56 protein-coding genes, 2 tRNA genes, 1 other RNA gene and 1 pseudogene (1 of these 60 running past the window's edge) are annotated in these 56,039 nt (G+C 61.4%); 38 read left to right on the forward strand and 22 right to left on the reverse strand.

Translation table 11 applies throughout. From position 1 onward, the window contains the following. The 4 genes and pseudogenes from BMW66_RS12295 to BMW66_RS12310 all read right to left on the reverse strand — a co-directional run. Window positions 1–248: transposase (locus BMW66_RS12295; protein ID WP_139196172.1), on the reverse strand; the 248-nt coding region annotated here is incomplete at its 3' end. Window positions 249–425: 177 nt separating this feature from the next. Further along, window positions 426–596 (reverse strand): helix-turn-helix domain-containing protein, encoded by a 171-nt coding sequence (locus BMW66_RS20865; RefSeq protein WP_093118925.1) that lies wholly within the window; start codon window positions 594–596, stop codon window positions 426–428. Window positions 597–1,002: 406 nt separating this feature from the next. Next, window positions 1,003–1,283, reverse strand: a pseudogene (locus tag BMW66_RS12305) (IS5/IS1182 family transposase); the annotation flags it as partial. A 795-nt stretch (window positions 1,284–2,078) separates the two neighbouring features. Beyond that, a tRNA-Ile gene (locus BMW66_RS12310) sits at window positions 2,079–2,155 on the reverse strand. 107 nt (window positions 2,156–2,262) lie between these two features. Between BMW66_RS12310 and purM the strand changes: the two genes are divergently transcribed. The 3 genes from purM to rnd all read left to right on the forward strand — a co-directional run bounded on the left by purM (window position 2,263) and on the right by rnd (window position 5,140). Beyond that, entirely contained in the window at window positions 2,263–3,309 is a 1,047-nt protein-coding gene (purM, locus tag BMW66_RS12315; protein ID WP_093118927.1) for a phosphoribosylformylglycinamidine cyclo-ligase, read from the forward strand. Continuing rightward, window positions 3,306–3,896 (forward strand): phosphoribosylglycinamide formyltransferase, encoded by a 591-nt coding sequence (gene purN, locus BMW66_RS12320; protein ID WP_093118929.1) that lies wholly within the window; start codon window positions 3,306–3,308, stop codon window positions 3,894–3,896. The genes purM and purN overlap by 4 nt, the downstream gene beginning before the upstream one ends. An 83-nt stretch (window positions 3,897–3,979) precedes the next feature. Beyond that, the gene (gene rnd / locus BMW66_RS12325; protein ID WP_093118931.1) at window positions 3,980–5,140 is read left to right on the forward strand and encodes a ribonuclease D; all 1,161 of its coding nucleotides are present in this window, start codon (window positions 3,980–3,982) and stop codon (window positions 5,138–5,140) included. Between the two features lie 104 nt (window positions 5,141–5,244). Here rnd and BMW66_RS12330 read toward each other — a convergent pair whose 3' ends face one another. Beyond that, the gene (locus tag BMW66_RS12330) at window positions 5,245–5,754 is read right to left on the reverse strand and encodes a hypothetical protein (protein ID WP_093118933.1); all 510 of its coding nucleotides are present in this window, start codon (window positions 5,752–5,754) and stop codon (window positions 5,245–5,247) included. Between the two features lie 126 nt (window positions 5,755–5,880). Here BMW66_RS12330 and BMW66_RS12335 point away from each other — a divergent pair, with 126 nt between their 5' ends. After that, window positions 5,881–6,291, forward strand: a complete 411-nt coding sequence (locus BMW66_RS12335) for a SufE family protein (RefSeq protein ID WP_093118935.1) — start codon at window positions 5,881–5,883, stop codon at window positions 6,289–6,291. Window positions 6,292–6,295: 4 nt separating this feature from the next. On the opposite strand, the gene BMW66_RS12340 is transcribed toward BMW66_RS12335, so the two are convergent. Genes BMW66_RS12340 through fumC form a run of 3 tightly spaced genes read right to left on the reverse strand, consistent with a single transcriptional unit; the run spans window position 6,296 to window position 8,090 of the window. Continuing rightward, a complete protein-coding gene (locus tag BMW66_RS12340) occupies window positions 6,296–6,523 on the reverse strand; it encodes a ribbon-helix-helix domain-containing protein (protein WP_093118937.1) in 228 nt (75 codons plus the stop codon). Then, window positions 6,520–6,696: a DUF4169 family protein gene (locus tag BMW66_RS12345; protein ID WP_093118939.1), complete on the reverse strand. Its 177-nt coding sequence runs from the start codon at window positions 6,694–6,696 to the stop codon at window positions 6,520–6,522. Before BMW66_RS12345 ends, BMW66_RS12340 begins: the two co-directional genes overlap by 4 nt. Beyond that, a complete protein-coding gene (gene fumC, locus BMW66_RS12350; RefSeq protein ID WP_093118941.1) occupies window positions 6,696–8,090 on the reverse strand; it encodes a class II fumarate hydratase in 1,395 nt (464 codons plus the stop codon). The genes BMW66_RS12345 and fumC overlap by 1 nt, the downstream gene beginning before the upstream one ends. 205 nt (window positions 8,091–8,295) lie before the next feature. Between fumC and BMW66_RS12355 the strand changes: the two genes are divergently transcribed. Further along, on the forward strand, window positions 8,296–8,856 hold the full coding sequence (locus BMW66_RS12355) for a hypothetical protein (protein WP_245729470.1): 561 nt from the start codon (window positions 8,296–8,298) through the stop codon (window positions 8,854–8,856). A 104-nt stretch (window positions 8,857–8,960) separates the two neighbouring features. On the opposite strand, the gene BMW66_RS12360 is transcribed toward BMW66_RS12355, so the two are convergent. The 3 genes from BMW66_RS12360 to BMW66_RS12370 form a co-directional block, all read right to left on the reverse strand. After that, window positions 8,961–9,425 carry an SspB family protein gene (locus tag BMW66_RS12360; RefSeq protein WP_093118943.1) on the reverse strand — a complete coding sequence of 155 codons (465 nt, stop codon included), beginning with the start codon at window positions 9,423–9,425 and terminating at the stop codon, window positions 8,961–8,963. A 184-nt stretch (window positions 9,426–9,609) separates the two neighbouring features. Then, window positions 9,610–9,960, reverse strand: a transfer-messenger RNA (tmRNA) gene (ssrA, locus tag BMW66_RS12365). Between the two features lie 103 nt (window positions 9,961–10,063). Next, on the reverse strand, window positions 10,064–10,807 hold the full coding sequence (locus BMW66_RS12370; protein WP_093118945.1) for a FadR/GntR family transcriptional regulator: 744 nt from the start codon (window positions 10,805–10,807) through the stop codon (window positions 10,064–10,066). 82 nt (window positions 10,808–10,889) lie between these two features. Here BMW66_RS12370 and BMW66_RS12375 point away from each other — a divergent pair, with 82 nt between their 5' ends. From BMW66_RS12375 to BMW66_RS12445, 15 genes are all read left to right on the forward strand, one after another. Next, window positions 10,890–11,657 (forward strand): DUF2182 domain-containing protein, encoded by a 768-nt coding sequence (locus BMW66_RS12375; protein WP_245729471.1) that lies wholly within the window; start codon window positions 10,890–10,892, stop codon window positions 11,655–11,657. 17 nt (window positions 11,658–11,674) lie between these two features. Next, entirely contained in the window at window positions 11,675–12,334 is a 660-nt protein-coding gene (locus BMW66_RS12380; protein WP_175483232.1) for a DUF1326 domain-containing protein, read from the forward strand. A 97-nt stretch (window positions 12,335–12,431) separates the two neighbouring features. Beyond that, window positions 12,432–13,427, forward strand: coding sequence for an acryloyl-CoA reductase (gene acuI, locus BMW66_RS12385; protein WP_093118947.1), 996 nt, complete (start codon window positions 12,432–12,434; stop codon window positions 13,425–13,427). Between the two features lie 69 nt (window positions 13,428–13,496). Beyond that, the gene (locus tag BMW66_RS12390; protein WP_093118949.1) at window positions 13,497–13,922 is read left to right on the forward strand and encodes an HIT family protein; all 426 of its coding nucleotides are present in this window, start codon (window positions 13,497–13,499) and stop codon (window positions 13,920–13,922) included. A gap of 313 nt (window positions 13,923–14,235) precedes the next feature. After that, window positions 14,236–15,429, forward strand: a complete 1,194-nt coding sequence (locus tag BMW66_RS12395) for a multidrug effflux MFS transporter (RefSeq protein WP_093118951.1) — start codon at window positions 14,236–14,238, stop codon at window positions 15,427–15,429. A 192-nt stretch (window positions 15,430–15,621) separates the two neighbouring features. After that, the gene (locus tag BMW66_RS12400) at window positions 15,622–16,038 is read left to right on the forward strand and encodes a universal stress protein (protein ID WP_093118953.1); all 417 of its coding nucleotides are present in this window, start codon (window positions 15,622–15,624) and stop codon (window positions 16,036–16,038) included. Between the two features lie 42 nt (window positions 16,039–16,080). After that, the gene (locus tag BMW66_RS12405; protein WP_093118955.1) at window positions 16,081–17,733 is read left to right on the forward strand and encodes a BCCT family transporter; all 1,653 of its coding nucleotides are present in this window, start codon (window positions 16,081–16,083) and stop codon (window positions 17,731–17,733) included. 80 nt (window positions 17,734–17,813) lie between these two features. Next, the gene (locus BMW66_RS12410) at window positions 17,814–19,040 is read left to right on the forward strand and encodes an aminotransferase class V-fold PLP-dependent enzyme (RefSeq protein ID WP_093118957.1); all 1,227 of its coding nucleotides are present in this window, start codon (window positions 17,814–17,816) and stop codon (window positions 19,038–19,040) included. Between the two features lie 145 nt (window positions 19,041–19,185). Then, window positions 19,186–20,394, forward strand: coding sequence for an SAM-dependent methyltransferase (locus BMW66_RS12415; protein WP_093118959.1), 1,209 nt, complete (start codon window positions 19,186–19,188; stop codon window positions 20,392–20,394). Continuing rightward, on the forward strand, window positions 20,394–20,834 hold the full coding sequence (locus BMW66_RS12420; protein WP_093118961.1) for a TrgA family protein: 441 nt from the start codon (window positions 20,394–20,396) through the stop codon (window positions 20,832–20,834). The genes BMW66_RS12415 and BMW66_RS12420 overlap by 1 nt, the downstream gene beginning before the upstream one ends. A 4-nt stretch (window positions 20,835–20,838) precedes the next feature. Then, entirely contained in the window at window positions 20,839–21,966 is a 1,128-nt protein-coding gene (locus BMW66_RS12425; RefSeq protein WP_093118963.1) for a gamma-glutamylcyclotransferase, read from the forward strand. Between the two features lie 58 nt (window positions 21,967–22,024). Then, complete coding sequence (locus BMW66_RS12430; protein WP_093119112.1) at window positions 22,025–23,062, forward strand: cysteine synthase A; 1,038 nt, start codon at window positions 22,025–22,027, stop codon at window positions 23,060–23,062. A gap of 7 nt (window positions 23,063–23,069) precedes the next feature. Further along, entirely contained in the window at window positions 23,070–25,502 is a 2,433-nt protein-coding gene (locus BMW66_RS12435; RefSeq protein WP_093118965.1) for a DUF3772 domain-containing protein, read from the forward strand. Beyond that, complete coding sequence (locus BMW66_RS12440; RefSeq protein ID WP_093118966.1) at window positions 25,499–26,218, forward strand: alanyl-tRNA editing protein; 720 nt, start codon at window positions 25,499–25,501, stop codon at window positions 26,216–26,218. Before BMW66_RS12435 ends, BMW66_RS12440 begins: the two co-directional genes overlap by 4 nt. Window positions 26,219–26,298: 80 nt before the next feature. Beyond that, window positions 26,299–26,388 (forward strand) — tRNA-Ser (locus BMW66_RS12445). A 367-nt stretch (window positions 26,389–26,755) separates the two neighbouring features. Here the strand turns inward: BMW66_RS12445 and BMW66_RS12450 are convergent. Genes BMW66_RS12450 through BMW66_RS12460 form a run of 3 tightly spaced genes read right to left on the reverse strand, consistent with a single transcriptional unit; the run spans window position 26,756 to window position 29,060 of the window. Beyond that, entirely contained in the window at window positions 26,756–28,414 is a 1,659-nt protein-coding gene (locus BMW66_RS12450) for a recombinase family protein (RefSeq protein WP_093118968.1), read from the reverse strand. Continuing rightward, entirely contained in the window at window positions 28,414–28,821 is a 408-nt protein-coding gene (locus tag BMW66_RS12455; RefSeq protein ID WP_093118970.1) for a DUF2924 domain-containing protein, read from the reverse strand. The genes BMW66_RS12450 and BMW66_RS12455 overlap by 1 nt, the downstream gene beginning before the upstream one ends. Further along, the gene (locus tag BMW66_RS12460; protein WP_093118972.1) at window positions 28,818–29,060 is read right to left on the reverse strand and encodes a DUF3489 domain-containing protein; all 243 of its coding nucleotides are present in this window, start codon (window positions 29,058–29,060) and stop codon (window positions 28,818–28,820) included. Before BMW66_RS12460 ends, BMW66_RS12455 begins: the two co-directional genes overlap by 4 nt. A 347-nt stretch (window positions 29,061–29,407) precedes the next feature. On the opposite strand from BMW66_RS12460, the gene BMW66_RS12465 reads away from it, so the two are divergent. Genes BMW66_RS12465 through terL form a run of 3 tightly spaced genes read left to right on the forward strand, consistent with a single transcriptional unit; the run spans window position 29,408 to window position 32,809 of the window. Next, the gene (locus BMW66_RS12465; RefSeq protein ID WP_175483233.1) at window positions 29,408–30,946 is read left to right on the forward strand and encodes a DNA modification methylase; all 1,539 of its coding nucleotides are present in this window, start codon (window positions 29,408–29,410) and stop codon (window positions 30,944–30,946) included. Further along, window positions 30,946–31,413: a DUF5681 domain-containing protein gene (locus tag BMW66_RS20345; protein WP_175483234.1), complete on the forward strand. Its 468-nt coding sequence runs from the start codon at window positions 30,946–30,948 to the stop codon at window positions 31,411–31,413. The genes BMW66_RS12465 and BMW66_RS20345 overlap by 1 nt, the downstream gene beginning before the upstream one ends. Continuing rightward, window positions 31,388–32,809, forward strand: coding sequence for a phage terminase large subunit (gene terL, locus BMW66_RS12470; RefSeq protein WP_175483235.1), 1,422 nt, complete (start codon window positions 31,388–31,390; stop codon window positions 32,807–32,809). Before BMW66_RS20345 ends, terL begins: the two co-directional genes overlap by 26 nt. A gap of 381 nt (window positions 32,810–33,190) precedes the next feature. Here terL and BMW66_RS12475 read toward each other — a convergent pair whose 3' ends face one another. From BMW66_RS12475 to BMW66_RS12515, 7 genes are all read right to left on the reverse strand, one after another. Continuing rightward, on the reverse strand, window positions 33,191–34,441 hold the full coding sequence (locus BMW66_RS12475; RefSeq protein ID WP_175483236.1) for an LlaJI family restriction endonuclease: 1,251 nt from the start codon (window positions 34,439–34,441) through the stop codon (window positions 33,191–33,193). After that, the gene (locus BMW66_RS12480; protein WP_093118980.1) at window positions 34,434–35,960 is read right to left on the reverse strand and encodes an AAA family ATPase; all 1,527 of its coding nucleotides are present in this window, start codon (window positions 35,958–35,960) and stop codon (window positions 34,434–34,436) included. Before BMW66_RS12480 ends, BMW66_RS12475 begins: the two co-directional genes overlap by 8 nt. A 1,582-nt stretch (window positions 35,961–37,542) precedes the next feature. Then, window positions 37,543–39,003 (reverse strand): DNA methyltransferase family protein, encoded by a 1,461-nt coding sequence (locus BMW66_RS20050; protein ID WP_139196174.1) that lies wholly within the window; start codon window positions 39,001–39,003, stop codon window positions 37,543–37,545. Beyond that, the gene (locus BMW66_RS12500; RefSeq protein ID WP_217639308.1) at window positions 39,003–40,037 is read right to left on the reverse strand and encodes a DNA cytosine methyltransferase; all 1,035 of its coding nucleotides are present in this window, start codon (window positions 40,035–40,037) and stop codon (window positions 39,003–39,005) included. Before BMW66_RS12500 ends, BMW66_RS20050 begins: the two co-directional genes overlap by 1 nt. A gap of 341 nt (window positions 40,038–40,378) precedes the next feature. Beyond that, complete coding sequence (locus BMW66_RS12505; RefSeq protein WP_093118990.1) at window positions 40,379–40,756, reverse strand: hypothetical protein; 378 nt, start codon at window positions 40,754–40,756, stop codon at window positions 40,379–40,381. Continuing rightward, window positions 40,753–42,063 (reverse strand): recombinase family protein, encoded by a 1,311-nt coding sequence (locus BMW66_RS12510; RefSeq protein WP_093118992.1) that lies wholly within the window; start codon window positions 42,061–42,063, stop codon window positions 40,753–40,755. Before BMW66_RS12510 ends, BMW66_RS12505 begins: the two co-directional genes overlap by 4 nt. Continuing rightward, complete coding sequence (locus BMW66_RS12515) at window positions 42,060–42,512, reverse strand: DUF2924 domain-containing protein (RefSeq protein WP_093118994.1); 453 nt, start codon at window positions 42,510–42,512, stop codon at window positions 42,060–42,062. Before BMW66_RS12515 ends, BMW66_RS12510 begins: the two co-directional genes overlap by 4 nt. 441 nt (window positions 42,513–42,953) lie before the next feature. Here BMW66_RS12515 and BMW66_RS12525 point away from each other — a divergent pair, with 441 nt between their 5' ends. Then, window positions 42,954–43,544, forward strand: a complete 591-nt coding sequence (locus tag BMW66_RS12525; RefSeq protein ID WP_093118996.1) for a hypothetical protein — start codon at window positions 42,954–42,956, stop codon at window positions 43,542–43,544. Continuing rightward, window positions 43,544–44,614, forward strand: coding sequence for a helix-turn-helix domain-containing protein (locus BMW66_RS12530; protein ID WP_093118998.1), 1,071 nt, complete (start codon window positions 43,544–43,546; stop codon window positions 44,612–44,614). Before BMW66_RS12525 ends, BMW66_RS12530 begins: the two co-directional genes overlap by 1 nt. 41 nt (window positions 44,615–44,655) lie before the next feature. On the opposite strand, the gene BMW66_RS12535 is transcribed toward BMW66_RS12530, so the two are convergent. Continuing rightward, window positions 44,656–45,333, reverse strand: coding sequence for an XRE family transcriptional regulator (locus tag BMW66_RS12535; protein WP_093119000.1), 678 nt, complete (start codon window positions 45,331–45,333; stop codon window positions 44,656–44,658). A gap of 115 nt (window positions 45,334–45,448) precedes the next feature. Between BMW66_RS12535 and BMW66_RS12540 the strand changes: the two genes are divergently transcribed. The 13 genes from BMW66_RS12540 to BMW66_RS12600 all read left to right on the forward strand — a co-directional run. Beyond that, a complete protein-coding gene (locus tag BMW66_RS12540; RefSeq protein ID WP_093119002.1) occupies window positions 45,449–46,132 on the forward strand; it encodes a hypothetical protein in 684 nt (227 codons plus the stop codon). Between the two features lie 218 nt (window positions 46,133–46,350). Beyond that, the gene (locus BMW66_RS12545; protein ID WP_245729472.1) at window positions 46,351–46,629 is read left to right on the forward strand and encodes a helix-turn-helix transcriptional regulator; all 279 of its coding nucleotides are present in this window, start codon (window positions 46,351–46,353) and stop codon (window positions 46,627–46,629) included. Continuing rightward, entirely contained in the window at window positions 46,623–46,976 is a 354-nt protein-coding gene (locus tag BMW66_RS12550; protein ID WP_175483237.1) for a hypothetical protein, read from the forward strand. The genes BMW66_RS12545 and BMW66_RS12550 overlap by 7 nt, the downstream gene beginning before the upstream one ends. Before the next feature lie 47 nt (window positions 46,977–47,023). Then, window positions 47,024–47,509: a hypothetical protein gene (locus BMW66_RS12555; RefSeq protein WP_093119006.1), complete on the forward strand. Its 486-nt coding sequence runs from the start codon at window positions 47,024–47,026 to the stop codon at window positions 47,507–47,509. Next, window positions 47,506–48,399, forward strand: coding sequence for an ATP-binding protein (locus BMW66_RS12560; protein ID WP_093119008.1), 894 nt, complete (start codon window positions 47,506–47,508; stop codon window positions 48,397–48,399). The genes BMW66_RS12555 and BMW66_RS12560 overlap by 4 nt, the downstream gene beginning before the upstream one ends. A gap of 14 nt (window positions 48,400–48,413) precedes the next feature. Beyond that, window positions 48,414–49,076 carry a hypothetical protein gene (locus BMW66_RS12565; protein ID WP_245729473.1) on the forward strand — a complete coding sequence of 221 codons (663 nt, stop codon included), beginning with the start codon at window positions 48,414–48,416 and terminating at the stop codon, window positions 49,074–49,076. Between the two features lie 11 nt (window positions 49,077–49,087). Beyond that, window positions 49,088–50,788 carry a DEAD/DEAH box helicase gene (locus BMW66_RS12570; protein WP_093119010.1) on the forward strand — a complete coding sequence of 567 codons (1,701 nt, stop codon included), beginning with the start codon at window positions 49,088–49,090 and terminating at the stop codon, window positions 50,786–50,788. 224 nt (window positions 50,789–51,012) lie between these two features. After that, on the forward strand, window positions 51,013–51,213 hold the full coding sequence (locus BMW66_RS12575) for a DUF6511 domain-containing protein (protein WP_093119011.1): 201 nt from the start codon (window positions 51,013–51,015) through the stop codon (window positions 51,211–51,213). Further along, the gene (locus BMW66_RS12580; RefSeq protein ID WP_245729474.1) at window positions 51,213–52,079 is read left to right on the forward strand and encodes a hypothetical protein; all 867 of its coding nucleotides are present in this window, start codon (window positions 51,213–51,215) and stop codon (window positions 52,077–52,079) included. The genes BMW66_RS12575 and BMW66_RS12580 overlap by 1 nt, the downstream gene beginning before the upstream one ends. Window positions 52,080–52,132: 53 nt before the next feature. Then, entirely contained in the window at window positions 52,133–54,490 is a 2,358-nt protein-coding gene (locus BMW66_RS12585) for an AAA family ATPase (RefSeq protein WP_093119115.1), read from the forward strand. Between the two features lie 410 nt (window positions 54,491–54,900). Beyond that, a complete protein-coding gene (locus tag BMW66_RS12590) occupies window positions 54,901–55,437 on the forward strand; it encodes a crossover junction endodeoxyribonuclease RuvC (RefSeq protein WP_175483238.1) in 537 nt (178 codons plus the stop codon). Next, the gene (locus BMW66_RS12595) at window positions 55,434–55,643 is read left to right on the forward strand and encodes a hypothetical protein (RefSeq protein WP_425441325.1); all 210 of its coding nucleotides are present in this window, start codon (window positions 55,434–55,436) and stop codon (window positions 55,641–55,643) included. The genes BMW66_RS12590 and BMW66_RS12595 overlap by 4 nt, the downstream gene beginning before the upstream one ends. Next, window positions 55,636–56,039, forward strand: partial view of a DUF6362 family protein gene (locus tag BMW66_RS12600; RefSeq protein WP_093119012.1) — the 5' portion only. 43 nt of this gene lie beyond the right edge of the window; the window shows 404 of its 447 coding nt (coding positions 1–404); it begins with the start codon at window positions 55,636–55,638; its stop codon lies off the right edge, out of view. The genes BMW66_RS12595 and BMW66_RS12600 overlap by 8 nt, the downstream gene beginning before the upstream one ends.

Below are 56,039 nucleotides of genomic sequence, written 5' to 3' on the forward strand. Positions count from 1 at the left end.
AGCCCCTTTAGACCGGCGTTATCCAGCATGGCATCGGCCAGGAGACGCTTGAGTTCGGCATTCTCCGCCTCAAGATCCTTCAGGCGGCGCAGCTCGGACACCGTCATGCCGCCATACTTGGCCTTCCACTTATACAGCGTAGCATCCGACATGCCGTGCTTGCGGCACAGCTCCGAGACCTTCGCCCCGGCCGCATACTCCTGCAGAATCCCCACGATCTGTTCTTCGGTGAAACGTGATTTGCGCATCGTCTGTTCTCCTTGTCGTTTTGAACGTTACGAGAACAAACTCTACTTTTGAATGGCCCGGTTTTTGGGGGGCAGGTCAAGCAGGACCAGCGCTTCGCAAGCTGGACCGGTGTGATGGACGGAGGCACTTCCGTGCCACCGCTTCTTTTGCATCTGAACGTGTTCATAAAAGAATGCTCAGTCGTCGCCTGTTTGACGGCGCTCAAAGTGTTCTACGGATTCCTTAGGAATTCGAAGAAGGCGCCCGACTCGAAAAGCTTGCAATTCTCCTGAGATTATTGCGTTTCTGATGGTATTGCTGCAGCAATTCCAGCGCTCTGCGAGCTGCTGAGGCGTGTAAATGTGCATTTTACTTCTCCTATTGGCACTGGGGCGAGACAAGTCGTGTCTCGGAGCGACACTCGAGGCCGCGTCAGGTAAAACGTGCTGGAAAAGAGAGTGGAAAAAGCCAGGTTAGGTTTTGTAGTTTTTCACCTTTCAGTAGGTCTGCTCCTGGTCAATATTCCAACGATAGCTTTGAAGTTTCGTTGATCCCCATTTTTATTCCTTTAGGACGCTCTCGGTTCTCTTAATCCGTGCCACTAAGGTACGAATGGATGTTCGAGTAATCAAGTAATTTATTGTGGAAAAACAGTACTTTATTTACTTCGTGTGAATTCGAAATGGCCAATATCGTTAGATTCACTATTTGCCCGAGCCTCGGCGTTGTTGCGTAACTCGTGCATTGGGCATGAGAGCCCCTTTCCCGTCAGCATTAGGCTCTGCGAACGATCTCGGCCGTTCCGAGGGTGTTGAGGCGGTTCATGAGTACGACGCGGATGCGGATGTGAATTTTGGAGGTTTTGGGGATCGGGTCTCGTGCCGCGAGGCGTTCTCCGAAGGCTTTCAAGCAGCGCATCTTGGCTGCGATCCGTCTGCGGGCATGGTATCCTGTCCAGTGCTTCCAGAAGGCCAGTAGTGCTGTGTAGCGCGCAGGGTGTCGTCGCTGGCGAGTGCGGCCTGGCAGTTCTCTTTCCACGCTTGGCCGTTCTTTTGGTCGGTATGTTCGGGGTGTCGCCGTGTAGGGGTGTCGGATTCTCGGGGGTCAGTAGACCGGCGCAGCCAACGGCGACGTGCCGTCGAACCAACCGGGAGCAGAACGGTATCCTGTGTTGCTTCACCAGGCTCTGGGAGAAAATTGCGAATGATGTCCATGCAGGGATCCTTCGACACAGTCGAAGACATCGAGTGAAAATTTTCATATTTCTGTCCTTGTGGGGACCGCCGTTCGTGGCGGCCTCAGACGCTCGGCCTCCCACCTTTTTTCCAAGCGGATGGTGCATCCGGCTGCCTTGAGCAGCTGAAATTGATACGGTCAGTGCATGTGTTTTTCTTGGGCACATTTTTTCCTGTCGTGCTCTCGCAAAGAAGAGCACGACAGGAAAAATCCAGCCGATAGTTTTTTAGAAGAACGCAGGTGAGCCCGCTGATCAGCATGTTCATCTGCGGAAGTGTTTCTTCCTGAATTTCTGGGGCCGTGCCACGCCCAGAAATTGATACGTCGTCGAGAAGCCCGTCGCAGAATTCTGAGCTGTGTAAAATTTTCGCAGGAATTTTTTCATACCCAATCGCACGAAATCCACACGGCTATGGGGTTGCTACCATTGAACGGAGCGACCGAACCAAGATCTGTCAAAAACCGATGGAATGTGCTACCTTGTCTTCGCAGGTCATGGCCAGTCCAAGCGTGGATTCGTCGCCAGATGCGAACGATGAAGGCGTAAAAACCAAAGCGCGGTTCAATGAACCTTTTTCGTGTTTCGACGCTTTCAGCTAAGTCACTGAAAAATATGGTAGGCCCGGAGGGACTCGAACCCCCAACCAAAGCGTTATGAGCGCTCTGCTCTAACCAATTGAGCTACAGGCCCCACCTCGAGCCCTTTTGAGCGTGTCCGCGTCCCCGCGTCAAGGCTTGCCGTTGCCAATTATCGGGTGATGGTCTAGTGCCAGCGCGAGATTGCGTTTGGAGATGGCAATGGGCAACGGCAGGAATGGCATCACCTATGCGGATGCGGGCGTGGACATTGACGCGGGCAACGCTTTGGTGGATCGGATAAAGCCGGCAGCCAAACGAACCGACAGACCGGGAGTCATGGCAGGGCTCGGCGGGTTCGGGGCGCTTTTCGATCTGAAAGCGGCCGGATATGTTGATCCGGTTCTGGTGGCGGCAACCGACGGGGTGGGCACCAAACTGCGCATAGCCATCGACACCGGAAATTTGGATGGCGTGGGCATCGACCTTGTCGCGATGTGCGTGAATGATCTTGTCTGCCAGGGGGCCGAACCGCTTTTCTTTCTTGACTATTTTGCGACGGGAAAACTCGAACCCGAGAATGCGGCGCGGATCATTGAAGGTATCGCGGAAGGGTGCGCGCAATCCGGATGCGCACTGATCGGTGGCGAAACGGCAGAAATGCCCGGCATGTATGAGGCAGGCGATTTCGATCTTGCAGGGTTTGCCGTGGGCGCGATGGAGCGGGGTGCAGCTCTGCCCGCCGAGGTGGCCGAGGGTGATGTGCTGCTTGGACTGGCCTCGAACGGAGTTCATTCCAATGGCTATTCTCTTGTTCGCAAGCTGGTGGAGGTGTCGGGTCTTGGCTGGGATGACACCTGCCCCTTCGACAAAGGACCGCTTGGCGCGGCGCTACTGACACCAACGCGGCTCTACGTCCGGCAAGCGCTGTCTGCGGTGCGCGCAGGGGGTGTTCATGCGCTGGCCCATATCACTGGCGGAGGCCTGACAGAAAATTTGCCGCGGGTTCTGCCCGACGGTCTGGGTGCTGAGGTTGACCTTGCATCGTGGACTTTGCCGCCGGTGTTCCGCTGGTTGGCGGAGACCGGAGGTTTGGCGGAGACCGAACTTCTCAAGACTTTCAATAGCGGCATAGGGATGGTTCTCGCCGTGGATGAAGACCGGGCGGAAGCGCTTGAGGGATTGCTCGTTGAAGCAGGTGAGAGCGTACATCGCATCGGGCGAATTACGCAGGGCAAGGGAGTGCGGTACACGGGGTCGCTCCTTTGACGAAAAGGGTTGCGATATTCATTTCGGGTGGCGGCTCCAACATGGTCACATTGGTGCGCTCGATGACAGGTTGTCATCCGGCGCGGCCCGTTCTCGTCCTGTCGAATGATCCGGATGCAGGAGGGCTTGAAAAGGCCGCGGAGATGGGAATAGCGACTGCGGTTGTCGATCACCGCCCTTTCATGGGGGATCGAGCATCTTTCGAAGCGGCGCTTCAGGCGGAACTCGACAAGGTGCGGCCCGATCTCCTTTGTCTGGCCGGTTTCATGCGGGTACTGACGGAAGGATTCGTCGCACGATGGGAGGGACGGATGCTGAATATTCACCCATCGCTTCTTCCGAAATATCGCGGTCTGCATACGCATCGGCGTGTGCTGGAGGCTGGCGATACCGAACATGGCTGTACAGTGCACCTTGTCACACCGGCGCTCGATGACGGTCCGATTCTCGGGCAGGCGCGGGTGCCGGTTATGGCGGGCGACACGCCCGAAACACTTGCCGGGCGCGTGCTGGAGCAGGAACACAGGCTTTACCCTGCTGTGCTGCGGCGTTTTGCCGGTGGTGACCGCACGCCACTCTATCTCTGAAGGGCGGATTTGCCTTTCTGCGGATTTGCACGTAAGCCTTGCGGGTGAGCTATCATAAAAACAATGACCAAAGTGGTCCCTTCATGAAAACACTTACGACGACACAGGATCTGGCCGCCTTTTGCGAAAGGGCGCGGCAGCACCCCTATGTCACGATCGACACGGAATTCATTCGTGAACGCACCTATTATTCAAAGCTCTGCCTGATCCAGATGGCCTTTCCCGGCGATGGCGAGGATGACGCCGTCCTGGTCGATCCCCTCGCGGATGACCTATCGCTTGAGCCGCTTTATGAACTCTTTCGCGATAGCAAAGTGGTAAAGGTTTTTCACGCCGCACGGCAGGATCTCGAAATCTTCTATGTCGAGGCGGGCGTGTTTCCCGAACCGCTTTTTGATACCCAGGTGGCGGCGATGGTCTGCGGTTTCGGAGAGCAGGTGGGCTACGAGACGCTGGTGCGCAAGATCGCAAAACAACCGCTCGACAAATCCTCACGTTTTACGGACTGGGCGCGCCGTCCGCTGACAGAAGCGCAAAAAACCTATGCACTGGCCGATGTGACCCATCTGCGGCAGATTTACGAGCATCTGGCTGACAAGCTGGAAAAAACCGGGCGGGCGCATTGGGTTGCAGAAGAGCTTCGGACACTGACCCATCCGGATACCTATATCGTCAAACCGTCAGAGGCCTGGCAAAGGGTAAAGACGCGCAACACCTCGCCTCGCTTTCTCGCGATAGTGCGAGAGTTGGCGCGGTTCAGAGAGGGTTATGCCCAGAGCCGCAATATTCCGCGCAGCCGGGTTTACAAGGACGATGCCATGCTTGAATTGGCTTCGACCAAACCGCAGAACATGACGGATCTGGGACGTTCGCGCCTTCTGCTGCGGGAAGCGCGGCGGGGGGAGATTGCCGAGGGTATTCTCAAAGCGGTGCAGGAGGCACAGAATTGTCCGCAGGAGGATCTGCCGAAGGTCGATACCTCGCGCGATAAGTTGCAGGTGAACCCGGCGTTGGCCGATCTTCTGCGTGTCCTGTTGAAGGCCAAGACCGAAAGCGCGGGCGTGGCGTCAAGGTTGATTGCCCCGGCGGCGGATCTTGACGCGATCGCAGCCGGGCAGCGTGATGTCTCAGCGCTAAGTGGCTGGCGGCGTGAGGTCTTTGGAGAGGATGCGATACGGCTCTGCGAAGGGGAGATTGCGTTGGCCGCAAAAGGAAGTGCCGTGAAAATCGTTCCGCTAACCTGAATTTGCAGTCGATCGAGGTAATCAGGAGGCGTGCCTGAAGCCCCGTTTGAAGAGTTACGACACATCGGGCCGATGCCCCCAAATACTCTTTTTCGGACGGTGCCTTAGCGGCGACGGGACTCGAGTGCGTTCGCCGCGCCGGAGACGCGGATCACCCGCACTCCCTGAAGCTGTTGTCGGGTAAGGTTCCGCGCGGCGTGCAGTTCTCGTGAAAATTCCCGCCCGACTCGCGCGTTGCCTGTTGGATGAACACCAAGAAACCGAAAGCTCAGAACGCCGTCGACCGGCTCTCCGTCATTCAGGGCCTCAAGCTTCAGAGAGTGGACTCCCTGCCTGGCAGCTATCCCGGTGACATTCACGATAGCGCCGCCCGGTGTCCGCTCAATCTCGAGATCCGATATGCGCTGCACTGGCGTGCCAGCATAAACCACCTCCCGCCGGAGGGAGAGGCGGTTACGTTGCGGTATGAGGGGGTTGGTGTTTTCCGCCGACTCAACCGGCGCCGATCGGGCACCACCAAACCAGTTGAACGGGTTGAGAACCGAGTCCCGAACGCCGTCGCACCCGGACAGCACAACAGATGATGTCAGAAGGACCAACAGGGATTTGCGCATACCAACCGCCTCGCTCGCTTTGCCCTTGGGTTATCGCATCGGGCCGCGCTTGAAAAGCGCCAAGACGGGTCTGGACCTTTGAAGTCGCCGCGCTTAGGTCTGCGGAGAGGTGAAAAAGGACAGCATATGGCAAGCGCAGCCTTCGAAGAAATTGTAGAGGATTTCGAATTCCTGGACGATTGGGAAGATCGCTATCGCTATGTGATTGAACAAGGGAAAGCGATGGACCCGCTTGACGATGCGCTCAAGGTGCCTGCCACGAAGGTGGACGGTTGTGCCAGTCAGGTTTGGCTTTATCCGCATATTGACGAGGGGGTATTCCGCTTTGACGGCGACAGCGATGCGATGATCGTGCGTGGCCTGATTGCGGTTCTTCGAAAGCTCTACAACGGCCTTCCTGTCGCCGACGTGTTGAAGGTGGATGCGCGCGCCGAGATGGAACGTCTGGGGCTGAATGAACACTTGTCCTCGCAACGCTCCAACGGCCTGCGCGCAATGATCGAACGGATTCGCTTGGTCGCAGGTGAGACGGTCTGAAGCTTCAGGTGCCGTCGCGCGTCCGGTAGTGGTTCAGGACATAGACACGAATGGCTGAGGCAAGGCCCGTATCAAGCTCTCGTTCAGCGTCAATTTTGGCAGCGAGTGCATTGATAGGAATGGATTTTTCCAAAGCGATTTCACGGAAAGCCTGCCAGAACTCGTTTTCGAGCGTGACACTTGTGCGATGTCCCTGCAAGGTCAATGAGCGCTTGACGGGGCCGGCGCTCATGGCTCGCGCTTGTGACCGTCGTGATAGCGATCGGTCTTGTTGGCTTGAATTCGGTCACGGGTTTTCACGCCTTTGGAACGGCCGAACTTGACGGCGTTTTCATCGGCGCGTGCCTTTTTCTCGGCCCACGCTTTGGTCTTGCGATACCGATTCAGGTTGACCGGTTGCGCCATCAGTCTTTCGGTCCGATCATCTCTTCGGGGCGGACAACGCGCTCGAATGTCTCCGCATCGACAAAACCGAGGTTGATCGCTTCCTCCTTCAGGGTGGTGCCATTCTTATGCGCGGTCTTGGCCACTTTGGTGGCGTTGTCGTACCCGATTGTGGGCGCCAGCGCCGTGACCAGCATCAGGCTTTCCTGCATCAATTTCTCGATGCGCGGTTCGTTGGCCTCGATCCCCAGCAGCATCCGCTCGGTGAAGCTGTCCGTTGCATCGCCCAGAAGCTGAATGGATTGAAGAAGGTTGTAGGCCATCATCGGATTGTAGACGTTTAGCTCGAAATGTCCTTGGCTGCCTGCGAATTTAATGGCGGCATCATTGCCCATAATATGCGCAGCCACCTGGGTCATGGCCTCGGCCTGCGTCGGATTGACCTTGCCCGGCATGATCGAAGAGCCTGGCTCATTTTCCGGCAGGATCAATTCGCCCAGTCCTGAACGGGGCCCGGAACCCAGAAAACGGATGTCATTGGCGATCTTGTAGCAAGACCCGGCGACCGTGGCGAGCGCGCCGGACATGAACACCATCGCATCATGTGCGGCCAGCGATTCAAATTTGTTGGGCGCGGTCACAAAGGGCAGATCGGTGATCTCTGCCATGTTTGCGGCCACTTTTTCGCCCCATCCTTTGGGAGTGTTGAGGCCGGTGCCTACGGCGGTGCCACCCTGCGCCAGTTCATAGATACCCGGCAGGGTTGCCTTGACACGGTCGAGTCCCATGCGGATCTGATGGGCATAGCCCGAGAATTCCTGCCCGAGGGTGAGCGGCGTGGCGTCCTGTGTATGGGTGCGCCCGATCTTGATAATGTCCTTGAACTCCTCGGACTTTCGCTCAAGTCCGGCCAGCAGCTTCTCCAAACCCGGCAAAAGCACGTCGCGCACGCTCATGGCGGCGGCGATATGCATGGCGGTGGGGAAGGTGTCGTTGGAGCTCTGTCCCATGTTGCAGTGATCGTTCGGGTGAACCGGATCCTTGCTGCCAATGGTGCCGCCCATGATCTCGATCGCTCGGTTGGCGATCACCTCGTTGGCATTCATATTGGATTGTGTGCCGGACCCCGTTTGCCAGACGACAAGCGGAAAGTTATCGTCGAACTTACCCTCAATCACCTCACCGGCGGCCTGGATGATGGCCTCCGCGCGTTCTGCATCGAGATTGCCCAGCTCCCTGTTGGCCAGAGCGCAAGCCTTCTTGATCACGCCGAGGGCGCGCACGATGGCCACGGGCTGCTTCTCCCATCCGATCGGGAAATTCATAATCGAGCGCTGGGTTTGCGCTCCCCAGTATTTGTCGGCGGGAACCTCGAGCGGGCCAAAGCTGTCAGATTCGGTGCGGGTCTGGGTCATTTGGGATGCTCCGTCGCTTGTGTTCGGCCCTGTCATAGTCAAAGGGGTGAAAAGTGCAATCCTGTCGACAGTCAAATACCGCCTTCGTCAATATTGTAAACTGCCGGAAAACCGCGGCGAAGAGTGCTGAGGTGGACATATCATTTCATCGTCATAGAATGTATGATGTCACGCTATGTCGTGATAAATGCGAAGGGAGTTTTCCGTGCTTCGTCAGTTCCGCGTTTCGTACCCGCCCGCACGCATCCTACTGGCCACATGTGTATTTCTGTGTACCTCCGGGGCGGCGCTTGCCGATGCCGCGATTGAACGTTTCGTCGGAAGCTTTACCGGATCCGCCGGCATTGTGAGGTCTGAGGGTATGTCGACCAAGCGCGACATGAGTGTCCGCATTAGTGAAACGAAGCGTGGCTTCAACGTCACTTGGACTTCAACCAGCTATAGATCAGATGGTCGCGCGAAGGATAAGACCTATTCGATAGACTTCGCTGAGAGCGAGCGTGACGGTGTCTATGCCGCGGCGATGCAGCGTAATGTTTTTGGACATGACGGGCAGCTCGATCCGATGAAGGGGGAACCCTATGTCTGGGCACGGATCAAGAACGACACGCTGACGGTATTTTCCATGTTCGTGACGGATGATGGTGGATATGAAATGCAGCAATACAATCGCACCTTGGCAGAAGGCGGGCTGATGCTCGAATTTCACAATTTGCTCAACGGGGAGCCGCAGCGCTCGGTAAAGACATTTCTCGAACGAGAGTGAGATCAGGTCGAATCAGGATGTCTTGCACCGAAAGTGCGCGGGGCATTTGCGTTACGCTGTAAGGCTCTCGCACACCAATATTTTTGTGCATTGTACGCGGGCGTCTATTTCCGAAACTTGTCCAGAGAGACGACCTCTGCGTCGCGCTGTTGTGGTTCGTCCGCTTCCGAGTCCAGTTCGGCGGTGTCGTCATCGGGATCGGGCGAGTCATCTTCCTCCGGACTTTCGAACCGAAGACCGAATTCCACCGAAGGATCGACGAACGTCTTGATAGCGTCATACGGAATATAGAGAGGTTCGGGCGCTTCTCCAAAGTTCAGTGTGACCGTGAAACCTTCGTCTGTGACATGCAGGTTTTCGTACCAGTGCTGCATCACCACTGTCATTTCGCCGGGATAGCGTTCCATGAGCCAGCTGGCGATCTCGACATCGGGGTGGAGTGTGTCGAAGGTGATGAAGAAATGATGATCCCCGGGCAGGCCATTTGCCTCTACGTCGCGCAGCACGTCCTGAATCAGGCCGCGCATGGCGCGATGCATCAGGTTTCCGTAGTCGATCATGCGAGACACTCTTCCATCCTTGCTCTTCTTTCAGCCAGCATAGAAGATTCGGCCCGAAACAAAAGGGATGAGGCGCAATTTCTGCGCAGGAGCGGAAGAGCCGCCAGCTATCCTGCCGGATGGCCGACAGGGGATTACAGATGCGTTCGTTCACTGTGTGTGAAAGATGAATTTTGATCCATAAAGGTTTGAAAGTGCAGGCTTCTGTTGCCAGGTGCCTGCGAACCCCGCCTTACGCTGCTAGGCGCAAGGGCTTAGATTTCGGTCTTGTTACCGCTTACGCAGCAACTGCAACCGGAGCACGATTGTCATTGGCAATTGTACTTTTCGGACCGATAACGGTGGTACCTCACCGAGACAAAGCAAACCCCTTTAGACGTCCGTCGATCCTATTTCGGCCCCATGTCCCGCCAATGACCGGGTTTATGGTGGAGCCGCCGGGTACCGCCCCCGGGTCCGATCCGCTTATTACGGGCGCGTTTATGTCCATAGTCCCCTTGGGGACACTTCGAAGATAGGGAGCGTTCGGTGGATTTGCAAGCGCCTGTGAGGGGCGGAAACGGCAAAAATCGCACGTCGGCAGAACGTCGGTATTGTGTCGGTATAACGTCGGTGGCGGTTTGACCTGCGTGCGCAGCGCGAAAATGTTAACGGCTCGGGACGCTCCGCCGGGCCCGCACCGCCATCACCGTCTGCGCCAGAGAGATCGTGAAGTCGCACAGCCGCGCCAGCTCCCGGTCGATCGCTTCGGCGTCGGCAGCCTGAAGCGCCCGCGCGATCTCGCTGTGGCGCGCCACAATGTCCCGACGCGGGCGGGCGGTGAAGGTGATCATGTTCATCAGCGGTTGCATCGCCTCCACCGCGCCGGCGAGCTGATAGCTCAGAACCGGGTTCTGCGCGGCATCGACCAGCGCACGGTGAAAGGCGACATCGGAGGTGCAGAACGCCTCGTCGGAGAGCGCCGGATCTTCCTGCCTGTTGATTTCCGCGCGCATGGTGGAGAGATGCCCGGCCCCGCGGCGTGCCGCAGCAAGCGGGGCGCAGGCGCGTTCCAGCGCGAAGCGCGCCTCGCAGGCGGTTTCGAAATCCACCGCGTTCATCGACAGCAACAACGTCGAGGTGGTGATATGCTGCGCATAGGCGTCCGTGTACGTCAGGCGATTGACGAAGGCCCCGCCGGTGGCGCCGCGCTGGGTGCGAATGAGGTTCTGTGCCGCCAGCCGCTTGAGCGCCTCTCGCACCGTGGGGCGGGACACCTCGAACTGGTCCGCAAGCTCCGCCTCGGATGGCAGGCGGGAATCCACGATCAACTCTCCCGAGACGATGGCATCCCGGATGGCCTTGGCGATCTGGGCCGAAAGGTCGGCCTTGGACGCGGCGTCCCGTTTCAATTGTCTGACATTTCCTGTTTGCCCGTTTCTCAATTGTCTGACATTAATTCAGGCAAAGGTCGAGTCGCGAAGGGGAGGAGCGATGCTGTCGGATCGGCTCCGGGCAATGACGGGCGGACACTGGATCGCGCTGTTCGCGGTGATCCTGGCCTCATGGGGCGCGCTATACCTGATGGCGGTTCCGGCCGACCTGCGCGTGATGGGGCGCCTTTACGGCGCGGATTTCTGGGAAAGCCTCTGTGTTGTCACCCCCGATGCCGCCGGGTTTGCCCGTGTGGCTGGAATGTGGGCGTTGATGGCGGCGGGGATGATGGCGCCGACGGCCTTGCCGTCTTTTGCCACCTATGACGATCTGCGGCGCACAGGCACGCCGGTGAATTTCGCCGCGCTGGTAGGCGGTTATCTGGTGATCTGGCTGGGCTTTGCGGCTCTGGCCGCGGCGACGCAGATCGGGCTTTACAGCGTCGGTCTGGTGGGCGTGCTGGGGCAGAGCCAATCTGTGGTGCTGTCGGCGGGGCTTCTGGCGGGGGCGGGGCTTTATCAGTTCTCGCCGCTCAAGGACGCCTGCCTGAGCAAATGCCGCGCGCCGCTGACGTTTTTCATGGCGCATTGGGACGAGGGGCCGTGGCGCATGGGGCTTCGGCTTGGCGCGGTCTGCCTGGGATGTTGCTGGGCACTCATGCTGCTGGCGCTGGTGGGCGGGGTGATGAACCTCGCCTTCATGGCTCTGGCGATGGCGCTGATGGTGGTGGAGAAGCTGCCAGGGCCGGGGCGGTATCTGACGCGGCCGCTCGGTGCGGCGCTTCTGGGCGGGGCGGTCTGGATGGCCGCAACCGCCATGATGATCTGAGGGAGAAGGAGAGAAAGATGGCAAGCGATCAGATGGAGGCGCCCGCGCGCCCCGCGGAGCAGGGACAGGTGCCCTGGGCGATCAAGGGAGAGTTGATCCTCAACTGCAACTGCACGGTGTTCTGCCCCTGCGTTGTCAGCCTTGGAAAACACCCGCCTACGGAAGGCTATTGCCAGGCGTGGGCCGGGGTGCGGATCGACGAGGGGCATTTCGGCGACACCGACCTGAGCGGGCTCAACGTCGGGCTGATCCTTGAGATTCCGGGCCTGATGGCGCGCGGCAACTGGAAGGCGGCGGCCTATATCGATGAGCGTGCGAGCGAGGCGGCCTATGACGGGCTGATCGACATCTTCTCTGGCAAGGCGAAGGGAACAACCGGGCTTTTCAAGGTGCTGGTGAGCGAATTTCTGGGTGCGGAGCGCGCGCCAGTGATCTTCGAGACCGAGGGCAAGACCCGGCGCCTGATCGTGGGCCGGGCGATTCACGGCGAGGTGGAGCCGGTGGCGGGCGCCGACAAGGACCGTGACATCGTGGTGACGAACAGTGAATACTGGATGGGGCCGGATATCACGGTGGCCACCGCCACCAAGGGCCGGGTGCGGGCCTTTGGCCGGGTCTGGGATTTCGACGGGCGCAGCGCGGAGATTTGCCAGATCGACTGGCACGGGCCGCGCTGATCGCGCCGCGCCCGGGGGGGCGTCTTCCGGGCCGGTTCAGGCAGAATGAAACGGCGGCGCCATCGCGCTGCCGCCATGGAAATAAGGGGATTTGGCCATGTTCAACGCGCTTGTGGTGACGAAGGACGAAGACAGCGGAAAGACCAGTGCCGCCGTAAGTCAGATCGGTCTGGACGATCTGCCCGAGGGCGAAGTGACGGTGGCGGTGGAGTATTCCACCGTGAACTACAAGGACGGGCTGTGCATCGGGCCGGGGGGCGGTTTGGTGCGCAAGTATCCGCATGTGCCGGGGATCGATTTCGCCGGCACCGTGGAGGCATCGAGCGACTCTCGCTACAAGCCCGGCGACAAGGTGGTTCTGACCGGCTGGCGCGTGGGCGAGGCGCATTGGGGCGGCTATGCGCAGAAGGCGAATGTGCGCGCCGACTGGCTCGTGCCGCTGCCAGAGGGGCTCGATACCCGGCAAGCGATGGCGGTGGGCACCGCCGGTTTCACCGCGATGCTGTCGGTGATGGCGCTGGAGGATCACGGCCTGATGCCGGGGCACGGGCCGGTTCTGGTGACCGGCGCCGCTGGCGGTGTGGGATCCGTGGCGACCGCGATCCTTGCCAGCCTCGGCCATGAGGTTGCCGCGGTGACCGGGCGGCCGGAAACCGAAGACTATCTCAAGGGGCTTGGCGCGAGCCGGATCGTGCCGCGCGAGGAGCTGACGGAAGTGACAAGAAAGCCCTTGGAAACAGAGGTTTGGGCGGGCTGCGTCGATGCCGTCGCAGGCGCGATGCTGGGCCGCGTTCTCAAGCAGATGAAATACGGCACCTCGGTCGCGGCGGTCGGTCTGGCCGGGGGGGCGGCGATCGAGGGGGCGCTGATCACGCCGTTTATCCTGCGGGGGGTGAACCTTCTGGGGATCGATTCGGTGATGCAGCCCTTTGCCAACCGCCTGCGCGCGTGGGAGCGGATCGCGCGCGATCTGCCGATGGGGAAGCTCGAGGCGATGGTGCAGCCAGCGACACTGTCGGATCTGCCCGCATTGGGGGCCGATATCCTCAAGGGGCAGATCAAGGGGCGGGTCGTGGTGGATGTGAACGCCTGATCCATGCGATAGAAGGGGGCGCGGGCCAGAGGGTCGCGCCCATTTCAGCCGCCGGAGGGGAAAGCATCCATGAGCTATGACAACGACAATATCTTTGCCAAGATCCTGCGCGGGGAGATCCCCAGCACGCGGGTCTATGAGGACGAGGAAACCCTTGTTTTCATGGACATCATGCCGCGCGCGGACGGGCATTGCCTGGTCATTCCCAAGACGCCCTGCCGCAATATCCTCGACGCCGCGCCCGGACAGATGAACGCATGCATGGCCACCGTGCAGAAGATCGCGCGGGCTGTGCGGGAGGCCTTTGACGCCGAAGGGGTGACGATCCAGCAGTTCAACGAGGCAGCCGGTGGGCAGGAGGTGTTTCACCTGCATTTCCACGTCCTGCCGCGACGCGAGGGCGAGAGCCTGCGCCCGCCGGGGCAGATGGCCGACGCCGAGGTGATCGAGGGACATGCGGAGGCCATTCGCGCCGCTTTGGGCGAATCGGGTTAAGTCTTTGAAACCGCGCTAAAACGCCATGCGGTAAAACGTCGGTATTTTGTCGGTATCGCGTCGGTGCCGCTTGCCGTGCGGGCCATGTTTAACAGGGCGTTCGGTAAGGGCGCGTTCACCTTGGTTGAGATCGGGTTGATGCGGGGGGAGAGCCGAGTCCCGGGGGCACTGCCTCCGGACCCCCGAAGTATCTGAGCAACGATGAAGGGCAGGGCGCCTCGCGCGGCGGGCGGGCGGAACGATGGCTTTCGGCTCGACAATCGCGGGGCGGGACGCTTGGATGGGGCTGCTTAACAGGTCAAGGAATCGGGGTATGCAGGCCGCCCGGACGCCGCCGCGTCTTGTGACGCTGGTGCTGGTCACTGCCGTGTCGGTGCTCACGCTCAACATGTTTCTGCCGTCGCTGTCGGGGATGGCGGAAGATTTCGGCGTCGAGTACGCGCTCATCAACCTGTCGATCGCGGGTTATCTGGTCATGGCGGGCGTGTTGCAGGTGATCATCGGGTCGGTGTCGGATCGCTACGGGCGGCGGCCGGTGATGCTCTGGGGGATGGGAATTTTCGCGCTGGCCTCGCTTGGCTGCGTGCTGGCCAGCGATGTGCGGGTATTCCTGATCTGCCGCATGGTGCAATCGGCGGTGATCGCGGGGCCGGTGCTGGCGCGGGCGGCGATACGCGACATGGTGGGCGAGCGCGAGGCGGCGAGCCTGATGGGGTATGTCGCCATGGCGATGGCGATCGCGCCGATGATGGGCCCGATGGTGGGCGGCGCGATGGATGTGCTGTTTGGCTGGCGGGCGAGTTTTCTCTTCTACGCGGTGGCGGGCGGGGCGCTCGTGATCCTTGTCTGGGCCGATATGGGCGAGACGCATCACGCGCGATCGGCCAGTTTCGGGGCACAGTTCCGCGCCTATCCAGAGTTGCTGCGCTCGCGCCGGTTCTGGGGGTATGCGCTGTGCTACGTGTTTTCGGTGGGGGCCTTCTATGCGTTTCTGGCCGGCGCGCCGCTGGTGGCCTCGACCGCCTTCGGGCTGAGCCCGGCAGTGCTCGGCATCGGGATGGGCAGCATCACGGGCGGGTTTTTCGTGGGCAACTTCATCACCGGGCGGCTGGCGCGGTTTCATGCGCCGGCGCGGATGATGGTCGCGGGGCGGCTGGTGGCCTGTGGCGGGCTGGCGGCGGGGCTGCTGCTTTACATGGCCGGCGTCGTGCATCCGGTGGCATTTTTCGCGCCCGTCGTCTGCGTCGGGCTGGGCAACGGGCTGACGGTGCCGGGGGCCAATGCCGGGGCGATGTCGGTGCGTCCGGCGCTGGCGGGCAGCGCGTCGGGCCTGTCGGGGGCGATGACGGTGGCGGGCGGGGCGGCGTTCTCGACGCTGGCGGGCACGGTTCTCACGCCCGGCAACGGCATCTGGCTGTTGCTTGCCATCATGCTCGGATCGGCGGGAGCGGGGCTTGTTTCGGCGCTCTACGTGGCATGGATCGACCGGCGTGAGGGAGCGCTATGAGGGCGGGTGCCGCGATTTCGCCAAAATATGTCGCAAACTTTACGATCAGTGACGTTCCTGATACAAGTCAAAGGGTAAGTGGGTCCTAACCTTCAAGGGGGCCATGCCCGCACAAAAAACCAAACACAGGCGCCAAGCGCAGGATTTTCAAGAGGGAATTCGGCGCCTAAAACCGTGAGATAGGAGGGAGACGTGTTCAAGAAAATCATGACGCCAGTGGACCTGGCCCATAAGGAGGCGCTGACCCGCGCGCTGCAATGCAGCGCCGATCTTGCCTCTCATTACGGGGCCGAGGTGGTCTATGTCGGCGTGACGGCCGCTACACCAAGCTCGCTCGGCCATACCCCGGAAGAATATTCCAAAAAGCTCGACGCCTTTGCCAAGGAGCAGGGTGAGACGCATGGGATCGATGCCAGCGCCCATATGATCGTGAGCCATGATCCGCGCACCGATGTCGACGACGTTCTGCTCAAGGCGGTCGGGGAGCTCAATGCGGATCTGGTGGTGATGCAGAGCCATGTTCCGAACGTCTTCGACTATATCTGGCCGTCCAACGGCGGCAAGATGGCCGAACATGCGAAAAGTTCGGTCATGGTCGTGCGCGGATGATCCGGGCAAAGAAAATTCAAACGCGAACAGGGGAGGCCGTAAATGGCCGATGACAACGACGACTTGGGTATCCCCGCGCCGGAGGGCGTGTCGGATATCATCGAGACCGAATATCAGATCGGTCAGGACAATATCGAAGCGAAGATCGGCCCGTTCGGGCTTGATATTCACAACCCCGTTTTCCTGATTTCGGGGCTGTCGGTCATCGCTTTCGTGATCTATGCGCTGGTTGCGCCAACGCAGGCGAGCGAGTTTTTCGGCTGGTTGCGCCCCGCGCTGACGAGCAGTTTCGACTGGTTCTTCCTGCTCTCGGCAAATGTCTTCGTGATCTTCTGCCTGTTTCTGATCGTCAGCCCATGGGGGTCTGTGCGGCTTGGCGGGTCGGAAGCGACGCCGGACTATGGCTATCTCGGCTGGTTCGCGATGCTGTTCGCGGCCGGTATGGGCATCGGTCTGATGTTCTTCGGGGTGCTGGAGCCGGCCTATTACTTCGGAACGCCGTGGGGCGACGCGCCGCTGGGCACGGTGCGGCCCTTTGACGAGGACGGCAACCTGATCGCCGCGAATGTCGATGAGGCCCGGCGCATGGCGCTGGCGGCGACCTCCTATCACTGGGCGCTGCATCCTTGGGCGATCTATGCGGTGGTGGCGCTCGCGCTGGCGCTGTTCAGCTATAACAAGGGGCTGCCGCTTTCGATCCGTTCGGCGTTCTATCCGCTTCTGGGCGAGCGTGTCTGGGGCTGGTGGGGCCACATCATCGACACGCTGGCGGTGTTCGCCACGTTGTTCGGCCTTGCCACGTCTCTGGGGATCGGCGCACAGCAGGCCAATGCCGGTCTGAACTACATCTACGGCGTTCCCAACACCACGACCGTTCAGGTTCTCCTGATCTGCGGGATCACGGCTGTGGCGCTCATCTCTGTGCTGCGGGGTCTGGATGGCGGCGTCAAGGTGCTGTCGGAGATCAACATGGTGATCGCGTTGCTGCTGCTGTTGTTCGTGCTGTTCGCAGCGGGGGCCGCGACGATCATGACGGAGTTCTTCGCGGGACTGGGGTCTTACGCGCGGGAGGTCATTCCGCTGTCGAACCCGTTCGGCCGCGAGGATACGGGCTACATGCAGGGCTGGACGGCCTTCTACTGGGCCTGGTGGATCAGCTGGTCGCCGTTCGTGGGCATGTTCATCGCCCGAGTCAGCCGGGGGCGCACGGTGCGTGAGTTCATCACCTGCGTTCTGATCATCCCCTCGCTCGTCTGTATCCTGTGGATGGCGGTCTTTGGCGGCTCCGCGATCAGCGACATGATCGCCAACCCCGACACCTCGGCGGTGATGGCCAACGTGATCGACAGCTATTCGCCGGAGCTGTCGCTCTTTGCGATGCTGGAGAGCCTGCCGCTGGCGGCGATCACGTCGACCATCGGGATCGTGCTGGTGATCGTGTTCTTCGTCACCTCGTCGGACTCCGGTTCGCTCGTGATCGACACGATCACGGCGGGCGGCAAGGTCGATGCGCCGGTGTCGCAGCGGGTGTTCTGGTGCACCTTCGAAGGGGCCGTGGCGATCGCGCTGCTGATCGGCGGGGGGCTGACCTCGCTTCAGGCGATGGTGATCTCCACGGGTCTGCCGTTCACGATCATCCTGCTTCTGATCTGTGTTGCGATCGTGCGCGGGTTGATGAGCGAAAAGCGGGCCTGACGCCCCGGCGCAGCCCGATTTGATCAAGAAAGCGCCCGTTCGGCCTTGCCGGGCGGGCGCTTTTACGCTCAGGTGTCGCCATGACACAGCTTGATTCAGATTTCGTCCGGGCGCAATTCCCGGCCTTTTCAGAGCCTTCGCTTGCCGGGCAGGCGTTTTTCGAAAATGCGGGCGGGTCCTATACCTGCGGGGCGGTGATCGACCGGCTCACCCGGTTTTACCGTGAGCGCAAGGTGCAGCCCTATGGCCCCTATGAGGCCAGCCGCAAGGGCGGCGCGGAGATGGACGAGGCGCGCACGCGTCTGGCCGCGTGGCTGGGGGTGGAGACCGAGGAGCTTTCGTTCGGGCCGTCCACGACGCAGAACACCTATGTGATGGCGCAGGCATTCGGCGAATGGATGCAGCCGGGCGATGCGATCATCGTCACCGATCAGGACCATGAGGCCAATTCCGGGCCGTGGCGGCGGCTCGCGGCGCGCGGGATCGAGGTGCGGGAGTGGAAGATCGACCCCGAGAGCGGGCATCTGGACCCCGAGGATTTGTCGGCGTTGCTGGACGATTCGGTGCGGCTTGTGTGTTTTCCGCATTGCTCCAACGTGGTGGGGGAGATCAACCCGGCCGCCGAGATCACGGCGCTGGCCCATGCGGCGGGGGCGTTCGTCTGTATCGACGGCGTGAGCTATGCGCCGCACGGCCTGCCGGATGTGGGCGCGATCGGGGCGGATATCTACCTGTTTTCCAGCTACAAGACCTATGGGCCGCATCAGGGCATCATGGTGGTGCGGCGCGCGCTTGGCGCGGTGCTGCCCAATCAGGCGCATTTCTTCAACGCCGACACGCTTTACAAGCGCTTCACCCCGGCGGGGCCGGATCACGCGCAGATCGCCGCCTGCGCGGGGATGGTGGATTACCTCGAGGCGCTGGCCGCGCATCACGAGATCGACGCGGGCAGCCCGGCGGCGACCGGCGCGGCGGTGCATGACCTGATGCGCGCGCATGAAACACGGCTTCTCAAGCCGGTGCTGGAGTTCGCCGCGGCGCGCAATTCCGTGCGCCTTCTGGGGCCGTCAGAGGCCGAGGGGCGCGCGCCCACGGTGGCGCTTGCGGCCGAGGCGCCGGGGCTGGAACTGGCCACGCGGCTGGCCGATCACGCGATCATGGCGGGGGGCGGCGATTTCTATGCTGTGCGCGCCCTCAAGGCGCAGGGCGTGGACATGGACAAGGGCGTTCTGCGCCTCAGCTTCGTGCATTACACCACGCAGGACGAGGTCGAAAAGCTTCTGACCGCGCTTGATGCCGTGCTGTGAAGACCGCATCCGGAGGCAGCCGGCCACCTGCCGGTTTTCCGGGCGCGCTGACGGTCCGGCCTGTCCAATTTCCATAAAACCTTGCCGCCGGGCCGCGACCAGCCTAATTTTACGTTGGACGTGAGGACTTTGGGAGTGAGAGTGGATGATCCTGACAAGCACCAAGGGGCAACGTGATCTGCCGCGGTACTTCGCGCGTGTCTTTGATGCCGCGGGCAAGATCAACAGCGGGCGGATAGATTTCATGATGCCCGACGGGCGGGTGTTCCGGGCGGAGGGGCCGAATCCGGGGCCGGTGGCGGTGCTGAACATCCATAACGCCGACACCTTTGCGCGGCTTATCCGGGAGGGCGATCTCGGCTTTTGCGATGCCTATATCGAGGGCTGGTGGAGCACGCCGGATTTGCAGGCGTTTCTGGATTTTCTACAGTCCGACAACGACGCGCTCTATGACGGGTTTCCCGGCATGGGTTTGGTGCGGTTTTTCGAACGGATTCGGCATCTTCTGCGCTCCAACTCACGCAAGCAGGCCAGAAAGAACATTTCCTATCACTACGATCTGGGCAATGAGTTCTACCAACTGTGGCTCGATGAGACGATGACCTATTCCTCGGCCAAGTTCGACAGCGGACAGGAGGATCTGGAGGCGGCGCAGACGGCGAAATACGCCGCGTTGGTCGATCAGATGGGCGTGCAGCCCGGCGATCACATTCTGGAAATAGGGTGTGGTTGGGGCGGATTTGCCGAATTTGCCGCGCGTGAGCGGGGCCTGCGGGTGACCGGGCTGACCATCAGCCGGGAGCAGTTGAACTATGCAAGGCAACGCATTGAAAAGGCAGGACTATCCGACAAGGTGGAGTTCAGGTTGCAGGATTACCGCGACGAGCGCGGCACCTATGACGGGATCGCCAGCATCGAGATGTTCGAGGCGGTGGGCGAGAAATACTGGCCAGTCTATTTCGAAACGCTCAAGGCGCGGCTGAAGCCGGGCGGCAATGCCACGCTTCAGATCATCACACTGGATGAAAAACGCTTTGAGAGTTATCGAAAAGGTGTTGATTTCATTCAGAAATACATCTTTCCCGGTGGGATGATTCCGTCGCGCAGCGCGCTCAGCCGGGAGATTCAGGACGCCGGGCTGAAGGTCTTGCGCTCCATCGAGTTCGGGGAAAGTTATTCGCAGACGCTGCGGCGCTGGCATCAGTCGTTCAACGACAAATGGGACGAGGTGGCCGCGCTCGGCTTTGACGACAGGTTCCGGCGGATGTGGAATTTCTATCTCACGTCTTGTGCGGCGGCCTTTCACAGCGGAAACTGTGACGTGACCCAGATCACTGTCACAAGGTCCGCGTAATGCCCACCGCTGCCCGGCTTGTCGCCGCTGTTTTCATGGCTGTGCTGGGCGCGGTCGTGTCGGAACTGGTCAAACCGGAGTTGCCCGAGGGCACGGGGTTCGGCTATTTCACGCTTGTGAATGCGGCGATTGGCGCCTTTGTCGGCTGGACCACGATCGGCAAGCGGGTGGGGCGCGGGATCACGGCGGCGATCAATCACGGGCTGACGGGGGCGGTGGTTCTGGTGATGCTGGGGCTGTTCGTTCAGGGTTGCAATGAGATGCTGCGCGTTGCGATGCGCTCACGCTATGACGGGCCCGTGGAGGCGGTGGTGTCGGTTTTCGAGCTGATGGCGAAGTTCGGGTTGTATCTTCTGACGCCGGGGATCATCTCTGCGCTTGCGATTGGCGGTATCCTTGCGGGGTTGGCCGCCGAAGGGGCAAGCCGGCGCTGGAGGTAAGCCATTGGACACATTGTTTTTCTATGGGACGCTGCGGTATCGGCCGCTGCTTGAGATCGTGCTTGGCCGGGGCGCGAAGACTGTGGCGGCGCAGCCCGCCACGCTGCACGGGTATGCGGTTGTCCGCGACGGGTCCTCTCCGTTTCCCACGATACGGGCTGAACCGGGCGCGCGGGCAGAGGGGCTTGTGGTCGAAGGGCTCAGCGAGAACGATCGCGCGCGGCTCGATTTCTACGAGGGCGGCTTTGCCTATGCGCTGCGCCCGGTCACGGTTCATGGCGAGGATGGCCCGCAGGTCGCGGAGGTCTATTTCCCCGACACCGAGGAACGGCCGCGCGGCGCGGATTGGTCGTTTGAGGAGTGGGCGGCGCGATGGGCCGAGATGTCCTGCCATGCCGCGCGGGAGGTGATGGGCTACTACGAGGTGCGCAGCGCGCAGGAGGTGGCCGCCATTTTTCCGGCGATCCGGGCACGGGCGTGGGCGAAGGTCAGGGCGCGGGCGCAGAACCATGCCTACAGCCCCTCGGGCTATACCGACAGCGATGTGCGCGAGTGCGCGCACCGCCAGCCCTATGGCGGGTTCTACGCCCTGGCGGAATACGATCTGTGCTATCGTCGCTATGACGGGTCGATGAGCGAGCAGGTGGAGCGGGCGGTGCTGGTGGCCACGGACGCGGTGATCGTTCTGCCCTATGATCCGGCGCGCGACCGGGTGCTTCTGATCGAGCAGTTCCGCCCCGGCCCGCACGCCCGCAACGATGCGCGGCCCTGGCAGCTGGAGCCGGTGGCGGGACGGATCGACGCCGGAGAAACGCCCGAGGCAACCGCCCGGCGCGAGACGGTCGAGGAGGCGGGCATAGAGCTTCGCGGTCTGGAGGAGGTGGCGCACGCCTATGCCACGCCGGGATGCAGCAGCGAGTTCTTCGATATCTATGTCGGCCTGACGGATTTGCCCGACGATGTGACCGGGGTGGCCGGGCTCGACAGCGAGGCCGAGGATATCCGCTCCTATCTCTTTGGCTTCGACGAGGCGATGGCGCTGGTGGACCGGATGGCGATTGTCAACGCGCCGCTTCTGGTGGCGCTCTTGTGGCTGGCACGTCATCGTGAGCGGCTGCGCGTGGCGGCTTGAGTTCCCGGTGATGCCCGCCTACACAGGACAGGGCGAGATCGAGACGAAAGGCGCCCCGATGCGTATTGCGAATGACATGGCCGATGTGATCGGCGACACCCCCCTGATCCGGCTCAGGAACGCGAGCGAGACGACGGGCTGCGAGATCCTCGGCAAGGCGGAATTCATGAATCCGGGGCAGTCGGTGAAGGATCGCGCCGCGCTCTACATCATCCGCGACGCGATGGAGCGCGGGCTGCTGTCGCCCGGCGGGACCATCGTGGAGGGCACGGCGGGCAACACGGGCATCGGGCTTGCGCTGGTCGGCGCGTCTATGGGGTTCAAGACCGTGATCGTGATTCCCGAGACCCAGAGCCAGGAAAAGAAGGACATGATCCGGCTGGCCGGGGCGGAGCTGGTGCAGGTGCCGGCGGCGCCCTACAAGAACCCCAACAACTATGTCCGCTATTCGGGGCGTCTGGCCGAGGAACTGGCCAAGACGGAGCCCAATGGCGCGATCTGGGCCAACCAGTTCGACAACGTGGCCAACCGCCGCGCGCATCGTGAGACGACGGGCCCCGAGATTTGGGAGCAGACCGGGGGCAAGGTCGATGGCTTCATCTGCGCGGTCGGCTCTGGCGGCACGCTGGCGGGCGTGGCCGATGCGATCCAGCCGAGGGGCGTGAAGATCGGTCTGGCCGACCCTATGGGCGCGGCGCTTTACAGCTATTACACAACCGGAGAGTTCAAGTCCGAGGGCAGTTCGATCACCGAAGGCATCGGGCAGGGGCGCGTGACCGCGAACCTCGAAGGGTTCACGCCGGACATGTGCTATCAGATCCCCGACGAAGAGGCGCTTCCGGTGGTGTTCGATCTGTTGCAGGACGAGGGGCTTTGCCTTGGCGGCTCATCGGGCGTGAACGTGGCGGGCGCGATCCGCATGGCGCGCGAGATGGGGCCGGGCCATACGATCGTGACGGTGCTGTGCGACTATGGCACGCGCTATCAGTCCAAGCTGTTCAACCCCGCGTTCCTTGCCGAGAAGGGCCTGCCACAGCCCGACTGGCTCGACCAGCGGGGGCCGAGCAGCATTCCGGGTGTGTTCGAGGACGTGTGAGGGCGCCATGAACCACATTCTGCGCCTTGCCGCGGCCCTCTGCCTGAGCCTGCTCATGGCGCTTTCTGCGGCGGCGCAGGCCAGCGATCCGCCCGATTACGACGCGTGGCGCAACGTCTCCGAGCGGGCGCAGGATGTCGTAAGCAGTGCGCGTGCCTCGGATGTGGCCCTTGGCGAGCTTCGCCAGACGCTTGTCACCTGGCGTCAGACCTTTCAGCAGGCGCAATCAGTCAACCGTTCCGAAATCGAGACGGTGCAGGCCCAGCTCAACACGCTGGGCGCACCGCCGGAGGACGGCAGCGAACCCGAGGAGATCGCGGAGCAGCGCGCCAAGCTCAACACGCGCCTGACCGACCTGAAAGCGCCGGTCCGCCGTGCGGAGCTGGCCTATACCGAGGCCAATGCGCTGATCGGGAATGTCGATGAGATCATCCGGGAGCGCCAGACAGAGCGGCTTCTGGAATTCGGGCCGTCGCCGCTCAACCCGGTGAACTGGGCGCGCGGGTTCGATGCGGTGATGGCGTCGTTGGCGAGTATCGGCGAGGAGGGAAAAACGGCGTGGGCCAACAGGGCGCAACGCGAGACGCTGCGCTCGAACCTGCCGCGTGTCGGGCTTCTTCTTGCACTCGCGCTTTTGCTGATGACGCGGGCACGGCTGTGGATGGAACGTCTGGTACAGTCGATCCTGTCCACAGGCGCGACGGCGGGGCGCTGGCTTGCGGCGTTTCTCGTCTCGCTCGGGCAGGTGGTTCTGCCGCTGGCCGGGGTCTATGCGCTGACCGAGGCGCTCTATGCCACGGAAATGGCCGGGATGCGCGGTTCAGTGGTGCTGAATGCGCTGCCCGAGGCCAGCGCGGGTTTTCTTATCGCGCTCTGGCTTGGCGCACAGGTGTTTTCACGCTCTGACGAGGGGCAGCAGATCCTGAACCTGCCAGCCGCCGAGCGGCGACAGGGACGGCTCGCAGCGGGGCTTCTGGGTCTGGTATTCGCACTGGGCCTGATCATTCAGCGGCTGGCCGAATTCGAAACCTGGTCCGATGCGGCTAATGTGGCAATATTTTTCCCGTTTCTGCTGCTGGCCGGGCTTTTGATGATGCGCATTGCGCAGTTGCTGCACCATCACCACGCGGCGGAAGGTGAGGAGGCGAGCCATGCCGACCGTCTCATCGGGCTTTTCGCGCGCTTTCTTCGGGTGGTCGCGATTGCCGGCCCGGTGCTGGCCGCGGTGGGGTATTCGAGCGCGGCCGAACAGTTGATGTTCCCCACGATCCTGACGGTGTTCCTGTTGGCCGGTCTGCTGCTGTTCCAGATGGTGGTCACCAATGTCTACATCCTGCTGACCGGAAACCGGGAGGGGGTGCGCGAGTCGCTGATCCCGGTTCTGGCGGGGTTTGGTCTCGTGCTGGCCGCGCTGCCGGTATTGGCGCTGATCTGGGGCGCGCGGCTGACCGATCTGGCCGAACTCTGGGCGCGGGTGTCGCGGGGCATCTCCTTCGGCGAGACCACGATCACGCCGGGTGACGTGCTGACATTGCTCATCGTGTTCGTCATCGGCTACATGGTGACCCGTCTGGTGCAGGGCACGCTGAAGACCACGATCCTGCCCAAGACCCGTCTCGATGTGGGCGGGCAGAATGCGATGGTCGCCGGGCTCGGGTATTTCGGGATCTTTCTGGCGGCGCTGATCGCGGTGACGGCGGCGGGGATCGATCTGACGTCCATCGCGCTGGTGGCGGGGGCGTTGTCGGTGGGGATCGGCTTCGGGCTTCAGACGATCGTCTCGAACTTCGTCAGCGGCATCATTCTTCTGATCGAGAGGCCGATCTCCGAGGGCGACTGGATCGAAGTGGGCCCGCAGATGGGCATTGTCCGCGATATCTCGGTCCGCTCCACGCGGATCGAGACCTTCGACCGCACCGATGTGATCATCCCCAATACCGATCTGATCGCCGGAACCGTGATCAACTATACCCGCGGCAATACCATTGGCCGGGTGACCGTGCCGGTTGGCGTGGCCTATGGCACCGATCCGCGCAAGGTCGAGAAAATCCTGCTGGAGATCGGAAGGGACCATCCGATGGTGGTTCTGGAGCCCGCGCCCTACGTGGTGTTTCAGGGGTTCGGGGCCTCGTCGCTCGATTTCGAGATCCGCGCCATTCTGCGCGATGTGAACTGGATTCTGTCGGTGCGGTCCGAGATGAACTACGAGATTGCCCGGCGGTTCGCCGAAGAGGGCATCGAGATTCCATTCGCTCAGCGTGACATCTGGCTGCGCAACCCCGAGGCGCTGCGTGGCGGTTCGCAGACCGCGCCTGAACCGGAGCCGGAGATGGAGACGTCGCGCAAGCCAGACGCCGCGGTGCAGGACCGATCCGGCGCCACGCATCTGACCGAGGCCGATATGGACACGGATGGCGAGGCAGACGGAGGAGACCGATGACACAGATGCTGTTTCGTGAAGACCCCTATCTGCGTGAGGCCACCGCGCGGGTGACCGGCCATACGCCCGAGGGCGGGGTGGTGCTGGACCGATCCGTGTTCTATCCCACGGGGGGCGGCCAGCCGGGTGACAGTGGCACGATCACCTGGGCGGGCGGCGCGCTCTCCATCGCCACCACGGTCAAGGCGGACGGTGACGGGATCGCGCTGGTGCCGGCCGAGCCAGCCGCGCTTCCGCCCGTGGGGGAGGATGTGATGCAGGAGCTGGACTGGGATCGGCGCTACCGGCACATGCGGGTGCATACCGCGCTGCATCTTCTGTCGGTGGTGATCCCGCGCCCGGTGACGGGTGGGGCCATCGGCACGCAGAAGGGGCGGCTCGACTTCGATATGCCCGAGGCGCCCGAGGACCGCGAGGCGATCGAGGCGCGGCTCAACGATCTGATCTGGCGCGATCTGGTGGTCAGCGAAGAGTGGATCACGGAGGAGACGCTTCTGGCCCGTCCGGATCTGGTCAAGACCCTGTCGGTGCAACCGCCGCGCGGGGCAGGGCGGGTGCGCCTCATTCGCATCGGTGAGGGCGACGAGCAGGCCGATCTGCAACCCTGCGGCGGCACCCATGTGGCGCGCACCGGCGAGATCGGGCGCCTGCGCCTTGGCAAGATCGAGAAGAAGGGCCGGCAGAACCGCCGGGTCGCGCTGCTGCTCGACGATTGACCGCGGCGCGATGCCGTTCGCACCGGAATGGATTTTCGCCCTTGAACTCGGGTGGCCGGTAAGGCTAAGCAGCGCATCACGGAGAGGTGGCCGAGTGGTCGAAGGCGCACGCCTGGAAAGCGTGTAGGCGGGAAACCGTCTCCAGGGTTCGAATCCCTGTCTCTCCGCCACCCACATAACCCATTGATATTGAATGGAATTATATCGGAATTCCTCTGGGATTTTCCGTGCCTTGCGCGTCGATGAGCAGTGCGGAGACGCCATTCAGAGACGCGTGTGGCGGAGTTTCGGCGTTGTGTCTCTGCGGCCAGCATCATGGGTGTCGGTTTTGGCCGTGGATTTCCCTGCTAGCAGGGAAATTGCAGGGAATTTTTCTGATATGCGTGCCTGCACGTGCTGATCAGTGCTAATTTCTCAGTTGTTTCAATGGCCTGAAGGGCAATTCCCTGCACCGCGCAGCAGGGAATTTGCAGGGAATTCTGAGATCACGCAGTGATGTGGATTTGAGTTTCCTTCACCGGATGAACGAGAAAGTCCTCAGACCCCGTACACCTTCTCCTGCTGATCCCAATCCAGAGACACGGGTGCAGCGAGGATACGCTTGAGAGTAACGTTTGACGGCAAGGTACCGTCTCGGATCGCCGCCTGAATTTTTGGCGAGAGAAACGCGAGTTGCCCGCGCGTCCTGATGTAGGGATCGTGATGTCCGGCGTTGCGGGCAATGGTGGCGAGGGGAACGCCGTCGCGCAAACTGGCGACCCAGCGATGGGCATCACGAAGCGTCCGGAGTAAAATGGGATCAGGGGTCGGTTCAGGGGTGCCAAGAACGAGCCTCGCCTCGACGCCGCGGCGGCGCAGGACAACTGACGCGGAGAGCTGGTGGAGATCAGATGCCATCTCGTCTGAGGCAACGCCGAGTTGGCTGGCGAGGTGCTCACAATCAAGCGTCAGCTGGATCCGCTGCGGGGCGATCGTGCCACTGACGATCAGCTGGCACATGATCGCGGCATCTTTGCGGCGCAGAGCTTGCACAAGCTGGCGTGCATCGGTGAGCAAATTGTCGCCCGCCCGGAGATCTGGCTGTCCCAGTACATGATGATCGCGGGCCGCACGCTCAAGATGGTCGGCGATGAGGGCACAGACCGCCGCTTCCAATCGTGGCCCCGAAAGCCGCCAGCCGGTGGGGTCGGTCCCGCCTGAGATCAGGCGGTTGGAGATATAGTAGTGATGACGCCGCCCGGATTTGACGCTGTGGGTTGGGGTCAGTCGGTCGCCTGTCTCGTCCCGCAGTTTGCCGGTAAGCGGGGCCGGCGTTGATCCTGCGGCCGCGCCGCGTCGGCGCATGGCGGTTTTTTGCAGCTTCTGCTGGACGCGGGCCCAGAGAGCCGCGTTGATGATGGCCTCGTGCCGTCCTGGCCAGAGCTGATCCTTGTGCCGGATTTTACCAAGATAGACTGGGTTCACGAGGATGTGGTGAATCTGGCCGCGCGACAGTGCGCCGCCGCCCTGGGTTCGTCCGGAAGCGAAGCACCTGAGCTTCGAGCGCAGCTCCAACCGGTCGGCCTCTTGGGTCGTGGTTCGAAGGGACCCCAGGTCATCGTAAAGATGAAACAACTCCCGTACCGTCTCGGCCTCCGCAAGATTGATGACAAGTTCGCGGGTGTTTGGATCGGGGTGGGGGTCATAGCCCAAGGGTGGAAGGCCGCCCATCCAGAGACCCTGCTTTTTGGAGGCGGCGATCTTGTCGCGGATGCGTTCGGCGGTGACCTCCCGCTCGAACTGGGCGAAAGAAAGAAGCACGTTGAGGGTGAGCCGTCCCATGGAAGAGGCGGTGTTGAAGGCCTGGGTGACAGAGACAAAGGAGCACCCCGCAGCATCAAGGCGGTCGACAAGCTTGGCGAAGTCAGTCAGCGATCGGGTGAGGCGATCGATCTTGTAGACCACGACCATGCCGATACGGCCAGCGTCGATCTCGGCGAGCAAGCGTTGAAGCGCGGGACGCTCAAGCGTACCACCGGAAACGCCACCATCATCGAAGCGGTCTCGCACCAGCCCCCAACCCTCATGTTTCTGGCTGGCGATATATGCAGTGCAGGCCTCATATTGCGCGTCGAGCGAGTTGAAGCCCTGGTCCAGTCCTTCCTCAGAAGATTTGCGGGTGTAGATCGCGCAACGGGTTTTCTTCTGGGTCGCCATCAGCGCGTTTCCTTCAGACCGAAGAAGCGAGGCCCGGACCAGCGGGCGCCGGTGATCGCCCGTGCGACGGAGGACAGCGAAGGATAAACCTCTTGGTTCCATCGATATCCAGCTTCCGTGATCTCCACGATGTGGGTCTTGCCGTTCCATTCTCGCAGGAGGCGGTCGCCGGGCTTGAGTTTCGGTGAACTGTTTACCTGCGCTCCCGCCGTTCTCTTTTGGAGATCCGCCACAAAGCCGCGAAGCAGCCCGCCGCGTTGGCGGGACTGGACCTCAAAAGCGACGAAGCGACGCAAGAAGGATCGGCTCAGGTTTTTTGGTACGGGTGTTCCGAAGAGATGGTCCCAGGCGGCGATGAGCGCCGCCCGGTCCATGGTCTCGATCTCTGCGACGGTTGGAAGCTTCATGCGGCTTCCGGGGTGGCTGTGATCCGGTAGACGGGCGGCGACCCGACCTTCTTTTTCGGCATCCGGTCGATCTTGTACCCGGCCTTGCGCAAGGTGCTGAGTGCTGCCCGCACGGAGTGGGCCTGCCAGCCGGTCGCCTCCTGCAGGGCGGTGATATCTGCGCCGGATTTGCGCGCCAGAAGCCTGCGGACGAGTGCCGCCTTGGTCTCGCGATTGGGGATGTCATTGGCTTTGGTCATGATTGCCTCCTCGGATGTATCGGGCCTGGCGACGTGCCGGTCCTACCGAGATGCGCCCGGACTGCGAACCGGGCGTGTTTCCAATGACACTCTGTTCGCAGGCGAAGTCCAGTCCTCTTTGGCGCCGAGCTGTCCCCCGTCTAACCGTTTGTCAACCATGGAAAAAACATCTTGAACGCCGCGGCAAACGTCGTTAACTTTTTTGATATCCCGTCGCGGCAGGAGGCCTCGACCAACGATCATGCAACCCACTTTGGGTGCAGAATGAATCGTCTGGTTGTCCCTGCTGCTTCGACTTCTTCCAGCTTCATTCTTGCATCCCAAGGTCAACCCGAAGGATGCGACACATGAGCAAGCCATCTGATCTCAAATCTCAAAAAGACATTATGGTTGAGCCGCAGCCAGGCTGCGAAACGCCGTCGACCACGACAGAGTCTGGCAAGATCGCTGCCGACAGGACAACACTTCACGGCCAGAACGACCTGTTTCGCGAACTTGCGTTTCTCTGGCTCGCGGTCAATCTCATCGACGCGGCCCCACGCCGGGTCCGGCGCGCGCTGAAAAGTCAGGAAGAGGGTGTTATCCGGGCTATTGAGCGCTTCGGCTTCCGCATTCCGATTCTGGTGCGCAGCAAACCTGGGGGTGAGCGCTACGAGGTCATCGATGGGCATATGCGGCTCGCGGCCGCTCAACGACTCGGCGCGGACCAAGTGCCCTGCATTCTGGTCGATGATCTCCCCGATGTCGAAATCCGCCGGCTGGCGCTTTCCTTGAACAAGCTTCAGGAGACCGGCGCCTGGGATGATGATGCGCTCAGGATGGAGATCAGCGAGATCATCGAAATCGGGGAAACCATCGAGATCCCCGGATTCGCCATGCCCGAGATCGAGGCCATTCAATTTGCGCCCGCAGAAGGTGCGGAGGCTGATCCTGCGGATGATATCTCGGCGGAAATGTCCGACACAGAAAGCACTGCCGTGACCAGGCGCGATGATGTCTGGATTTTGGGACATCATGTGATCGTCTGTGGGACCGCGCGTAATGGCGACGCGCTCACTGCGGCGCTGGAAGGTGCATCGGTCGACGCCATCTTCACCGATCCTCCCTATAATGTGCGGATCAAAGGCCACGTCCGTGGTGCGCGCTCTGGCTTTGATGAATTTGCCGAGGCCTCTGGTGAGATGTCCCGCGAGGATTTTGTGGCTTTCCTTGTGGACACAAGTGGTGCCGCCACAGCGAAGCTCAAGCCGGGTGGCGTGCTCTTTGCCTGTATGGATTGGCGGCATGTCGGCGAAATGACCGAGGCGCTGGAAGCGCTCGAGTTGGAGTTGCTCAACATTTGCGTCTGGGTCAAGACGCAACCCGGCATGGGCAGCTTGTACCGCAGCCAGCACGAATTGGTCTTTGTCGCGCGCAGGTCAGGGGCCGGGCATCGGAACAACGTGCAACTGGGCAAGCATGGGCGCAACCGCTCGAACGTCTGGACCTATGCCGGCGCGACCGGCGGTCGGGCCGACGCGGACGACGACTTCACCTTGCATCCAACGGTCAAACCCATCCGCATGGTCATGGACGCGCTGCTCGACGTGACCGGGCCTGGCGATCTTGTTTTCGATCCCTTCCTCGGCTCCGGCACGACCCTGTTGGCCTGTGAGCGCACACGTCGGCGCTGCTTTGGAGTCGAGATCGAGCCGGCATATGTCGATCTCGCGATCCGGCGCTGGCAGGAGATGACTGGCGGCAAGGCAACTCACGCCGAGAGCGGTGTGCCGTTCGACGAGATCGCATCTGTCCAACTTGGTGAGCGTGGCGTCGCAGGCACGCGAACCGATGCAAACCAGGAAACTGTGCAGCGCGCCAAGACGCCCGACACGGAGGACTTCTGATGGCAAACGGCGAAGATCAGGACGACGACCATCAAGTCGGATACGGGAAGCCACCCAAGCAACACCGGTGGAAAAAGGGACAATCCGGCAACCCATCAGGCAAGCGAAGATGCGAGGAGCGGATAGAGGAAACGTTCAGGCGAATTGCCGAAGAAGAAATTCTCGTCAACCACAATGGATCACAGACCGCGATGCCTCAACGTGAGGCGGTGATACGATCCGTTTTGGCCAAGGGCATGAAGGGGGATGTTCCTGCATTCAAGGCTATCACGCCCTTCTTGGATAGGGGCGATTCATCTGGCGTTGCGTCGGCGAATCTCACCGCTGAACTTGCGGACCTCGACGTTCTCCAGACGCACGCAGACTGGGTTGGTTTGGTGGAGCGGGCTCAAAAGGAACTACAGGGTTCCACTGACACGCCAGTTAGCGAGGAGGAACAGGATGACCATCCCAACGACAACTCCTGATATCCTGCGTGGGCTCTATTTCTCGGTCCCTTTTGCCTATGTTCAGCGCGCTTTCGCCGAACTTCGCCCTGGTGTTTCTTTCCACTATGGTCACCACGTCCGGGCCATTTGCCATATGTTGGAGAGGGTCGAGAGTGGCGAGGTGACGCGCCTGCTGATTCTGATGCCTCCGCGGCATCTGAAATCGCATTGTGTCAGCGTGGCCTTCCCGGCCTGGGCGCTTGGGCGAGACGCCTCTCGGCGGATTATCTGCATGAGTTATGGTCAGGACCTTGCGGAGACCTTCAGCCGCGACAGTCGGCGGCTGATGCAGGCTCCATGGAGCCAAGCGGTATTCCCAAGGCTCCGCCTCGACCCGAAACGTACTGCCGTTGGCGAGCTTCGTACGACCACGAACGGCTACCGAATTGCAACGTCGGTCGGCGGTCCACTTACCGGAAAAGGGGCTGACATCCTCATTCTCGACGACCCGAGCAAAGCGGAAGACGTCGCTTCTGAGGCCAGGCGCGACATAGTCTGGGAGTGGTTCACAGGAACGGCCATGACGCGTCTTGACAACCCTCGGACGGGCGCCGTGATCGTCGTGGCGCAACGTCTCCACGAGGATGATCTGCCTGGTCGCCTGCTTGCAACGGAGGATTGGGAGGTTCTCGAACTTCCAGCAATCGAGACCCGGGATCGGCACATTCCGTTAGCTTCGGACGTAAACTGGGCGCGTCCCGTGGGGCATGTGCTGCTTCCTGAGCATATGGACGAGCAGGCGTTCAAGGCAAAGCGCCGAGAAATGGGGCCGCGCTCATATGAGGCGCAATATCAGCAATCACCGTCACCAGCAGGCGGCGGCATAGTCCGCCCTGAATGGTTCGGCACCATCCCGGACACGCAACACCGGAGCGAATACGAAGCCATCATCCAGAGTTGGGATACCGCCGCAGTCCCGGGGGAGTCCAACGATTACTCCGTTTGCACAACATGGGGCCTGATCGGGCCGTATATTGATCTGCTCGACGTCCATCGCCGACAGTACCTTCAGCCCGACCTACTCAGGATTGCCGCCGATCTCCGGGCGAAATGGCGGCCAAACCTGCTCATCGTCGAAACCGTTGGCAGCGGACGCGGGGTCTACGACCATCTTCATCGGCAGGACCGCACCGGAATCCGCTCACACAGGCCGAAGGAGGGCAAGGACGAGCGCATGTCGATCCAGTCTCCGAAGATCGAGTGCGGTGAAGTTCGCCTGCCGCGAAACGCGCCATGGCGGGAAAGTTTTCTCACGGAAGTCGCCGCTTTTCCCAATGGAAAGTACGATGATCAGGTCGATAGCATGTCGCAGGCGCTCTTTGCCCTGGATCGTGGTCTTGCAGAGTTAAGGCATTGTTCACGCTGCAAGAAATGAACGTTTGTTCGCCGTGCGAGCAGAACCGGACTTTGGGTGCGAATCCCGTCCCCTCCGCCACTTGCCCCAGCGAAAGCGTGCTCCCGATCCGGCTGCGGCCGGATTTTTCCGTTGTTTTCGAGGGTTATGCGGGTGGGGCTGAGCAGCGGCCCCGGCGCTAGACGGGCCGGAAGCGGTCTCTCAGTGCGGATATTCTCCGGACCTGATGACTGCGCGGATTTGGTGAATAGCTTGCAAGCACCTGGCATTGCGATGTTTTTTCGAGGTTGCACTAAACACTTCGACGCCGGTGGCGCTCGGCGTGATGGAACTGACATCGAACTTTCGCCACGCGGTGATAACCAGAAAAATGCTGCGGCTAGAGAGTGCTGACACTGGTCATTAGGGAATATCAACCTGAAGTTTCCGTCGCCCGAGGTATGCTTCCATCACCTCATTTACACTCAAATACATACAGTTGATGCTCGGGAAGCCGATGGCTGGTGCCTGATCTGTGCCAACCACAGAGACTTGTGTGAATGGGCCCTCATCATGGTATCGAGCAGGAAAAACAAATCCTCCGGTGCGCACCTCTTCGCCGACTACTGATTTTAGGGCGAGATGATAAAAGAGTTGCTTTACAATGTCGGGCCAACCGGGAGAGTTCGAAATTGCCGTCGCATCGTAGTACTTGGCGTCTAGAACTTTCAGTGTCGTGCCATCTCGTATCACGATATCAGTCTGCATACCTCGTTCTTGCACCAAGAGGTGTCCATTGGAGGCTTGTCTAAAGGCCGGTTTAGGTAGCCGTGAGTTCCACCCGCCTTCAACTCCTGGTAGGACTTCTCGCAGCATTCTCTCCCAAACTGCATGGAAGTCGTCGATACCATACAAGGTAATGCCATCATCTTGGCGGGGGTCTTCATCAAGGTACGAGATCAGAGAGCGCGCTAGTCGGATTGCCCGTTGCGCGAACAAGCTTGGCAGCAGTGATCGCAGTTTTTGGGACCATAGAAGCCGCGGAAAGTTAGGCGAAGCATAAGCTTTAAGTTCCGCCTCTCGACCTTGCAAGCCGTCCAACCACCATCCGTGATATTCAGCAACTTCCAGAAGCACAGCGACTTGGACGCGCGCTAGAACGCTTTCATGTGCATTCGAAGTTCGACTTGTTCTAATGTTGGGGTAGACGATGTTTCCGTTGCCCGAGACCATGGCGAGTTCACGTACTGCGGTGCGCGGCCAGTTGGGCTTGCCGGAGTTCCTTGTGGCGTAGCGTAGCCTTTCTGCAAAGATTCCATACCTTCGAAAATCATCAGCCAAATCTTGAACTGTGGAGATCAGACCAACGTTCCCATTTTCCGCTGAAGAGAGGCCTTGTCGGTCTCGAGTATCTTGGCCGTACTTTGCTAGTACTCGCATCGTGGTTCTGGCTATGCGCTGGTTCTCGGTTGCTGAACTTCGGAGCGCCTTGCGAGGCACGAAGACATAGCTCTCTGAGGAACTTGTGCACGCTAGCCCGCAAAAATGAACCGTATCCTTTTGAAGCGTCTTGCCTTGATCTTGGCGACGAAGTTCTGACGTCAGCTTTTGGTAGCATTCTTCAAGATAAAGAACGGCAACCCGGTCTTGAAGGACACGAGGCTCGTCAGGCATCGCCTTCAACGTCCTCAAGTGCCGCATCCAGGGCACCTAAAAAGCCTTCAGCGAAGACCGGTCCGTTTTGAGATACGCGGTGAGACAAGGCCCCGTAAGTCTTGACGACTGCGGTATTGAAGATGATTTCGCGCCCATGATGGCGAAGCAGATCGTCCCAAAGGTAGATCAGCAATTTCCCTGGCACTAAGTCACTTGAGGCAAGTTCAACGTCCGACACAAACCAAGGCCCCAATAGGCGATCTTCGGCGATTGATAGATGATCGGTCAGATAGTCATTCAAGATGCGGGCAAAGTTTGACCATAAGATCGATGCCTGGTTGCCGTCTGCTTTGACAACATTGAAACGCCCATTCGGTGAGATTGCGTAGTCGATATTGATGTAATGTTGTTTCCAGCGGCGACGAAAGGCGGTATCCAGTGGGAAAACGCCCTGGTCCGCGCTGTTCATGGTGGCTAGTAGCCAGAGATTAGCTGGCAACCTGAGCTTCTCAATCTCCTGACCGCACTCCACACGTAACCAGGCTTTGAACTCATCAGTTGGAAAGTCTGCATCGTACCTGCCGAGGCCCGTCGCATCCCGATCCAACAGAAGGAAAAGGTCCCCAAAAACGGCAGCGGCTGGAGCGCGGTTGAGTTCTTCTATGACAAGGAAGACCTCTTCATTCGGGCGGAGAATGGCCGCCCTGAGAGCGTGCGCAAAAGGTCCAGGTGAGAACTCGTAGGTTACATTGCCATCTCGAGTGACGGGCTTAAGCGCTCCTACAAAATCACCGTTCTGAAGATCCGGGTGGAAGACTGTCCGAATACTGTGCTTGTCGCCGATGCGCTCATTGACTGCATGGGTCTTGCCTGTTCCTGGCGCACCATAAAAAATCAGATTTTCCGCGCCTGTGACCGCTTCAGGATTAGCGGCATCTTCTTCGTGATCGACAAATCCAGGGGGAACATGGAGAGTGTCCATGTTCGCGACATAGTAATGAATAAACTCTGGTAGAAAGCAGCATGCATATCTGTTGTTTATCCGATCGAAATAGCGTCCAAAGCCGGTTTTGTACGCATCCGCGATGGCGTTCACGTTGGTGTAGCAAGTGTTCGGATTGGCATGGTTCAAATAAGCAGAAGTGTCCCAGGCGCAGATGACAGGGTCGTTGCCGGTTCCATTGTAAACTCCTAAGAGCAAGCACCGATGGTCGCCGTTCTTTCCTAGCTGAAAATGATCAGCGTGTTCTTCATAGTCTCTGTTTAATTGTATGCCTTTCTCGTCTGCACCGCGGTTTCGCCAATTTAGGTTTCGAAATGGGTAAATCTCGAGTGTCAGTTCTTCATTTGCTTTGCTGATTTCAGCAGTAAACCTGACATAGCTAGATCGTGGAGGAGGATCATGCCGTGTTAAGTTTACGGTCCAGCCAAGGGAACCCAAGGCCCCGTTCAGGATATCTTCCCACTGATCTGCCGTTGCACGATCAGGTTCGGGTCCATCGTATAGTTCCCCATTAGGGCGAGATTGCGTAGCCATGAAAACTGCCGTTGCTTGAGTGTCTTGGGATGGACACTAATCACATTTGTAGAACTTGGCTATCAGGTTTTGGTTTGGGATGGCGTTGTTGTGCATAGGCTGAAGGCGGCTGCATCTTGCGAATACAGCGTGGTAGCTACCACCGCCGAAGCCGCGCCGAAACGAAGATGTGAAGCGCCCCGGGTTTCCCGGAGGCTGGTTGGTTTGGGTTACGCGGCTCGCTGCTGCATGTCGAGCTGGCCATAGTGTGCGGCTTCCGCCTCTGCTGGCGGGAGGCGGTGTCAGCAAATTGTGTTGGCGCGAGGGCCTGGAGCGAGCAGCAGCCCGAGCGCATCAAGGTAGGAGCGGTCCGCGTTGTTCCGGGCGGCGTGCCATCGGCCGTAGGCAACAAGGTTATGTGAGGCGGGGCCGCAAAAAGGGCTGCGTGAAGGCTCGAAAGCGGGCAATCAGGGCGTTCACGGTGTTGATGTGGTGGCTTCGCGGGGTGCGCTTCGTCCTCCGCCCTGCGTTGAGCGCGAAGTGGGGGATACGCTCGTCCTTTGCGATACGCTCGTAGGTGGCGTGGCCGTCGGTGCAGAGCACCGCATCGGGCGCCATCACGGGTAGCAGGGCGCCGGTGATCGCCGCCTAGCCGGCGTCAGCGATGGCTTCGAAGGCACGGTGGCCGGGCCCGGTCCGTGGCTGCGAGCAGTTTCTTCTCCCAGGCCCGCCAGCCGCCTGGAGGCGCCGTAAAGGCGCCGCCGCGCCGCGGTAAGTCCGCCACCTCGGACGCGGTGGCGCAGGGTGGTTCGCAGGGTCGTCACGGTGCCGAACCCACTCCCACGAGCCCTTTCTGCTTTCGCGCTGGTGCGGTTCGTCGGCTTCGACGATGCCGGCAAGGGTGCCGTCTGTCTCTGGCGTCAGGGCGCCGATGATCGTCATGCGCCAGCGCCAGACGCTGTGACGCGACGCGCCCAGCACCTCGGCCCCGCGGCGGCAGGACATCGGCTGGGGCGCCTCGATCATGTCGCGCACAAGCGCAGCCACCAGGTCTGGGCGATGCATCCTGGCGAGCGGCGTGCCGCTCCGTCCCGACCAGGTCAACCGGCAGTTCGAGCGCCGCCATCGCTGTGCCCCCGTGCGCGTTCGGCCCCACCGACTGCGCTCGTCGGTGCCGCAGCGCGGGCAAGACGTTGCGGGACCGCCAGCCTCGGCGCGGGCATCGATTTCCAGGACGACCTCGGCCCGTTCGTGCGCCCCGGCCACCAACCCCTCCGCTTGCCGCAACGCGTATGGTGTCAGGCGGGCCAGAATGTGGCCAAACTCGGCCGGATCGAAATGGGAAATGGCGGGTCTCCTGGGATGGCGGGTATCTCGGACACTACCTACCCTACTGGAGAAGTAGAACAAAGGTGGAACTAACGCGGTTTGCTGACACCGCCTGGCGGGACATGTCCGATCGGCTAGGTCGCAAAACTCCAAGTCCCCGCCGTCGCGTTGAGTGGCTACACCGTACTGGGCATCGTCGTCACCGATCTCGCGGCATAGGTGCGTCCGGAAAAGGGGAAGAAAGTGGTTCACTCTCTTTGCAAAAGCGAGCCCTTCAGAGCGGCTCAATATTTAATCTCGTTAGCGCAGGACTATAGCTTGGGGCTGCTGCCGAGAAATCATAGGAACGTACGATTGTTCCTGAGTTCAATTTCGTCTTTTCGCAGCTTTGCCGTCTGGCCCACATGGATCGGATCCGTGGCATGGATACGTCGACCAACGTCACAAGATCCGCGGACAACGGAAAATCAAGGATATTGGAGCGCGTCACATGAAAACCGTCCCCAATGCTGCGCCAGTATTCAAGGAACACATCTGAAGCGACGATACCCAGGAACCGATAGAAGCTTTCACGGTCGTTGAAGCGGAAGATATGCACACCACTACCGGCCTGACCACGAACAGAAACGTAGTTGCGGGCAACGCTGCCGATGTAGAGTGCATGGCTCCCCCGATTGTCCGCCAGATCGCCCAGATGATAGGCAAACTGCTGATGTTGCAGGTACCGCGCCATTGCGCCCGAAGATGGTCGGATGAATTGGTCAGTTATTCGGTATTCTGTCACGTCGTAGAGTTCTGGGCTTCCTGCGAGAAAGCCCGCGCGTTCAGAAGTACTCCATCTGTAAAGCGGTGACGAGTAAAGGCGATGCTCAGTGTTTGCTAAAGCAGAAACGATAGTGCAGCGCTGGCTGTTTGCCTTGTTTGTATTATCGCTTTGGGGCTTACCTGATTTAAAAAGCGTATCAGGTATATTGTCGAAGTGACTCGCATAGACCGCAAATCTCCTAGATCGCAATTTGTTGCGCAAAGCCGCATAATCGCGACTGAAGGCGATAGATAGCGGAACAATGAAGTGCATAGCGGCAAGCGGTGCTGCAATCTCAAGGCAACGATCGAGAAAGTCTGCGTAACTATTCTTCCATTTTGCACCCTTTGGGTTGGAAACAAACGGCGGGTTACCGAAAAGACAAACGGGGCGGGAAGACTTTTCGCCTTGATACGTTAGAAAATCTTTATGTTCGAAATATGGCGTGAAATAGTCCGCACCTAGAGCGGAGTTGATAACAGAGAACTGACGCTTGGCGTAATCAAGAGAAGCAGCATTAATATCGACCAGGTGCAAATCAAGGTCGTGCATAGCCTCTAATGGAACGCCAAGATCGAGAAGTTTTCTAAGTAAAGCGAATACGAGGACACCGGATCCGCACGAGGGCTCTATAAAACGATGATTCCGGACAAGTGCGGTTGCCTGCTCAGGGCCGGATATATTGCTCGCGTCAAAAAACTGGTTCCAGAAGAATCGCGCAACGTCGACAGGGGTGTAATAGGAACCGGACAGCTTGCGTGCCTGCTCAGACTTGCATGGCGTGTAGTAGGCGAGATCGCGCTCGTCCTTTTCAGCTTGATGCATCACACGATCCAGAATCATTTTCGCGCCATCTGCAACCGCCCCTTCATACGAAAAAACGTTTGCCGGTTGTTTCTTGTCTTTTTGGAGTGGCGCGGCAATATTCATTACAGATGCTCGATGAGGTGGGAAACCATGTGCTTACCAAGTAGGCTGGGGACAGCATTACCGATCTGCTTCTGGATCGAACGCCGATTCCCGGCAAAGCGATAGCCTTCCGGAAAAGTCTGGATGGCAGCGATCTCGGGCACGCGTAAGCGGCGATTATTCCAATGGAATGGACCCACCCACGGTCCAGGCTGTGCGGCGATGGTTATCGATGGTTCGTCCGGATGAAGCTTATGTAGAAAGTTCCAGAAACGGCCACCTGTGCGGAATGTACGACCGTCATATCTCTCGAGTTTCGACAAAGCGATATAGTTCTTTCCAGCGGGCACGTGCACAAGTTCGTGGTAGTATGTGCCGGCGCTCGCATCTTCCTGCGGTTCGGCAAAAATGTCCTTATCGAATCTCTCGATGAAGGCACCAACGCCAACGTATGGTGTGAAGCCATTCATCAGTTCCGGCTTTGCCGGATCGCCATGGGTCGCGTGGGGCAATGGTATGGGTTTGTGGGCATCCTTAATGCCGAACACAAAGACACGCTTGCGTTTCTGCGGGACGCCAAAATCGGCGGCGTTCGCACGATACACCGTGCAAGCATAACCAAGCGCTTCGGCCTCTGCGATAAACTTTTCAAAAATCTTGATGTTTGTGGGGTGCCGGATGCTCTCCACATTTTCAAAAAGGAATCCGTTCGGCTGCAATTCTTGCACAGCGCGTAGATATTGCCCGAGCATATTGCGGGGGTCGTTTTCGATCAGCCGGTTGTCATTCTTGACCCAATAGCCGTTCTTGGAAAAAGGTTGGCATGGCGGACCTCCGATCAGGATGGTGGGTTGCCCATCGCGCCAGTGTCGAAAATCAATCGTTTGGACGTCGGCCTCGATGATTCCGTCTGAGTGAGCTGCCAGACTATTGAGTCGAAGCGTTTCGGCACTGTCCGGATCGTTCTCGACACAAGCGACAATAGAGGCACCGGCCTGTATCGCGCCGACGTCCAGACCACCGGCGCCCGAAAATAGACTTACGCAACGAACCACTCTGGCTGCTCCCTTCGTTCTTTCGCGCCTGTCATGACACATGTTAGTTTTATGCGCTCTTCGCGGCAACGGCGTCCGCGGAAGACAGGTGCGGTAGGTGCACTGCGCACCACACCACAGTTACTGTTTAGCTATATTTAGGGTGCGGCGCACCCTTCAATTTCTAGATATGGGCGTTTTTTTCACAGTTTGTGCTTGACGGCAACGGCTCAGCAGCAGCTTACCTCAATAATCCATGCAAGGCGTGCGTCACTCTGTGGTCGACGGAGGTGTCGTGGCTCGCGCAGAAGGTTCTGACCCGCCGCCTCCTCGACCGTGCCTCGTTCAGCTTGGCTGAGAGGTCAAAGTCCATGCTGCTGCCTCCACTCCACCGGGAATGGCTGTAGAAGCCGTGCCAGCAGCACCTCTGGCCCCTGCTTTCCGTCCAGGATCGCCTCGACAATGTCGGGTGCGAGCAGCGTAAGGCGCAGGACGCGGGTCATATAGGACGGCGCGATGCCTTCACGCCGGGCCAGCTCGCCGATAGTGATAAACTCCCCCGATTCCAGCAACCGCTTCCAGCGGAAGGCGCGGGCCAGCGCCTTGACGAGGGTGCTGTCTGTCCGGCGCGGCTGCGCGGCTCCTTCCGGCAACTGGATCTCCTTCCGACCGCCGCGCTTCACGACGCGGAACGGGACGCGGAGAGTCACGGTCTCGGGGATCGGTGCACGGCGTGTCATGCTGAAACCTCGATATCGCCGGCCAGCATCTCGCGGGCCAGACCGCCAAGACCGTCCACGCGGAGGCGGACGTTGAGCCCGTCGGCGCCGATATCGACGCGTTCGACCAGCAGCGCCACGATGCGCGCCTGCTCGGCAGGGAACAACTCGTCCCACAGCGGGTCGAGCTGCTGCAGGGCCGTCCGGGCGTCGGCCTCGGTGGTTTCGTCGGCGTGGCCGCGTGCCGCCTTCCACGTTCCTGCGACGATCTCCGGCTGGCGGAACACGACGCGCAACTGGTCGATGACGGCCGCCTCGATCTCGCCCGCGGGCACGCGGCCAACCGGACAAGAACCCGCGCCATGCTTCAGCACCGTCTGGCTGACATAGTAGCGGTAGAGCTTATCGCCCTTGCGGGTGTGGGTCGGTGAGAAGGCCGCACCATCGGGACCGAAGAGAATCCCCTTCAGCAACGCGGGCGTCTCGGCGCGGGTGCGCGCGGCGCGCTTGCGGGGGCTCTCCTGCAGGATGGCATGGACGCGGTCCCACGTCTCGCGGTCGATGATGGCGTCGTGCTCGCCGGGATAGCTATCGCCCTTGTGCACCGCCTCGCCGATATAAGCGCGGTTGTTCAGCATCCGGTAGAGGTATTTCTTGTCGATCCGGTTGCCGCGCGGCGTGAGGATGCCGCGCTTGCCCACCTCCCGCGCCATTTCCGTCCCCGAGCCGATTTCGAGGAAGCGCGCGAAGATCCAGCGGACATGCTCGGCATGCTCGTCGTCAATCACCAGCTTCCGATTCTCGACGCGGTAGCCGTAGGGCGGCACCCCGCCCATCCACATGCCCTTCTTCCGGCTGGCGGCGACCTTGTCCCGGATGCGTTCGGCCGTGACCTCCCGCTCGAACTGGGCGAAGGACAGCAGGATGTTCAGCGTCAGCCGCCCCATGGATGTGGTCGTGTTGAACGCCTGCGTGACTGAGACGAAGGTGACCTCGTTGCGGTCAAACACCTCGACCAGCTTGGCGAAGTCGGCCAGCGAGCGGCTGAGCCGGTCGATCTTGTAGACCACCACCACGTCAACCAGCCCGTCCTCGATGTCTTCCAGCAGCCGCTGCAGGCCGGGGCGTAGGAGCGTGCCGCCGGACAGGCCGCCATCGTCATACTGATCGCGGACCTGCACCCAACCCTCGGAGCGCTGGGAGGCCACGAACGCTTCGCAGGCCTCCCGCTGGGCATGGAGGCTGTTGAACTCCTGTTCCAGCCCTTCCTCGGAGGATTTGCGCGTGTAGATCGCGCAGCGCTGTTTGCGGACGATTGGTTTTGTCACGACCGTGCCCTCCTGCTTTTCAACCCGAAGAACACCCAGCCGTTCCAGCGCGTGCCGGTGATGGCGCGGGCGATGGCCGACAGCGATTTGTAGGGCCGCCCCTGCCATTCGAACCCGTCCGCCGTGACGGTGACGACGTGCTCGACACCCTGCCATTCGCGCAGCAGCCGTGTGCCCGTGATGGGTTTCAGGTCAGCGCGGATGCGGCTCTTCTTGCGATCGCCGCCGTCCAGCTGTTCACCGAGGGCTTCGAGCCGCTTCACCGTTTCCGGCTTCAGCCCGCCATAGGCAAGTTCCTGGATGCGGTAGGCCAGTCGGCTTTCGAGGTAACGCCGGTTGAAAGGCGGCGGCTCGCTGTCGAACAACTCGCGCCATTGCTGTTTCAGGCCAGGCGTCGGCGTGGTCTTCAGCGCCGCCAGGCGCGCCGGGATGGGATCGTGTTTGGTCATGCTGTTTCCTCGTGAGTCGGAGTTGCATGAACGCTCTGGTCGGCCGGATAGTGTAGGCGAATTTCTCCAGTATCCGCATATGGTTGCCCGCGGTCTCGCATGCGCAACCGAACCAGCCCAAGGGCCAGCATAGCGCACAGCTCGGCGCGGCGCTCGGCGGGGGGCATCTGGTGAGGAGGCAGCGGGTTCGAGCCCAGCCGCGGGTATGTCGGCGCGTTTCGCATGGGGACAACGCTATCGGTGCCGCCTCCGAAAACAATCCGATTCAAGGACTTGAGGGGGTTGTGCGTAAGCCCGCGCAGTCGATGGAAACTGGGTGTGCGGGTAGCTGCAGTGCTCCGAGAGCCGTCACCACTTGGCGTGAATGATGCTGTGAATAATTTGAGGTTGTTTATGTAAAACGACCCTGCTATTCTCTGTGAAAACAAGCGAGGCCCGATCATGCCGATTCCTAGCGAAGCCACCGTGCGTCCCATCCTTGACGACATCCGCGAACAGGTCGTCTCCGCGATCCAAGAGGCGTGGAAGGACTGGCTGGCCAGCGATTTCAACGGCGTCTGGCGTTGCAAACGCAGCCGTGCGAATTTTGTCTGGGAGCAGATCATCGAGCGCGCGAACAAAGCCCTGCTGGAACACGATGCCGTCCACATGATCCATGGCCAAGAAACGATAAAGTTTCTCGTTCGGGACACGGTGCTGTTTCGGTTCAAGAAGGCAGATGAGATGGGCCGCTCGTCGAATGTCGCCACGCAACTGGCGCTCGCTTTTCACGACCATGGCCAAGATTTGTTCGACCTGCCAGAGGTGCAGCGCGTCGAGGTCGTCTACAAGCTGAATCGCCTCGAAACGCAGCTCGAAGACATTTGCGTGGTCGCCCGCAATGGCGATCAGATTGCTTGGGAGTACAGCCTTCTGGATGCGGGCGAGGCCGCGGTTCCATTACCGATGCCCGCGCCGAAACCCGAGCGTCCTGCCACGGCCATCGTCAAACTCAAGGGCGCCGCGGACGACCGCAAGAAGCGTCAAGACTGATGCCTACCGGTTTCAATCAGGACCTGCTGCGGATAGCGCGGCAGGCGCGGGGGTGGAGTCAGACAGAACTTTCCACGCGCTCAGGGGTTTCTCAGGCCAATCTGTCGAAACTCGAAAACGGGCTGATCGGCCCTACCGAAGACGTTTTGAAAAGCGTCAGCGAAGCCTTGGGTTTTCCGGTCGATTTCTTCTTCCAGAACGACCGGGTCATTGGTCTGCCGATGAGCGTGCAATACCGGAAGCGGGCGAGCGTTGGGCAGAAGGCGATTGAGCGCCTGGAAGCCGAACTCAACATCAGGATCCTGCACATCCGAAGACTGCTCGATGCCGCCGAGCTGGAGCCGGAGTTGTCCCTTCCGCGTCTGGATGTCGACGAGTACGGCGGCGACCCCGAACGTATCGCCGATCTCATCAGGCGCACCTGGCTCGTACCTTCGGGGCCGATCCGGGAGCTTGTCGAATGGGTGGAACGAGCGGGGTGTATAGTCGTCCATTGCGACTTCGCCGCGCTAAAGGTCGATGGTTTCACGGTCCAGATACCGGACATGCCGCCATGCATCTTTCTGAATCGCAACATGCCCGCAGATCGGCAGCGGTTCAGTCTCGCGCACGAACTCGGGCATGTCGTTATGCATCAGGTGCCATCACCGGAAATGGAAGATGAGGCGAACGAATTTGCAGCGGCGCTGCTCTTGCCGGCACGAGATATCCGCCCCCAACTCGCCGGGCGGCGCCTCACGATCCAGAGGCTCGCTGCCTTGAAGCCTGTCTGGCGCGTGTCGATGGCTGCGCTTCTTTATCGCGCCAAAGTGATTGGCGCGATTACCGACAACCAGAATCAGTATCTCTGGCGACAGATGAGCTCTCTGGGCTACCGCAAAACGGAGCCGCCTGAACTTGATCTAAAGGCCGAAATGCCCACTGTCCTCCCGGAGATTATCAGGCTTCATGTAGAGGACCTTGGCTACGAAGTATCCGATCTCGCCCAAGCGCTCCGATCAAGCGAAAACGATCTGCGCAAGCTTCATCCGCTTTCCGAAACCACTCAGCGACTACGAGTGGTGAAGTAGACGCGATGGAACGGCTGCCGGTGTACAGCACGAAAGTCACGTCAAATCTCCCTTGCAAACCAGCGGATACGTCCAATGATATGGACCTCGTCGGCGGTCCGCTCGTACGGATTGTAGAAGCTGTTGTCGGAAATCACCTGCACCGCCGGTGGGTCGCTGTTCGGGATGTGCTCGAGCCGCTTGGCAACCAGCCCCATGCCGTCGTCCAGCACGAAGATGCCCGGCGGATTGGGCGCGCGGCGCGCCATGTCCACGAGCACTGTGTCCCCGTCGAGCAGCGTCGGCGCCATGCTGTCGCCTTCCACATGCATGATCCGCAGCTGGGAGGGGATGGCCTTCAGATTGTGGCGAATCCAGGATCGCCGGAAATGATAGGCGCGGTCGGCGCAGTCGGACTGGGCCTCCACGACGGCGCCGCCGCCCATGGACGGGCGCGGGCTGGCATGCGCGATGGACACGAACACCTCGTCGGGGCTTTCGATAAAGGGAGACGTCCCCTCGACCTCGCCGATTCCGTGGATCAGCCAGTCGCGGTCGACCTTGAGCACTGTGGCGACCTCGCCAAGCTTTTCAATGCTGGGGCGCGTCGAGCGTCCGCGAAGAATGTCGTAGACGAAGGAGCGGTTGACGCCGGCCATCTCGGCGACATGGGCGGGGCTCAGCCCAAGCTGGTACGCCCGGGCCCGGAGACGGTCGGCAAGAGTATGATGCACGGCCATGTTATCCCCAACACGATGTGGATTTAAAAGGATAAAACAGGATTGATCGGGTGCCGTCAAGCAGATAAGAACATAAGGTAAACATCCTATAGTGGAATCGGCGGAAGGGCAGGGAATGCATATCGAGAAGTTGTATTTCACGCTCCCCGAGATTCTCGACCGCTGGCGGATCACCGAAGCCGACCTCATCTACCTTGCCGAGAACGATCAGCTAAGGCTCTCCGTGCGCGTCTTCGACGTGCCGATCGAGTTCGGTGGCATCGAGGAGTCGCCTGAGGACGAGGCGTTCCGGGTGCCGTGGGAACAGACCCGCTTCAGCGGGCTGCTGGATCTGCATGCCTGTGATGTCTTTCAGCTTTTCCGATGCGGTGAGATCCACTCGAGCGCGTTCCGGACGCCCCGTGCCGACTATGCCAGAACCTTCGGCGATGCAGATCCTGTCTTCGTGCTGATCGGTGATTTGCTGCTAACACGCGAGGAACGCGATCGTTTCGAGATCGCGACCGGCTTTGCTGAGGGCGGAGCGCAGGCCGAGGCGCCCACCTTCATCCATTCGGCCGACTACCAGGAGGTGCGCTGCAACGGCGACCGCTTCAAGCTCGGGCCGATCCAGGCCGAGGTCGTCCGCGCGCTCCACGCGGCGGCTTTGGCGGGCGAGCCCTGGCAGAATGGCAAGGTCATCCTCTGCGGCGCCGGTTCGAAGAGCTTGCGCATGGCTGACGTCTTCAAGTCCCAGGCGAACTGGCGACGACTCATCCGCTCGGATCGCCGCGGCGGTTACCGCCTCGCCGTCGACTGAATCGCGCCGACCCCACGTCTGGTGGGGGATCGCGAAGGGGATGGGCGGGGGATGGTGGGGGATGCGATCCCCGCGGTCACGTCTCCGCCCTTATCCTGCAAGGGCTTTCTGATCCCCCGCCGTATCCCCCGCCAGTCCTGACGACATCCCACATCGCAATTGGGCAATATCCTCTCAACGACGCATGAGAGGAGACATCGAGGATGCAAAGGCATTGTTTGAATCAGAAGGAGCTGGCCCGGCGCTGGGGGATTTCACACAGGACGCTGGAGCGCTGGCGCTACACGGGTCAGGGGCCCGTTTTTCTCAAGCTGGGTGGGCGAGTGCTCTACCGGCTGGCCGATGTCGAGACCTTCGAGCAGAGCCAGCTTCAGCTTGCCCTGACGATCCGCAATGCAATCGCACGGGCTGAGCGATCGTCGCGACGGCTCACAGCCGATCCGGCGCGCGCCGCAAATCAGACCGCCGCCGTCCGGGGCGCGCATCGGGCATGCTGATGATGGCCGCGACCCATGACGAACGGCGGGCGGCCAAGCCGCGCCTCACCGACATCGACCTCTATGCCTGGATTGCGCAGGCCGAGGCCGGTGATGCCCTGATCTATCACTGCGGCTTTCTCGTGGTCGATGCGGATATAGCGATCTCGACGCTGCCTGCAGACCAGCGAAAGGTTCTTCGCGGCGTGGCTGATGCTGCGTTTCGGGCCGCCGAACAGGGCCTCGTGCACCTGGTGCAGGAGCGGCTGGGCACCGACCGCTTCGCCTACATCGCCATCGCCCGGCCCAGGCCGAAGGCCGCCGCCGCGTCGCTGTCCTCGCTGCTCCTCGAGGCGCAGGCAGCGTGACACCTCCATCCATCCAGACCCAACCCACAGATCAAGGAGGCACATTCATGCCATTTCCAGAAAACACCCCGAGCGTGAATGACATGCTCAACATGCCGACCGGCGAATTGGCGCAGATGCCGGTCGAGTTGCTGGCAGGCTTGCAGGCGGAGCTCGCGCATGCGGCCAAGCAGCTGAAATCAGCCACAGTCCGTTTCAATACAGCGCTGGAGGTGCGCTATGCCGCCCGCGCGGCTGAGGCGCGTCACGCTTGTGGCAAAGACACGGGCACGGTGCGACTGGCAGATGGCGATTACACGGTCGTGGCCGACCTGCCCAAGCGTGTCGACTGGGACCAGGAAAAACTGGCGCAGATCGCCCGGAACATTGCTGACAGCGGTGAAGACCCGTCCGAGTTCATCGACACCACGCTGAAGGTCAGTGAACGCAAATACGGTGCGCTGCCGGAGGCCTGGCGCAAGGGGTTCGAGCCCGCGCGCACGGTGAAGGTCGGTACGCTCAAGGTCACCCTTGAGGCGGGAGATGCGGCATGACCGGCGCGCTTCCTATCATCACCGCCGACCAGCGGCTGGCGGAAATCCGCGGCATCAAGGGCGTGATCTTCGGCCCCTCGGGGATCGGCAAGACATCGCTGCTCTGGACGCTGAAAAACGCGACCACGCTGTTTTTCGATCTCGAGGCCGGGGATCTGGCCATCGAAGGGCTGGGCGTGGATGTGATCCGCCCGCGAACATGGGCGGAATGCCGGGATTTCGCGGTGTTCATCGGCGGGCCCAATCCGGCGCTGCGCGCCGACCAGCCCTACAGCCAGGCGCATTTTGACGCGGTCTGCGCCAAGTTCGGCGATCCGGCCGTGCTGGAAAAGTACGACACGGTGTTCATCGACTCGATCACCGTGGCGGGGCGGCTGTGCTTTGGCTGGTGCAAGGGCCAACCCGAGGCCCATTCGGAAAAGACCGGCAAACCGGATGTGCGCGGCGCGTATGGCCTGCACGGCCGCGAGATGATCGCCTGGCTCACGCATCTGCAGCACACGCGGGCGAAGAACGTCTGGTTCGTCGGCATCCTCGACCAGAAGCTCGACGACTTCAATCGCAGGGTTTTCCAGCCGCAGATCGACGGCAGCAAGACCGGGCTCGAGCTGCCGGGCATCGTCGACCAGGTCATCACCATGGCCGAGTTCAAGGCCGAGGATAACACCCTTCAGCGCGGCTTTGTCTGCCAGACGCTGAATCCCTGGGGCTATCCGGCCAAGGACCGGTCGGGGCGGCTCGACATGCTCGAGGCGCCCCATCTGGGGCAGCTGATGGAGAAGATCCGCGGCCCGCTCCTCCCCGATGACCGGCGGCTGACCTACCAGGCCCCCGAACTTCCGGCGCCACCAAAGGCGCAGGCAACCACCAACTCCAACACTTCAAGCTGAAAAGGACGACCCCCATGTCTCTCTGGAACGATTTCAACGACGCGCAGTCCAACGCCAACGTCATCCCCAAGGGCACACTGGCCAAGGTGCGCTTGGGTCTACGCCCGGGCGGGTTCGACGATCCTGCGCAGGGCTGGACCGGCGGCTATGCCAAGCGGGCCGCCACGGGTGCAGTCTACCTCGATGCCGAATACACGGTGCTTGAGGGGCCCTATGCCAAGCGCAAGATCTGGTCGCTAATCGGGCTCTACAGCCCCAACGGGCCGAACTGGGCCAATATGGGCCGCAGCCTGGTGCGAGGCATGCTGAACTCGTCGCGCGGGATTTCCGACAAGGACAACTCGCCCGAGGCGCAGGCAGCGCGGCGCATCAACGGGTTTGCCGATCTCGACGGGATCGAGTTCATCGCCCGGATCGATGTCGGCAAGGACTCGAGCGGGGAAGAGCGCAACGAGATCAAGAGCGCGGTCATGCCCGATCACCGCGATTACGCGCAGCTCATGGGCCATGGCGCCGCGCCGATGGCTTCGGGCACGGCATATACGCCGCAATCTGCGCCGCCGGCACCCCAACCCCAGACGGCGGCACAGCTCCAAGGCGCGCCCGCGCAGCATGGACAGTACGACCAGACGCCTGCCGGGCCCGGCTTTTCCGGCCGCCCGAGCTGGGCCGAGTGAGGGGAACCGCCATGCGCCTTCGTCCCCGTCAGAAACTCTTTGTCGAGCGCAGCCTGTCTGCGCTAGGCCCCCGCGATAACACGCTCGGGATCGCGCCAACCGGTGCGGGCAAGACGATCATGCTCTCGGCGGTCACCGGCGAAAGGATTGGCGACAGCGCCGCCAAGGCCTGCGTGCTCGCGCATCGCGATGAGCTGACCGCGCAGAACCGTGAGAAGTTCGCTCGGGTCAACCCGGACGTGACCACCTCGGTGCTGGATGCCAGCACCAAGTCCTGGGCTGGCCAGGTCACCTTCGCCATGGTGCCCACGCTGGCTCGCGAGGCCAATCTGGCCGCCATGCCCAGGCTGGACCTGCTGGTCATCGACGAGGCGCATCACGCCGCCGCCGCCAGCTACCGGCGCATCATCGACCGCGTCCGGGATGCCAACCCGGACGCCCGGATCTTCGGGGTGACGGCCACGCCCAATCGAGGAGATCGCAAGGGGCTGCGCGCGGTCTTCGACAATGTCGCCGACCAGGTGAGGCTGGGCGAGCTGATTGCCTCGGGCCACCTGGTGCCGCCGCGCACCTTCGTCATCGATGTGGGCGTGCAGGAGGAACTGAAAGCCGTCCGCCAGACCGCGTCGGATTTCGACATGGGCGAGGTGGCCGAGATCATGGATCGCGCGCCGATCACCGAGGAAGTGGTGCGCCACTGGCGCGAGAAGGCCGGGGACAGACAAACGGTCGTGTTCTGCTCCACCGTGGCGCATGCCGCGCATGTGGCTGAGGCCTTCAACGCGGCTGACATCCCCACCGGCCTGATCCATGGCGATCTGCCGGGTGAGGAGCGCCGCAAAATACTGGCCGCCTTCGAGAAGGGCGACATCCGCGTCATCACCAACGTGGCCGTGCTCACCGAGGGCTGGGACCACCCGCCGACCTCCTGTGTCGTGCTGCTGCGCCCGTCTTCCTACAAATCCACCATGATCCAGATGGTCGGGCGAGGCCTGCGCACGGTCGATCCGGAGGAACATCCCGGTGTGGTCAAGACCGATTGCGTGGTGCTGGATTTTGGCACGTCCAGTCTGACGCATGGCACGCTGGAACAGGATGTCGATCTCGACGGCAAGTCCGGGACCTGCGAGGCGCCATCCAAGACCTGTCCCGCCTGCCAGGCCGAGATACCGCTGGCTGCGCGGGAGTGTCCGATCTGTGGCGAGGCGCTGGTCGACCCGGACGAGGACGTAAGCGAGAGCCTGGAAGGGACACTTGGCGGGGCGCTGTCCGGCTTCCTGATGACCGAAGTCGATCTGTTGAAGCGGTCCAGCTTCGAGTGGGTGGATCTCTTCGGCACCGAGGACGCGCTGCTGGCCACCGGCTTTTCTGCCTGGGGCGGTGTCTTCTGGCTCGACGTGCTGTGGTACGCCATCGGCGGTGCGCGCGGTGCGCAGCCCCAACTGCTGGGCGTCGGCGAGAGATCCGTGTGTCTGGCACAAGCCGACGACTGGCTCAATGATCATGAAAGCGACGAGAGCGCCTTCAAGACACGCGGCTGGCTGACCCAGCCTGCCACCGAAAAGCAGCTGCAATATCTCTCGCCTGAGGCGCGCAGCGACTATGGCCTCACGCGCTACAAGGCGTCGGCGCTCATGACCTTCGGGTTCAACAAGCGCGCGATCCGCGGGCTGATCCTGAGCGCGGCCCCGACCGCGCGGGAGGCTGCGTGAGCCATGTCGCGCAAATCTCATACCCGCCCGCAGAGGCTGCGGACCCATCGGGCCGTGATCGGCTCTGGCACTCGCGCGGCGCGCTCTGCGCCGTCTGCACCTCCCGCACCCGCGGCTTTGGCTGGTTCGATCCCCACCAACCCCGCGCAAAGCGCACATACCGCTGGTTCTGCTCGATGCCGTGCCAGTCGGCCTTCACCCGTAAAGCATCGAGAGGACTGAGCATGGTCGATTTGACCGAAGAAGAGCACATGGCGATCTTGGGCAGCCTCAAGCCCGTGGCGCGACAGATGGAGACCTATGGCTGGGAAACCCGTCTGTCGGAGCTCACGGAAGTGCAGGTGCTTTGGCTGATCGAAACTGCGGTGCAGGAATTTCGTGAAGCCATGGCTGAGATCGCCGCGAAGTCGGAGATCCCGTTCTGATGCTGGACTACAACCATCGCCCCAGCTTCGCCGAGCGGGTCAACGAGACCATTGATGCGGCCCTGACCGCCGAGAATGCGGCAAGAACGCCCCGTGACTACCTCGGCGGCTCTCGCCTTGGGCAGGCTTGCGAACGCGCGCTGCAATTCGAGTTCACGGCCACGCCCAAGGACGAAGGCCAAGAGTTTTCGGGCCAGCTTCTGCGCATCTTCGCCATCGGCCATGTGCTCGAGGATCTGGCGGTCGCCTGGCTGCGGGCGGCCGGGTTCGATCTCTACACTCGCAAGGGCAACCGCCCCGATGGCGGCCAATTCGGCTTCTCGATCGCGGGCGGGCGTATCCGCGGCCATGTCGATGGCATCGTTGCCGCCGGACCCGAAGGCTTTGGTCTCGCCGTTCCCGCGCTCTGGGAATGCAAGACCATGAACGCGAAGAACTGGCGCGCCTGCGTCAAGGACGGTGTGACCAAATCCAAGCCCGTCTATGCCGCCCAGATCGCGGTCTACCAGGCGTATATGGAGCCCTCGGTGCCCGGCATTTCCGCCGCGCCCGCGGTCTTCACCGCGATCAACAAGGACACGGCCGAGCTGCACCACGAGCAGGTGCCTTTCGATGCCGCGCTTGCGCAGCGCATGTCCGATCGCGGGGTGCGCATTCTGCAAGCCACGGATGCGGGTGAATTGCTGCCGCGCGTCGCGCAAAATCGCGACTTCTTCGAGTGCCGCTTCTGCCCGTGGGCGGAGCGCTGTTGGGGGGGGAGCGGCGTCTCTGGAAACGGTGAGGCGGAGCAGGAAAGGCGCCAGTGGCGCGATTCCCCGCCGAACGGGGAGCGTTTCAGCCGCGAACGGGCGGAGCCCTCGCCATGAGCGACACTCCCGAGGATCCGCCCGAGACAGGCGACATGCGGAAGGAGGCCGACATGGCGCAGGATGACGACCGCCAAAATGAGAGCGATAAGGACTGCGACGAGGGCGCGCCCAAGGAAAACCTGGTTCATTTCAACCCCTGGCGCGATTTCAACGACGCGGCCCCCGAGATCGATGTGTTCGGCGACGAGCCTGACCCTGAGCAGATCGCGCAGTTCATGGAGGTGGTGTTCGGCTACTCGGAGGGGCTGATCCCGGTGCGCAGCTTCATCGACAAGGGCCAGGGCATCGATGGACGCCCGCACAACATCTGGATCGATGCCGATGACGCCGTGGCCGACAAGATGGCCACCTTCGCGACATGGGCCGCGCGCGAGGGCGCGGCGGTCTATGTAATCCCCGGCACCGTGGCCGAGCCCGGCCAGGCCCGCGCGGCGGAAATCCTGCAGATGCAGACTGTGGTGGTTGATCTCGATACCGGCGATATCGCAGCCAAACGCGCCCATCTCGAACGCCACCTTGGCGCGCCCACCATGGTCGTGGAAAGCGGCGGGGTGACGCCCGAGGGCCAGCGCAAGGCCCATGTCTGGTGGAAGCTGACCGAGCCCGCCGAGGGCAGCGACATAGCCCGCGTGACCCGCCTGCGCGGCGGCATCGCGGCCAAGGCCGGCGGCGACATGCATTTCCGCTCGGCGCACCAGCCGATCCGGGTGGCGGGCTCGGTCTATTACAAAAACAACCTCAAGACGCAGGTGCGCATCGTCGAGATGAACGCCGATCATGAGCGCGATCTGGCCGAGTTCATCGAGGCCGTCACCGAAATGCCGCCTGCGCCGGGCGTGTCGCTGCAGCCCGAGTTCGCCCATCCCGACAAACCCGCCGTCGACGAGGTGCTGGTCACCCCGGTGCGCGAGGGCGCCGCCGATGACTGGTCGCGCTTCGAAGGAGCCTCGGCCGCGATCGGCCATTTCATCCGCATGGTCCATGAGGGCCGCCTGTCGAAGGACGCGGGCTGGGAAGGTATCTGCGGCTACAACGCGGCCATGCTGCGCCCTGAGTGGTCCGTGGAACGGCTCAAACGCGAGTCCGAGCGGCTGTGGGCGCTGCATGTCGAGAAGAATGGCCCCCCGCTGGTGCGGCTCGACAGCGGCGCGCCGTCACCGGACGAGCTGCCCGCCTTCAGCCTCGGCGCGCTGCTCGACGACACCAGCCCGATGCCCGCGGATATCATCGCCCCGCGCGTGCTCACGCCCGGTGGTCTGCTGGTGCTGGGCGGCGCGCCCAAGGTCGGCAAGAGCGATCTGCTGATCTCCTGGCTTGTGCACATGGCCGCCGGTCAGCCGTTCCTCGGCTTCACGCCGCCGCGCCCGTTGCGCATCTTCTATCTGCAAGCCGAGATCCAGTACCACTACCTGCGCGAGCGCCTGCGCCAGATCGCCCTGCCGCCCGAGATACTCGCCGCGGCGCGCGACACATTCGTGGCCACGCCAAAACTGAAGCTGCTGCTCGACGACGAGGGCAGCGTGCAGGCCGCGCGCGCGATCCAGACCGCCTTTCCGGAGGCACCGCCGGACATCATTTGCGTCGACCCGATCCGCAACCTCTTCGATGGCGGCCCCGACGGCGGCGGCGAGAACGACAACACCGCCGTGATGTTTTTCCTCAAGCACCGGGTGGAGGTGCTGCGCGATCATATCGATCCCGAGTGTGGGGTGATCCTCGTCCACCACACGCGCAAGCTTTCCAAGCACCAGGTCAAGGAGGATCCGTTTCTGGCCCTGTCGGGCGCCAGCGCGCTGCGCGGCTTTTACACAACCGGCCTGATCCTGCACCGCCCCGACGAGGATGCGTCGGAGCGCAAGCTAGAGATCGAGTTGCGCAATGGCCCGGCGCTCGAGCCCAAGCTCATCGACAAGCGCGGCGGCGAATGGGTCGAGATCAACCCGATGAACGAGCGGCTGGTTCGGGCGGAGGCCGGTGCCAAACACGACGCTGAGCGGGATCGAAAGGGTGGTGTGATCGTCCATCTTGTCAGCGAGCAGGCTGAACAGGGAAAGATGTTCACGCTGAGCCAGTTCGCGGCCAAGTTCGAGAACAAGGGCAGCCTCGGCGGCCAGACAAGCATCCGCGAACGCCTGCATGTGCTTGCCACCAAGGGCTACGTGAAGTTCGTGCGAGGTGAACAGGTCAGGGAGCTCGGTCTCAAGCGGGACCGATCCAAGTTCGGATATCTCTGCGTCAGGGACATGCGACTTCGCACCGACCGGGAATTGGTCGACAGCGAGACCGGTGAGGTGAGCCCGGCCTTCGTCCGGGTGCTTCCGTCCGACTACATGTGCCCGCAATCCGGAGCTCTCTTGCCGGTCGAGAACCCGGAAGTCTGGGTCGATCAGGACGGGGATGACACATGAATCCGGCATCCGAAACGCGCCTGTTCCAGAACACGGAAGATCCGTGTTCTGGCCAGAACACAGCCCGTGTTCTGGAGCGCCGTGTTCTGCGTTCTGGAATTCTAAAAGCGAAATCAACGGGTTGCGCCAGAACGCAGAACACAGACCGCTGCATTCCATTTGCTCATCCGCGTTCTGGAATTTCCGATTTAGTTTCAGGCTCTTACGCCAGAACGCAGAACACGGAATTTTCTACCCTAAGGGGTAGGTGTCCTCCCCGCTCAAGGCGGGGGAGGCCACCACCTACCCCTGGACGATTTCTTGGGCCGCAGTCTTGCCCTGAGAACCATCCGACGACGGCGGCCGGTACCGCCAAGCATCAACCGCCGTCGTCTTCCACCCGAGCAGCCCACCAGAAGAGGAGACCACTCATGGCTGATACGACTCTCGCCAGCGCCGCAGCCGGCGCAACCCCCGAAACGCACATCCCGTCCGCGGCCGATCGCACCATCCTCGCCCTTGATCTGGGCACCACCACCGGCTGGGCCATTCGTGGCTATGATGGCCTGATCACCAGCGGCACTGCCAGCTTCAAGCCTGGCCGCTACGACGGTGGCGGCATGCGCTACCTGCGGTTCACCAACTGGCTGACGGAACTCGACCAGTTGTCAGGGCCGATCGCCACCATCTGGTTTGAGGAAGTCCGGCGGCACGCAGGGACCGACGCCAGCCACGTCTACGGAGGGCTCATGGCCACGCTGACCGCGTGGGCGGAACTGCGTGGCGTGCCGTACGAGGGCGTGCCCGTCGGCACCATCAAGCGCCACGCTACCGGCAAGGGCAACGCCAACAAGCAGGCGATGATCGACGCGGCGCGCAGCCGCGGGTTCTCGCCCGCTGACGACAACGAGGCCGATGCCATCGCCATCCTGCTCTGGGCCATCGAAACGCAGGGAGGTGTGGCATGAGCGGCATGCGGTTCGCCCCGAAGGGGTATGGCGGCCACCGCCGCGACCCCGAGCAGGTCAAGCGCGACGGCTGGCATGAGCAGCACATGCTGGCGGTCTCGCTCGATGACCATCGGCTCACCTGGCCAGAGCGGGAACTGGTGCGGCAGCTTGGCGAGCGTCTGTACGGCAAGCTCCCCGCCGTCCGGGAGGTGCGCCATGACTGACTGGACCACAGGGCGCGTACAGGACCGGCTGGAGCTCGCGGCGGACGTGTTTGCACAATTGCCCGCGGTGAAGCCCACCGGGTATTTCAACGCCTGGCCCGAGTATCTCCACAGCTTCGCCGATCACGTGGGCCAGGAGCCCGAGATGAAACGTCCGCGACCCAGCGCGCGCATGATCACGCAGGCCGAAGAGGCCATGCTCTGGCTGCGTTGGCTGGAGAAGGGCGACGCCCGGATCGTCTGGCTGCGCGCCAACCGCAAGCCCTGGAAGAAGATCACCTGGGAGATCGGGTTGAGCCGCCCGGCGGCCAATCGCCACTGGCAATACGGCGTCGCGTTGATCACCTGGCGGCTCAATGGGCGCGTGCCGTCGTCGAAGCGATCGCGGCGCTTCGT

Source organism: Salinihabitans flavidus, assembly GCF_900110425.1.
In the GTDB taxonomy this organism is placed as follows: Bacteria; Pseudomonadota; Alphaproteobacteria; order Rhodobacterales; family Rhodobacteraceae; genus Salinihabitans; species Salinihabitans flavidus.

Coding starts and splice junctions, on each gene's coding strand:
- BMW66_RS12410 (WP_093118957.1), top strand. CDS start 17,814: ATGACACAGCTTGATTCAGATTTCGTCCGGGCGCAATTCCCGGCCTTT.
- rnd (WP_093118931.1), top strand. CDS start 3,980: ATGAAAACACTTACGACGACACAGGATCTGGCCGCCTTTTGCGAAAGG.
- BMW66_RS12405 (WP_093118955.1), top strand. CDS start 16,081: ATGGCCGATGACAACGACGACTTGGGTATCCCCGCGCCGGAGGGCGTG.
- BMW66_RS12440 (WP_093118966.1), top strand. CDS start 25,499: ATGACACAGATGCTGTTTCGTGAAGACCCCTATCTGCGTGAGGCCACC.
- BMW66_RS12565 (WP_245729473.1), top strand. CDS start 48,414: ATGTCTCTCTGGAACGATTTCAACGACGCGCAGTCCAACGCCAACGTC.
- BMW66_RS12595 (WP_425441325.1), top strand. CDS start 55,434: ATGAGCGGCATGCGGTTCGCCCCGAAGGGGTATGGCGGCCACCGCCGC.
- BMW66_RS12475 (WP_175483236.1), bottom strand. CDS start 34,441: ATGCCTGACGAGCCTCGTGTCCTTCAAGACCGGGTTGCCGTTCTTTAT.
- BMW66_RS12415 (WP_093118959.1), top strand. CDS start 19,186: ATGATCCTGACAAGCACCAAGGGGCAACGTGATCTGCCGCGGTACTTC.
- BMW66_RS12530 (WP_093118998.1), top strand. CDS start 43,544: ATGCCTACCGGTTTCAATCAGGACCTGCTGCGGATAGCGCGGCAGGCG.
- BMW66_RS20050 (WP_139196174.1), bottom strand. CDS start 39,003: ATGAATATTGCCGCGCCACTCCAAAAAGACAAGAAACAACCGGCAAAC.
- BMW66_RS12330 (WP_093118933.1), bottom strand. CDS start 5,754: ATGCGCAAATCCCTGTTGGTCCTTCTGACATCATCTGTTGTGCTGTCC.
- fumC (WP_093118941.1), bottom strand. CDS start 8,090: ATGACCCAGACCCGCACCGAATCTGACAGCTTTGGCCCGCTCGAGGTT.
- BMW66_RS12585 (WP_093119115.1), top strand. CDS start 52,133: ATGGCGCAGGATGACGACCGCCAAAATGAGAGCGATAAGGACTGCGAC.
- BMW66_RS12540 (WP_093119002.1), top strand. CDS start 45,449: ATGCATATCGAGAAGTTGTATTTCACGCTCCCCGAGATTCTCGACCGC.
- BMW66_RS20345 (WP_175483234.1), top strand. CDS start 30,946: ATGGCAAACGGCGAAGATCAGGACGACGACCATCAAGTCGGATACGGG.
- BMW66_RS12420 (WP_093118961.1), top strand. CDS start 20,394: ATGCCCACCGCTGCCCGGCTTGTCGCCGCTGTTTTCATGGCTGTGCTG.
- BMW66_RS12555 (WP_093119006.1), top strand. CDS start 47,024: ATGCCATTTCCAGAAAACACCCCGAGCGTGAATGACATGCTCAACATG.
- BMW66_RS12515 (WP_093118994.1), bottom strand. CDS start 42,512: ATGACCAAACACGATCCCATCCCGGCGCGCCTGGCGGCGCTGAAGACC.
- acuI (WP_093118947.1), top strand. CDS start 12,432: ATGTTCAACGCGCTTGTGGTGACGAAGGACGAAGACAGCGGAAAGACC.
- BMW66_RS12380 (WP_175483232.1), top strand. CDS start 11,675: ATGGCAAGCGATCAGATGGAGGCGCCCGCGCGCCCCGCGGAGCAGGGA.
- BMW66_RS20865 (WP_093118925.1), bottom strand. CDS start 596: ATGCACATTTACACGCCTCAGCAGCTCGCAGAGCGCTGGAATTGCTGC.
- BMW66_RS12375 (WP_245729471.1), top strand. CDS start 10,890: ATGCTGTCGGATCGGCTCCGGGCAATGACGGGCGGACACTGGATCGCG.
- BMW66_RS12455 (WP_093118970.1), bottom strand. CDS start 28,821: ATGAAGCTTCCAACCGTCGCAGAGATCGAGACCATGGACCGGGCGGCG.
- BMW66_RS12435 (WP_093118965.1), top strand. CDS start 23,070: ATGAACCACATTCTGCGCCTTGCCGCGGCCCTCTGCCTGAGCCTGCTC.
- purM (WP_093118927.1), top strand. CDS start 2,263: ATGGGCAACGGCAGGAATGGCATCACCTATGCGGATGCGGGCGTGGAC.
- BMW66_RS12550 (WP_175483237.1), top strand. CDS start 46,623: ATGCTGATGATGGCCGCGACCCATGACGAACGGCGGGCGGCCAAGCCG.
- BMW66_RS12575 (WP_093119011.1), top strand. CDS start 51,013: ATGGTCGATTTGACCGAAGAAGAGCACATGGCGATCTTGGGCAGCCTC.
- BMW66_RS12465 (WP_175483233.1), top strand. CDS start 29,408: ATGAGCAAGCCATCTGATCTCAAATCTCAAAAAGACATTATGGTTGAG.
- terL (WP_175483235.1), top strand. CDS start 31,388: ATGACCATCCCAACGACAACTCCTGATATCCTGCGTGGGCTCTATTTC.
- BMW66_RS12345 (WP_093118939.1), bottom strand. CDS start 6,696: ATGGCGCAACCGGTCAACCTGAATCGGTATCGCAAGACCAAAGCGTGG.
- BMW66_RS12335 (WP_093118935.1), top strand. CDS start 5,881: ATGGCAAGCGCAGCCTTCGAAGAAATTGTAGAGGATTTCGAATTCCTG.
- BMW66_RS12560 (WP_093119008.1), top strand. CDS start 47,506: ATGACCGGCGCGCTTCCTATCATCACCGCCGACCAGCGGCTGGCGGAA.
- BMW66_RS12390 (WP_093118949.1), top strand. CDS start 13,497: ATGAGCTATGACAACGACAATATCTTTGCCAAGATCCTGCGCGGGGAG.
- BMW66_RS12590 (WP_175483238.1), top strand. CDS start 54,901: ATGGCTGATACGACTCTCGCCAGCGCCGCAGCCGGCGCAACCCCCGAA.
- BMW66_RS12430 (WP_093119112.1), top strand. CDS start 22,025: ATGCGTATTGCGAATGACATGGCCGATGTGATCGGCGACACCCCCCTG.
- BMW66_RS12450 (WP_093118968.1), bottom strand. CDS start 28,414: ATGGCGACCCAGAAGAAAACCCGTTGCGCGATCTACACCCGCAAATCT.
- BMW66_RS12340 (WP_093118937.1), bottom strand. CDS start 6,523: ATGAGCGCCGGCCCCGTCAAGCGCTCATTGACCTTGCAGGGACATCGC.
- BMW66_RS12505 (WP_093118990.1), bottom strand. CDS start 40,756: ATGACACGCCGTGCACCGATCCCCGAGACCGTGACTCTCCGCGTCCCG.
- BMW66_RS12395 (WP_093118951.1), top strand. CDS start 14,236: ATGCAGGCCGCCCGGACGCCGCCGCGTCTTGTGACGCTGGTGCTGGTC.
- BMW66_RS12525 (WP_093118996.1), top strand. CDS start 42,954: ATGCCGATTCCTAGCGAAGCCACCGTGCGTCCCATCCTTGACGACATC.
- BMW66_RS12535 (WP_093119000.1), bottom strand. CDS start 45,333: ATGGCCGTGCATCATACTCTTGCCGACCGTCTCCGGGCCCGGGCGTAC.
- BMW66_RS12580 (WP_245729474.1), top strand. CDS start 51,213: ATGCTGGACTACAACCATCGCCCCAGCTTCGCCGAGCGGGTCAACGAG.
- BMW66_RS12460 (WP_093118972.1), bottom strand. CDS start 29,060: ATGACCAAAGCCAATGACATCCCCAATCGCGAGACCAAGGCGGCACTC.
- BMW66_RS12570 (WP_093119010.1), top strand. CDS start 49,088: ATGCGCCTTCGTCCCCGTCAGAAACTCTTTGTCGAGCGCAGCCTGTCT.
- BMW66_RS12480 (WP_093118980.1), bottom strand. CDS start 35,960: ATGGCTACGCAATCTCGCCCTAATGGGGAACTATACGATGGACCCGAA.